The sequence below is a fragment of the Streptomyces sp. NPDC048417 genome (assembly GCF_040651615.1).
Classification (GTDB): domain Bacteria; phylum Actinomycetota; class Actinomycetes; order Streptomycetales; family Streptomycetaceae; genus Streptomyces.
In genome coordinates this window covers 1-55770 of sequence record NZ_JBEZKI010000050.1, presented here as the reverse complement: position 1 = coordinate 55770, position 55770 = coordinate 1, and the positions used below count along the sequence as shown (strand labels likewise).

General features: G+C 71.5%; 52 protein-coding genes and 4 pseudogenes (1 of these 56 only partly in view). 31 read left to right on the top strand and 25 right to left on the bottom strand.

Annotated elements, in window-relative coordinates; genetic code table 11:
* From AB0D59_RS47870 to AB0D59_RS47855, 4 genes are all read right to left on the bottom strand, one after another.
* Positions 1-131: the 5' end (the start) of an IclR family transcriptional regulator C-terminal domain-containing protein gene (locus AB0D59_RS47870; protein ID WP_362578432.1), read on the bottom strand. 634 nt of this gene lie to the left of the window's left edge; the window shows 131 of its 765 coding nt (coding positions 1-131); it begins with the start codon at positions 129-131; the stop codon falls past the left edge of the window.
* Positions 128-997 carry a sugar phosphate isomerase/epimerase family protein gene (locus tag AB0D59_RS47865; protein WP_362578429.1) on the bottom strand — a complete coding sequence of 290 codons (870 nt, stop codon included), beginning with the start codon at positions 995-997 and terminating at the stop codon, positions 128-130. Before AB0D59_RS47865 ends, AB0D59_RS47870 begins: the two co-directional genes overlap by 4 nt.
* 61 nt (positions 998-1058) lie before the next feature.
* On the bottom strand, positions 1059-1598 hold the full coding sequence (locus AB0D59_RS47860; RefSeq protein WP_362578427.1) for a MarR family transcriptional regulator: 540 nt from the start codon (positions 1596-1598) through the stop codon (positions 1059-1061).
* A 219-nt stretch (positions 1599-1817) separates the two neighbouring features.
* The gene (locus AB0D59_RS47855; protein ID WP_362578424.1) at positions 1818-2810 is read right to left on the bottom strand and encodes a MerR family transcriptional regulator; all 993 of its coding nucleotides are present in this window, start codon (positions 2808-2810) and stop codon (positions 1818-1820) included.
* Positions 2811-3266: 456 nt separating this feature from the next.
* On the opposite strand from AB0D59_RS47855, the gene dacB reads away from it, so the two are divergent.
* Positions 3267-4601: a D-alanyl-D-alanine carboxypeptidase/D-alanyl-D-alanine-endopeptidase gene (gene dacB / locus AB0D59_RS47850; RefSeq protein ID WP_362578421.1), complete on the top strand. Its 1335-nt coding sequence runs from the start codon at positions 3267-3269 to the stop codon at positions 4599-4601.
* Positions 4602-4742: 141 nt separating this feature from the next.
* Here the strand turns inward: dacB and AB0D59_RS47845 are convergent, their stop codons facing one another.
* The 4 genes from AB0D59_RS47845 to AB0D59_RS47830 form a co-directional block, all read right to left on the bottom strand.
* Positions 4743-5510 carry a class I SAM-dependent methyltransferase gene (locus AB0D59_RS47845; protein WP_362578418.1) on the bottom strand — a complete coding sequence of 256 codons (768 nt, stop codon included), beginning with the start codon at positions 5508-5510 and terminating at the stop codon, positions 4743-4745.
* Positions 5511-5616: 106 nt separating this feature from the next.
* The gene (locus AB0D59_RS47840) at positions 5617-6831 is read right to left on the bottom strand and encodes an aminotransferase class V-fold PLP-dependent enzyme (RefSeq protein ID WP_362578415.1); all 1215 of its coding nucleotides are present in this window, start codon (positions 6829-6831) and stop codon (positions 5617-5619) included.
* Positions 6828-8162: a pyridoxal-phosphate dependent enzyme gene (locus AB0D59_RS47835; protein WP_362578412.1), complete on the bottom strand. Its 1335-nt coding sequence runs from the start codon at positions 8160-8162 to the stop codon at positions 6828-6830. Before AB0D59_RS47835 ends, AB0D59_RS47840 begins: the two co-directional genes overlap by 4 nt.
* The gene (locus tag AB0D59_RS47830; protein ID WP_362578410.1) at positions 8159-9658 is read right to left on the bottom strand and encodes a Y4yA family PLP-dependent enzyme; all 1500 of its coding nucleotides are present in this window, start codon (positions 9656-9658) and stop codon (positions 8159-8161) included. Before AB0D59_RS47830 ends, AB0D59_RS47835 begins: the two co-directional genes overlap by 4 nt.
* A 353-nt stretch (positions 9659-10011) precedes the next feature.
* On the opposite strand from AB0D59_RS47830, the gene AB0D59_RS47825 reads away from it, so the two are divergent.
* The 5 genes from AB0D59_RS47825 to AB0D59_RS47805 all read left to right on the top strand — a co-directional run bounded on the left by AB0D59_RS47825 (position 10012) and on the right by AB0D59_RS47805 (position 15062).
* On the top strand, positions 10012-10947 hold the full coding sequence (locus tag AB0D59_RS47825) for a zinc ABC transporter substrate-binding protein (RefSeq protein ID WP_362578407.1): 936 nt from the start codon (positions 10012-10014) through the stop codon (positions 10945-10947).
* A gap of 11 nt (positions 10948-10958) precedes the next feature.
* Positions 10959-11840 carry an ATP-binding cassette domain-containing protein gene (locus AB0D59_RS47820; RefSeq protein WP_362578404.1) on the top strand — a complete coding sequence of 294 codons (882 nt, stop codon included), beginning with the start codon at positions 10959-10961 and terminating at the stop codon, positions 11838-11840.
* Complete coding sequence (locus AB0D59_RS47815; RefSeq protein ID WP_362578401.1) at positions 11837-12718, top strand: metal ABC transporter permease; 882 nt, start codon at positions 11837-11839, stop codon at positions 12716-12718. The genes AB0D59_RS47820 and AB0D59_RS47815 overlap by 4 nt, the downstream gene beginning before the upstream one ends.
* Positions 12719-13066: 348 nt before the next feature.
* Entirely contained in the window at positions 13067-14143 is a 1077-nt protein-coding gene (locus AB0D59_RS47810) for an NlpC/P60 family protein (RefSeq protein WP_362578398.1), read from the top strand.
* Between the two features lie 4 nt (positions 14144-14147).
* Positions 14148-15062, top strand: a complete 915-nt coding sequence (locus AB0D59_RS47805) for a hypothetical protein (protein WP_362578395.1) — start codon at positions 14148-14150, stop codon at positions 15060-15062.
* 93 nt (positions 15063-15155) lie between these two features.
* Here the strand turns inward: AB0D59_RS47805 and AB0D59_RS47800 are convergent, their stop codons facing one another.
* The 3 genes from AB0D59_RS47800 to AB0D59_RS47790 all read right to left on the bottom strand — a co-directional run bounded on the left by AB0D59_RS47800 (position 15156) and on the right by AB0D59_RS47790 (position 17340).
* Positions 15156-16043: an MBL fold metallo-hydrolase gene (locus tag AB0D59_RS47800; protein ID WP_362578392.1), complete on the bottom strand. Its 888-nt coding sequence runs from the start codon at positions 16041-16043 to the stop codon at positions 15156-15158.
* Between the two features lie 311 nt (positions 16044-16354).
* Positions 16355-17044: a M24 family metallopeptidase gene (locus tag AB0D59_RS47795; protein ID WP_362578389.1), complete on the bottom strand. Its 690-nt coding sequence runs from the start codon at positions 17042-17044 to the stop codon at positions 16355-16357.
* Positions 17045-17139: 95 nt separating this feature from the next.
* Positions 17140-17340, bottom strand: coding sequence for a hypothetical protein (locus tag AB0D59_RS47790; protein ID WP_362578387.1), 201 nt, complete (start codon positions 17338-17340; stop codon positions 17140-17142).
* Positions 17341-17498: 158 nt separating this feature from the next.
* Between AB0D59_RS47790 and AB0D59_RS47785 the strand changes: the two genes are divergently transcribed.
* Together AB0D59_RS47785 and AB0D59_RS47780 are read left to right on the top strand one after the other, a co-directional pair.
* Positions 17499-17918 (top strand): TOBE domain-containing protein, encoded by a 420-nt coding sequence (locus AB0D59_RS47785; protein WP_362578385.1) that lies wholly within the window; start codon positions 17499-17501, stop codon positions 17916-17918.
* 279 nt (positions 17919-18197) lie between these two features.
* A pseudogene (locus tag AB0D59_RS47780) lies at positions 18198-18833 on the top strand (molybdopterin-dependent oxidoreductase).
* A 144-nt stretch (positions 18834-18977) separates the two neighbouring features.
* Here AB0D59_RS47780 and AB0D59_RS47775 read toward each other — a convergent pair.
* Positions 18978-19847 (bottom strand): winged helix-turn-helix transcriptional regulator, encoded by an 870-nt coding sequence (locus AB0D59_RS47775; protein ID WP_362578383.1) that lies wholly within the window; start codon positions 19845-19847, stop codon positions 18978-18980.
* 92 nt (positions 19848-19939) lie between these two features.
* Here AB0D59_RS47775 and eno point away from each other — a divergent pair, with 92 nt between their 5' ends.
* A complete protein-coding gene (eno, locus tag AB0D59_RS47770; protein ID WP_362578380.1) occupies positions 19940-21223 on the top strand; it encodes a phosphopyruvate hydratase in 1284 nt (427 codons plus the stop codon).
* Positions 21224-21352: 129 nt separating this feature from the next.
* On the opposite strand, the gene AB0D59_RS47765 is transcribed toward eno, so the two are convergent.
* Positions 21353-21874 carry a helix-turn-helix domain-containing protein gene (locus AB0D59_RS47765; RefSeq protein WP_362578377.1) on the bottom strand — a complete coding sequence of 174 codons (522 nt, stop codon included), beginning with the start codon at positions 21872-21874 and terminating at the stop codon, positions 21353-21355.
* Between the two features lie 97 nt (positions 21875-21971).
* Here AB0D59_RS47765 and AB0D59_RS47760 point away from each other — a divergent pair, with 97 nt between their 5' ends.
* On the top strand, positions 21972-23474 hold the full coding sequence (locus AB0D59_RS47760; RefSeq protein ID WP_362578374.1) for an MFS transporter: 1503 nt from the start codon (positions 21972-21974) through the stop codon (positions 23472-23474).
* Positions 23475-23580: 106 nt separating this feature from the next.
* Here the strand turns inward: AB0D59_RS47760 and AB0D59_RS47755 are convergent, their stop codons facing one another.
* Positions 23581-24078 carry a PaaI family thioesterase gene (locus tag AB0D59_RS47755; RefSeq protein ID WP_351697729.1) on the bottom strand — a complete coding sequence of 166 codons (498 nt, stop codon included), beginning with the start codon at positions 24076-24078 and terminating at the stop codon, positions 23581-23583.
* 128 nt (positions 24079-24206) lie between these two features.
* On the opposite strand from AB0D59_RS47755, the gene AB0D59_RS47750 reads away from it, so the two are divergent.
* Together AB0D59_RS47750 and AB0D59_RS47745 are read left to right on the top strand one after the other, a co-directional pair.
* Positions 24207-24677 carry a helix-turn-helix domain-containing protein gene (locus AB0D59_RS47750; protein WP_362578371.1) on the top strand — a complete coding sequence of 157 codons (471 nt, stop codon included), beginning with the start codon at positions 24207-24209 and terminating at the stop codon, positions 24675-24677.
* 125 nt (positions 24678-24802) lie between these two features.
* Positions 24803-25639, top strand: coding sequence for a hypothetical protein (locus AB0D59_RS47745; RefSeq protein WP_362578369.1), 837 nt, complete (start codon positions 24803-24805; stop codon positions 25637-25639).
* 60 nt (positions 25640-25699) lie between these two features.
* Here AB0D59_RS47745 and AB0D59_RS47740 read toward each other — a convergent pair whose 3' ends face one another.
* The 4 genes from AB0D59_RS47740 to AB0D59_RS47725 all read right to left on the bottom strand — a co-directional run bounded on the left by AB0D59_RS47740 (position 25700) and on the right by AB0D59_RS47725 (position 29517).
* A complete protein-coding gene (locus AB0D59_RS47740) occupies positions 25700-26350 on the bottom strand; it encodes a GntR family transcriptional regulator (RefSeq protein ID WP_362578366.1) in 651 nt (216 codons plus the stop codon).
* Between the two features lie 91 nt (positions 26351-26441).
* Positions 26442-27326, bottom strand: a complete 885-nt coding sequence (locus AB0D59_RS47735; RefSeq protein ID WP_362578363.1) for a rhodanese-like domain-containing protein — start codon at positions 27324-27326, stop codon at positions 26442-26444.
* On the bottom strand, positions 27323-28696 hold the full coding sequence (locus AB0D59_RS47730; RefSeq protein ID WP_362578361.1) for an LLM class flavin-dependent oxidoreductase: 1374 nt from the start codon (positions 28694-28696) through the stop codon (positions 27323-27325). Before AB0D59_RS47730 ends, AB0D59_RS47735 begins: the two co-directional genes overlap by 4 nt.
* A 41-nt stretch (positions 28697-28737) precedes the next feature.
* Positions 28738-29517: a hydroxyethylthiazole kinase gene (locus AB0D59_RS47725; protein ID WP_362578358.1), complete on the bottom strand. Its 780-nt coding sequence runs from the start codon at positions 29515-29517 to the stop codon at positions 28738-28740.
* Between the two features lie 316 nt (positions 29518-29833).
* On the opposite strand from AB0D59_RS47725, the gene AB0D59_RS47720 reads away from it, so the two are divergent.
* On the top strand, positions 29834-30322 hold the full coding sequence (locus tag AB0D59_RS47720) for a carbonic anhydrase (RefSeq protein WP_362578355.1): 489 nt from the start codon (positions 29834-29836) through the stop codon (positions 30320-30322).
* Positions 30323-30368: 46 nt separating this feature from the next.
* Here AB0D59_RS47720 and AB0D59_RS47715 read toward each other — a convergent pair whose 3' ends face one another.
* Positions 30369-30875, bottom strand: coding sequence for a cupin domain-containing protein (locus AB0D59_RS47715; RefSeq protein WP_362578352.1), 507 nt, complete (start codon positions 30873-30875; stop codon positions 30369-30371).
* A 139-nt stretch (positions 30876-31014) separates the two neighbouring features.
* Here AB0D59_RS47715 and AB0D59_RS47710 point away from each other — a divergent pair, with 139 nt between their 5' ends.
* The 11 genes and pseudogenes from AB0D59_RS47710 to metE all read left to right on the top strand — a co-directional run.
* A complete protein-coding gene (locus tag AB0D59_RS47710; RefSeq protein WP_362578350.1) occupies positions 31015-31449 on the top strand; it encodes an Rrf2 family transcriptional regulator in 435 nt (144 codons plus the stop codon).
* Positions 31446-32408 carry a hypothetical protein gene (locus AB0D59_RS47705; protein WP_362578347.1) on the top strand — a complete coding sequence of 321 codons (963 nt, stop codon included), beginning with the start codon at positions 31446-31448 and terminating at the stop codon, positions 32406-32408. The genes AB0D59_RS47710 and AB0D59_RS47705 overlap by 4 nt, the downstream gene beginning before the upstream one ends.
* Positions 32409-32940: 532 nt before the next feature.
* Positions 32941-34514 (top strand): annotated as a pseudogene (locus tag AB0D59_RS47700) (ABC transporter substrate-binding protein).
* Positions 34515-34555: 41 nt separating this feature from the next.
* Positions 34556-35587, top strand: a complete 1032-nt coding sequence (locus tag AB0D59_RS47695; RefSeq protein ID WP_362578345.1) for an ABC transporter permease — start codon at positions 34556-34558, stop codon at positions 35585-35587.
* A gap of 2 nt (positions 35588-35589) precedes the next feature.
* A complete protein-coding gene (locus AB0D59_RS47690) occupies positions 35590-36495 on the top strand; it encodes an ABC transporter permease (protein WP_362578342.1) in 906 nt (301 codons plus the stop codon).
* Complete coding sequence (locus tag AB0D59_RS47685; protein ID WP_362578339.1) at positions 36495-37364, top strand: ABC transporter ATP-binding protein; 870 nt, start codon at positions 36495-36497, stop codon at positions 37362-37364. Before AB0D59_RS47690 ends, AB0D59_RS47685 begins: the two co-directional genes overlap by 1 nt.
* The gene (locus AB0D59_RS47680; protein ID WP_362578337.1) at positions 37361-38191 is read left to right on the top strand and encodes an ABC transporter ATP-binding protein; all 831 of its coding nucleotides are present in this window, start codon (positions 37361-37363) and stop codon (positions 38189-38191) included. The genes AB0D59_RS47685 and AB0D59_RS47680 overlap by 4 nt, the downstream gene beginning before the upstream one ends.
* 39 nt (positions 38192-38230) lie before the next feature.
* Positions 38231-39571: an LLM class flavin-dependent oxidoreductase gene (locus tag AB0D59_RS47675; protein WP_362578334.1), complete on the top strand. Its 1341-nt coding sequence runs from the start codon at positions 38231-38233 to the stop codon at positions 39569-39571.
* A gap of 98 nt (positions 39572-39669) precedes the next feature.
* On the top strand, positions 39670-40440 hold the full coding sequence (locus AB0D59_RS47670) for an alpha/beta hydrolase (protein WP_362578331.1): 771 nt from the start codon (positions 39670-39672) through the stop codon (positions 40438-40440).
* 58 nt (positions 40441-40498) lie between these two features.
* Positions 40499-41014 carry a flavin reductase family protein gene (locus AB0D59_RS47665; RefSeq protein WP_362578329.1) on the top strand — a complete coding sequence of 172 codons (516 nt, stop codon included), beginning with the start codon at positions 40499-40501 and terminating at the stop codon, positions 41012-41014.
* 117 nt (positions 41015-41131) lie between these two features.
* Positions 41132-42766: pseudogene (gene metE, locus AB0D59_RS47660) on the top strand (5-methyltetrahydropteroyltriglutamate--homocysteine S-methyltransferase); the annotation flags it as partial.
* A 101-nt stretch (positions 42767-42867) separates the two neighbouring features.
* Here metE and AB0D59_RS47655 read toward each other — a convergent pair.
* The gene (locus AB0D59_RS47655; RefSeq protein ID WP_362578326.1) at positions 42868-45333 is read right to left on the bottom strand and encodes a lamin tail domain-containing protein; all 2466 of its coding nucleotides are present in this window, start codon (positions 45331-45333) and stop codon (positions 42868-42870) included.
* 185 nt (positions 45334-45518) lie between these two features.
* A complete protein-coding gene (locus tag AB0D59_RS47650; RefSeq protein WP_362578323.1) occupies positions 45519-46658 on the bottom strand; it encodes an SGNH/GDSL hydrolase family protein in 1140 nt (379 codons plus the stop codon).
* A 224-nt stretch (positions 46659-46882) separates the two neighbouring features.
* On the opposite strand from AB0D59_RS47650, the gene AB0D59_RS47645 reads away from it, so the two are divergent.
* Positions 46883-47236 (top strand): VOC family protein, encoded by a 354-nt coding sequence (locus tag AB0D59_RS47645; RefSeq protein WP_362578320.1) that lies wholly within the window; start codon positions 46883-46885, stop codon positions 47234-47236.
* 34 nt (positions 47237-47270) lie between these two features.
* Here AB0D59_RS47645 and AB0D59_RS47640 read toward each other — a convergent pair whose 3' ends face one another.
* Positions 47271-48053, bottom strand: a complete 783-nt coding sequence (locus AB0D59_RS47640) for a DUF899 family protein (protein WP_362578317.1) — start codon at positions 48051-48053, stop codon at positions 47271-47273.
* A 288-nt stretch (positions 48054-48341) separates the two neighbouring features.
* Here AB0D59_RS47640 and AB0D59_RS47635 point away from each other — a divergent pair, with 288 nt between their 5' ends.
* Together AB0D59_RS47635 and AB0D59_RS47630 are read left to right on the top strand one after the other, a co-directional pair.
* Positions 48342-49172: an ANTAR domain-containing protein gene (locus AB0D59_RS47635; protein ID WP_362578314.1), complete on the top strand. Its 831-nt coding sequence runs from the start codon at positions 48342-48344 to the stop codon at positions 49170-49172.
* A 49-nt stretch (positions 49173-49221) separates the two neighbouring features.
* On the top strand, positions 49222-50073 hold the full coding sequence (locus AB0D59_RS47630; RefSeq protein ID WP_362578311.1) for a YihY/virulence factor BrkB family protein: 852 nt from the start codon (positions 49222-49224) through the stop codon (positions 50071-50073).
* On the opposite strand, the gene AB0D59_RS47625 is transcribed toward AB0D59_RS47630, so the two are convergent.
* Both AB0D59_RS47625 and AB0D59_RS47620 read right to left on the bottom strand, forming a co-directional pair.
* The gene (locus AB0D59_RS47625) at positions 50061-51272 is read right to left on the bottom strand and encodes a fused response regulator/phosphatase (RefSeq protein WP_362578308.1); all 1212 of its coding nucleotides are present in this window, start codon (positions 51270-51272) and stop codon (positions 50061-50063) included. The two genes, AB0D59_RS47630 and AB0D59_RS47625, sit on opposite strands and share 13 nt — an antisense overlap.
* Positions 51269-52864 (bottom strand): ATP-binding protein, encoded by a 1596-nt coding sequence (locus tag AB0D59_RS47620; RefSeq protein ID WP_362578305.1) that lies wholly within the window; start codon positions 52862-52864, stop codon positions 51269-51271. Before AB0D59_RS47620 ends, AB0D59_RS47625 begins: the two co-directional genes overlap by 4 nt.
* Before the next feature lie 185 nt (positions 52865-53049).
* Between AB0D59_RS47620 and AB0D59_RS47615 the strand changes: the two genes are divergently transcribed.
* Both AB0D59_RS47615 and AB0D59_RS47610 read left to right on the top strand, forming a co-directional pair.
* Positions 53050-53370, top strand: coding sequence for a hypothetical protein (locus tag AB0D59_RS47615; RefSeq protein ID WP_362578302.1), 321 nt, complete (start codon positions 53050-53052; stop codon positions 53368-53370).
* A gap of 3 nt (positions 53371-53373) precedes the next feature.
* Positions 53374-53805, top strand: coding sequence for a response regulator (locus tag AB0D59_RS47610; protein ID WP_362578299.1), 432 nt, complete (start codon positions 53374-53376; stop codon positions 53803-53805).
* A 16-nt stretch (positions 53806-53821) separates the two neighbouring features.
* Here AB0D59_RS47610 and AB0D59_RS47605 read toward each other — a convergent pair whose 3' ends face one another.
* Entirely contained in the window at positions 53822-54355 is a 534-nt protein-coding gene (locus AB0D59_RS47605; RefSeq protein ID WP_362578296.1) for a helix-turn-helix domain-containing protein, read from the bottom strand.
* Between the two features lie 231 nt (positions 54356-54586).
* On the opposite strand from AB0D59_RS47605, the gene AB0D59_RS47600 reads away from it, so the two are divergent.
* Complete coding sequence (locus tag AB0D59_RS47600) at positions 54587-55588, top strand: NAD-dependent epimerase/dehydratase family protein (RefSeq protein ID WP_362578293.1); 1002 nt, start codon at positions 54587-54589, stop codon at positions 55586-55588.
* Between the two features lie 52 nt (positions 55589-55640).
* Positions 55641-55770, top strand: a pseudogene (locus AB0D59_RS47595) (IS701 family transposase); the annotation flags it as partial.

Genomic DNA, 55770 nt, shown 5'->3' with positions numbered 1-55770 from the left:
GCCGTGGAGACCGGGAGGCCGGCGCGGCGTGCGATCTCACTCAGCGTCAGGGGGTGCGGGGCCGTCGCGACGATGTCGAGGAGGCCGAAGATGCGTCGTGGCAGCGAGCGTTCGGGGAGGTCCTCGGTCATGGTCGTCGCGTCCTTCGGCCTTCCCGCTTCGCCACGATGTGGAGCGCCGCCGCGTGAGCCCGGTCGAAGGCTTCGCGCGCCTGGAGCAGAAAACGCTTCGGCGGCATGGCCCAGTAGGAGTCCGGGAGTACGGTGCCGTAGGTTCCGTCGTCGGAGAAGATCTCCAGCTCCCACCAGCCGCGATAACCGGCTTCGATGAGAGTGGCCATGATCTCCGGCGCGACTCCTCGCCCCTGTCCCGGAAGCTCGCGGTCGAACGCACAGCGCTCCGGATCGCGGATGTCGCACACCTGGACACTGTTGATCCGCGAGGCGTACCGGCGCAGATCTTCCTGCAGCCCGGGGTCGGACCAGCTGTGGAAGACGCTGAACATGATCCCCACGTTGTCCCGGCCCAGGGTGTCGACGACCTCGACCAACTCGCGCATCGAAGGCACCGTCGAGCCTCGCCGCCGGGCCAGCAGTTCCAGTCCGATACGGACGCCGCAGGCCGCGGCGGTGTCCGCGATGGCGGGCAGGACCTCGAGGACGGCGTCCAGCGGACCCGCCGGTTCGTCGGGGTCTCCGGACGCCCCGGGGGCGATGGTGACCACCTCCGGCGAGAACGCCGCGAGCCGCTCGATGCTCGCGCAGATGAGGTCGCGTCTGGCCAGGATGTCCTGGGGCGCGCCGGGAGGGTCGATCTGGGAGGGAAGGATGCAGTTGACGGCCGGCACGCAGAAGGTCGCGGAGATCCCGGCCGCGCGCATCCGGTGCGCGACCTCCGTGTCCGAGACGCCGGCCAGCTTGCGCTCCCAGAGTCCCAGGCCGCGCGTGCCGGTCGCGGCCGCGTTCTCGATGTCGTCCCAGACGGTCGAGTGCGGCATCGAGGTCGCGTTGACAGCATAGGGAACGGCGAGTGACATCATGGCCTCCGTCTCACGCCCGTCATGTCCGGTCCGTGGTCGCGGCCGCGTCCATCGTCCGCTGCAAGCCGCTGAGCACGTCGAGTGCCTGGTTCGCCTCGGCAGCGCTCAGGTGCTCCAGGCCGCAGAAGGACGTCGCGATCCGACGCATCGCGTTCTCCGCGATAGCGCGCCCGCCCGGCCGCAGGCTGATCAGCACCCCGCGCAGGACCTCGGGATCCGGTACGCGTTCGACCAGCCCCAGCTCGGCGAGGCGGTCGACCTGCTTGCTGACCGCTCCCGAAGTGATCATCAGCCGCTTGAACAGCGCCGTCGGGCTCATCGCGTACTCCGGCGCGGACCTGCGAAGTGCCAAGAGCACGCGTAGGTCACCGGGACCGATACCGCTGCTTCGCGCGAGAGTCGTGAAGGCATGCTCGACCTGCTGCGCGAGGCGCAGGATTCCGGCGGAAACCAGAAAGGGCGCGAGATCCACATCGGGCAGTTCGGCTGTCCAGGCAGCGGCGATCTCGCTCAGCTCCGACGTCTCGGCCCGGGAATTCCTGTCCGCCCGCAACGTCACGAGAACCACTCTCCTTGACCGAGCTCCGCGAGCATCGAACTATTGCACTTCTTCGGAAGTTAACTTCCATGGAAGTCTAATCTTCACGTCTCCGCACGTCAATCGCCGAGCCGCCACCGAGTTCGCTGCTTCACCAGGGAAGCGCCTCCTGCGACGGCAGGGACGAGCCGCCGGCCCGGACCGCGCCACGAGGGCGAAGCCGCAGATCGATCACGCTCACTACGTGCCCTGGCGCAGGGCGGCGGCCATCCACGCTCGGGTTGCCGCCGCCCGGTCCGGGTCCGGGTCCGGCCTGGGCGTACCGTTGACCGTCGCCACCAGGGAGTGGTACCTGGTCAGCAGCTTCAGGCCGGTCACGTTGGCCGACGACCGCGCCGCCCTGCCGTTCCGGTCGAACTCGACGATGCCGCGCCGGGCCTTGTCGACGTCGTGCTCCCCTGTCATGGCGGCGGCCAACTCGGCCGAGTCGGCGGCCACACGCTCGGCGACATCCCGGGCCTGCGGCGCATCCGCGGGCACCCCGGCCCGCTGGGAGGCCTGTGCCTCCAGGAGAAGCCGCCGATGCCTCTCGACGCGGGCCGTCATCTCCGGTGAGGCCATCAGCCTGCCCTGCTCGGTACCGAACGTGCGGTGGAAGAAGTCCCGCAGCGCCGTGCGGAACTCCCCGTCCTGCACGATCTCGGCGAGTTCGATCCAGGCCTCCACCTGCTCGGCCGACGGCTCCTCGGGCAGCCGTGGCCGCCGGCTGTGCAGCCGCTCGACATAGCCGGGATGGACGTCCAGACCGTCGGTCACGAAGTCCCAGAACTCGTCGATGAGCCGGTCACGGTCGTCGTCGGACATCGACACGAGCTTGTGCATCAGACTCACCTGTTCCGCCCTGGTGTGCTGCCGCACGATGGCCCGTAGCACGGCACGGCGCGCCCGGAACTGCCGCAACTGGTCCTCGACCAGCCGCAGATGTGTGACGGCAAGGTCGTGCAGAGTGGTCTCCGCGGCCAGCACCCGGCGGATGTCGTCCAGGCCGGCACCCAGGTCGCGCAGGGTCCGCACGAGTTCGAGCCGCGCGACGGCAGGCACGTCGTACCGCCGGAAGCCGCCCTCGGTGCGGCCGGTGGGCGCGACGACACCCTCGTCGGCGTAGAACCTGATCGCGCTCACACTCAGGCCCGTGCGGCGGGCGACGTCCCCGATGGAGTAGAGCTCGTTCACACCCGCCACTATGAGATCTCAAGCGACCTGAGAGTCAAGGGGACCGGTCACGACGAGACCCCCGGAAGTCACCTCGCCGGACTCCACCCACGCGCCACGCCGATCCGGAACAGAGACCTCACCCGGACCGCCCGCTGATCACGACTCGACACACGCCCTGGGCCTTCTGGGTTCGGCGTGGACCGCATGTGCGGATTCGTCGTGGGCGACCCCGTGCGCCGGCACCAGGACAGCGGCGACCACCGCTCCCCTCTCCGCGTTCGGCCCCATCCTCGGCACGCCGTGACGCCGGTCCCGAGGCCGGGGATCGCCCTGGCGGGCCATCACAAACCGGCCAGGCTCCCCGGCTTCACAACGTACCCACGGGTAACGGCAGTTACAGCTGTTACTTTCCCTTCCAAGATCCCTGGATCTTCCGCACCTCCCCCCACTCACCCACCCCGTACCGAGGCCCCCATGCTGAACTCGCCCTCCGTCGACAGCGCGGGCGGACGCCACCGCAAGAGCAGAACGATCAGTCCGGCGCTCCGCCGTGCCGCCGTCATCGCGGTGACCGCCCCCGTGGCCGGGACGATCCTGTTCGGCACGTCCGCCTTCGCCGCCGGGAAGACCGCCTCCAAGACCACCGCCGCCACGCTCGACCCCGCCGAGCAGAAGATCGCGGACAACCTCGGTACCCGCATCCTGGACACCCGTCTGGGCAGCACGCTGAGCGGTGTCGTCATCGACGCCTCGTCCAACAAGGCCGTATGGGGTCACGACGCGACCACCGCGTTGATGCCCGCGTCCAACACCAAGCTGGCCACGTCGACCGCCGCGCTGACGGTCCTCGGCCCCGACCACCGCTTCACCACGAAGGTCGTCTACGGCGACGGCACCCTCACCCTGGTCGGAGGCGGGGACCGCACCCTCACCTCCGCCGACCTCGAGGCGATGGCGAAGACCGCCGTGGCGGGCCTGAAGAACGCGGGCCTGACCTCGGTGAAGGTGCGGGTCGACGACAGCCTCTTCCCCGAGCCCACGCTCGCCACCGGCTGGAACGACGGCTACTACCCCGACTCGGTCGCCCCGGTACGGGCGTTGGTGGTCGACGGACACCACGTCACGGACACGTCCCTGGACGCCGGTCAGACCTTCGCCGAACTCCTCGCCGAGCAAGGTGTCACCGTCACCGGGACCGTCACCCACGGCGTCGCCGGCACCAAAACCGTCCCCGTGGCACAGCACCGGTCCGACGCGCTGTCGGCCATCGTGGAGCACATGCTCAAGGTGAGCGACAACGACATCGCCGAGACCCTGCTGCGGACGACCGCGCTCGCCGCCGGCCGCCCGGCCACCTTCGAGGACGGCACGGCGGTCGTACGCCAGATCCTCGGTCAATACGGCGTGTCCCTGGACAACTTCGTGATCCACGACGGCAGCGGGCTGTCCCGCGCCAACCGCATCCCGGCACAGACCATCGCCGACCTCCTCGACCTGGCCGACGACCCCGCCAACAGCCAGACCCTGAAGTACATCGTGGACGGTCTGCCCGTCGCGGGCGAGGCGGGCTCGACGCTGGGCCCCGAGTGGGGCCGGTTCGACACCGCGGACTCCCAGTGCGCCGTCGGGAAGGTCAGCGCCAAGACGGGCACGCTGACCGGCGCGATCGCGCTGAGCGGACTGACGAAGGCCAAAGACGGACGCTGGAAGATCTTCTCCTTCATCGAGAACGACTCCACCGCCGACCCGGCCGCCACCAAGGACGCCCTCGACGGCCTCGCCGCCACGGTCAACGGCTGCTGGGCGTAGGGCACAGCACGCCCTGACCGTCGCGACACACGCCGATCGCCTCCGCGCGTCGCCGCCGCGGCACCGGACGGGCCGTCCACGACGGGGCGACGACCGCGACGAGATCCTGATGAGCCTCGGCCTCCGACCCCTCCGCAGGGGTCAGTCCTTGACGGCGACGAGGACGTGGCTGTCGCCGAACTGCCAGACGGGGGCGACATGACGAAAGCCCGCCTGCCGGAGCAGTTCGGTATGGCGGGCCGCTGTCAGGTCGTGGTCGCCGCAGGCCCCGCCATGTGCGGCCATGCGCTGCTCACGCTCGGTCAGCAGGTCGGCCAGTTCGGGCTCCGCGGCCGCCGCGTTCCACCAGGACCGCCAGTCCTCGTGCGCGTCGGAGCGCGAGCGCTCGGCCCGCCGGCGGCCCACGAGTGCCGCGAGTTCGGCGCAGGGCGGGCCGGCCGCCGGGAAGTGGTCGCCGTTGACGAGGATCCCGCCGGGGCGCAGGAGTGCGGCGAGGCGGCGGTAGGTGCGCAGCAGCGTCGGCTCGGGGAGGTAGTGCAGGGCCGTGGTCGAGACGGCCGCGTCCAGCGGGCGGTCCAGGTCGAGGGCGTCGGTCCAGCCGTCGTCGCCGATCACGGTGTCGACGTAGCGGGCGGCGCCCGCGTGGTGGCTTCGGGCGAGTTCCAGGAGCAGCGGGTCCATGTCGACGGCGACGATCTCCGCGTCCGGCAACCGCCGGGCGAGCCGCGCCGCCAGCGAGCCCGGGCCGCAGCCCAGGTCCAGCAGCAGCGGCCGGGGCCGGCCGGCCGAGACATGCTCGACGACATCGGCGATCACGGTGAACCGCTCCTCGCGGTCGACGGCGTAACGCTGTTGCTGTCGCTCCCAGCGCTCCACCCAGTGCTTGGCCGTCGCCATGCTCACGCCCATCTGGCCGCGCCACCTCTTCCGTCGCTCACCTGTCGTCGATGCCGCCGAATCTACAGGTGGAAACGGTTTTCATTCGTCCCTGCGTCCTGCATTCAGTCCTGTCTGTTCAGTCCAGTGACGCGAGCACCAGCAGCAGACGGTCGATCTCCGCCTCCGTGTTGTACACATGCAGGCTCACCCGTACCGAACCGTCCTTCGCGGTCGCCCCGGCCTGGCACAGGCTGTCCGCCCGCACCATGAAGCCGTAGCTGAAAAGGATGAAGCCGAGGTCGTCGGAGGGGATGCCGTGGTGCCGGAAGGTGACGATGCCGTGGCGTCGCTGGGCGGCGGGCAGGGCGGAGTCGGCACCGAGACTGGACTGGCAGCCCAGGATCTCGTACGAGCCGAGGTGCCGCAGTCCCTCGGTCAGCCGGGCCGTGAGGGCGCCCGTCCAGCGGGCGATCCGGTCCGTCCCCGCCGCGCCCAGCCAGTCCAGCGCGGCCTCCAGGGAGGCGATGCCCACGGTGTTGGGCGTGCCCTGCCAGCCGCCGGGCTCGAACACGGGGCCGCGCGCGTTCCTCGCCCACACCGCCCCGGTGCCGGGCAGCGCCAGCGCCTTGTGTCCCGAGAAGACGACGAAGTCGACGTCGAGCGCGGACTCGGCCACGGAGACCGGGAGATGGCCGACGCTCTGGGCCGCGTCCAGGCAGATCGGCACGTCCGGGCCGACGGCCGCGCGGATGCGGTGCACGTTCATGTCGCCGCCGTACACGTGGTGGACGTGCGTGGCGGCGACGAAACGGGTGCGCGGGCCGACCAGGTCGTCCAGCGCCCGGTGGTCGTAGTCGCCCGACCGCGTCTGGTACGGCAGTGCGCTCACTCCGATGCCGATCCCCCGGTCGGCCAGCAGCCGTTGCGCCTCCAGCCAGGGGTCGAGGTTCGCCCGGTGATCCGCGAAGGGGACGAGTATCTCGTCGCCGTCGGTGAGACACCGGGTGAGCCAGTCGCGGGCGACGGTACGCAGCCCCTCGGTGGTCCCGCTGGTGAAGTGGACGGTGGATCGCCGTGGTTCCGGGTCGGCGAGGAACTCCTTGACCCGCTGCCGGGTCCGCTCCACCAGGTCCGTCGTCCGGTTGGCCCACGGGTAGGTGCCGCGGCCCGCGTTGGCGTTGGCCGTCGTGAGATAGGCGTGTACGGCGTCCAGTACGGCACGGGGTTTCTGCGAGGTGGCCGCGCTGTCGAAGTAGGCCAGTTCGGGGTGGGCGGTGATGATGGGGAACTGCTCGCGCAACTCCCGCTGCCAGAGCACCGATTCGGCCTGGCGGGTCGACTCGACGCTCATTCCCGCACCAGCGGCGCACCCGCGTCCCGCCACGCGACGATCCCGCCGGCAAGGCTGCGGACGTCCGGGTGCCCCAGCCGGGTCAGCAGCGCCGCGTACCGGGCGGACTTCTCGCCCACCGGACAGGCCAGCAGCACCGGCTGCGCCTTGCTGAAGGGCAGGCCGGCGCGGACGAGTTCGTCGAAGAGCTCGTCGACGATGTTGACGGAGCCCTCGATGTGCAGCGCGGCGTACGCATGCGGGCCGCGCAGGTCGACGACGAGCGGGCGCGGTTCGCCCGCGGTGATCCAGCGCCGCGCGCCGTCGGTGTCCACGGTCCGCGCCTTGGCCCGGACCTCGGCGTCGGTGAGGGCGGTGACGGAGTGTCCCCGGCGCGGCCCGCCGAGCAGTTCGGGGCGGCGCTGCCGTACGTAGCTCAGATAGCTCTCGGCCCGGTCGCAGACGATGAAGACCGCCGTGCGACGCGGCGCGGCATCCGTCAACTCCGCTTCCAGGGACCGCAGATGGCGTACGGCGCCCAGGTAGGCGGCGCCGCCGGTCGGTCCGGACAGCAGTCCGCAGCGGCGGATGAGGGTGAGCATGCCCTCGATGGCCTCCTCGGAGGTCACCGACTCGATGGTGTCGTACGTCGCCGGGTCGAACAGACCTACCTGGTGCACCTCGTCGATGGTGCGGATACCGGGGATGAAGTCCGACTTGTCGGCGACCAGGCCGAGGACCCGTGCGTCGGGGTCGTGCTCGCGCAGCACCCTGGCCACGCCGGTCGAGGAACCTGCCGTACCGACGCAGGCGACGAACCAGTCGGGGGCGCGTCCGTCCAGGTCCTTGATGATCTCCGGGCCGGTGCCCGCCGCGTGCGCCTCGGTGTTGAGCGGGTTGAAGTACTGATCGGTGTGCAGATACGTGCTTCCCGGCTCGGAGAGCGCCTGGTGGAAGCGGGTCAGCGGATCGTCCGTGTCGGTCGGGTCGAGACATTCGCTCTGTCCGGGCAGTTCCTCGATCTCGGCACCCAGCAGCAGGAGCAGTTCCCTGATCTCCGGTACCCGCATCCGGTTGGTGACGCTCTTGAAGCGCAGGCCGTGCATCCCGGCGAGGAGGGCGAGGGCCTTGGCGGTGTTGCCGCTGGAGAGTTCCACGACCGTCTCGCCGTTCTCGGCGGCTTCGAGCAGCGGGCGGGCCATGTTCCAGGCGGGCCGGTCCTTGACCGAGCCGAAGGGGTTGAGCATCTCCAGTTTCGCGTACAGGTCGATGCGGCGCAGGCCGTGCACGGCCGGGTCGATGCGTACCAGCGGTGTGTTGCCGATGGCCTCCGTGATGCTGTCGTACCTCATGACCAGGCTCCCCCGGGATGTGTGATCGGCCAGTACTCCTCGTCCAGGCACCAGCGCCAGGAGTCCCCCTCTCGTACGACGGCCACGGTCCGGGCGTCCGGCTGCCGTTGCGCGTGATGGGCGTGGAAGTCCATCGCGTAACCGGCGGTGTTGGCGAAGGCGAGCAGGTCCCCGGCGCGCGGCAGCCGGGGCAGGAAGACCGTGCGGCGCGTGATCAGATCGGCCTCCAGGCAGAGATTGCCGACGAGATGCACCCCCACCGGGTCCTCGCCGGCATCCGGTTCCGCTCCCGGGCGAGGCAGGAGCACGGGATCGACGAGCACACCGTGCTCCTCCAGACTCATGTCGCCGGCGTTCATGCCGAGGCGCACCAGATACGCACCCGAGCCCGAAGTCCCTTCTGTGCGCCGTACGTCCAGGACGCGCGCCAGGGAGAGCCCGCACTGGTCGACCAGGGCCCGGCCCGGTTCGGTGTACAGGTCGTACAGGTGCTCCAGGAGCAGGGTGGCCGACGGGCGGCCCAGGGAGGGCGCGGGCAGGGAGAGGAGTTCGTCGAGGTAGCCGGGGCCGGCGGTGGGGCGGTGCGCCGGATAGAGGGCGGCCGTGCCGCGTACCGTGCCGCCCTCGTTGCGCAGCCCGTAGCCGTGGCCGCGCCAGGTCAGCGGCGGGCGGGTGCCGAGCACCGCCTCGGTCAGCGCGGTGGTGTAGCGCTCCCACTCGCCGGCATCGGCGACATAGCCGGTGCCGAAGCCGCCGCCGATGTCGAGGACGCGTGGTGAGAGGCCCCGGGCCCGGCACTCGTCCATGACCTTCACGCAGCGCTCCAGGGCACGGGTCTTCTCCGCCTGGGCGGTGGTGTCCAGGTGGTAGGCGATGCCCGTCAACTCGACGGCGTCACGGTGTCGTTCGAGGGCGGAGAGCAGGTCGCCGACGTCCCCGGCCGGCGAGCCGAAGCGGCTGCGCCGCGACAGCACGCGCACGCCCTGGACGTCCCGCTCCGAATCGAACTCGGAGAGCCGCAACAGGACATCGACGCGCGGCAGGTCGTACTTCCTCACCATCTCGGCCAGTTGGTCGAGTTCGTGGGGCGAGTCGAGGTTCACCGTCACCCCGGTGCGGGCGGCCAGCCACAGGAACTCCGGCGCCTTGGGGCCGGTGGCCATGATCCGGTCCGGGGTGAAGCCGCCGCCCAGGGCGTGTTGCAGCTCCCCCAGGGAGGCGACATCGATGCCGACCCCGGCCGGGTCCGCCGCCGCCAACCGCCGCACCAGCGCGCTGGACCGGTTCGCCTTGTGCGCGAAGTACACCCGCCCGGCGAGGTGGTGCGCGCGACAGACGGCCCGGAAGCGCTCGGCGTTCTCGGCGATCCGGTCCGGTAACAGCACGTTGAGCGGCGAACCGAGGGCGTCGACGAGTGAGTGCAGGAACGGTCCGGCTTCCAGCAGCGAGCTGAGCGGGGGTTCCAGTCGTGGTCGCAGATACAGGGGCACTCCCACGACAGGCACCTTCCCTTTCGGCCCGCATCGGCCGAGCGGCTCCGACGACCGTTCGGGCGTAATCATTTCCGCCTACAACCGTCATTAAGCGCTCAGGATCGGACACCTCGTGACAGCCGACGCGACACCCTCGAACCACAGACGCAAGACGTAAAACGACAGGTATTGCCACCCGCACATGCCCGCACGCGGCGACCGCGGCCGCCGCTTCAAGCATTGGCAATGATTTTCACATCTATCGGATCCAGCCATGGTCCTGACATTCATTTCCATCTAGCGTGTGGGTGTCCGGTCTCGGCCGGCTGTTTCCCGCCCTTGCGAAGACTCCCGCTCCAACCCGTCGTGGAGGACCCATGCCCCCGTCCCCGTCCCGCAGCCTGGCGCTCATGGCCGGCGCCTCCCTGGCCCTCCTGGCCGGCTGCGGCAGCTCGTCGGACTCCGGAAGCGACGGGAGTACCGCGTCGGACTCGGCCTCCTCGTCCAGGATCCCGGTGGTCGCCTCGACGAACGTCTACGGCGACATCGTCGAGCGGATAGGCGGCGACCATGTCGACGTCACCTCGATCATCAGCGACCCCGACCAGGACCCGCACTCCTACGAGGCCGACACCCGGAACCAGTTGACCCTGTCCAAGGCGAAGGTCGTCGTCGAGAACGGCGGGGGCTACGACGACTTCGTCGACCGCATGCTGAAGAGCAGCGACTCCACCGCCCAGGTGATCAACGCCGTCGAGGTCTCCGGCAGGACCGCCCCCAAGGGTGGCGAGCTCAACGAGCACGTCTGGTACGACTTCCCCACCGTCGCCAAGATCGCCGACAGCATCGCCACCGCCCTGGGCAAGGCCGATGCCACCGACGCCGCGGCCTTCACCAGGAACGCCGAGACCTTCAAGGCGAAGCTCACCCCGCTGGAGTCGAAGGAAGCGCAGATCAAGAAGGAACACGGTGGTGAGGGCATCGGCATCACCGAGCCGGTGCCGCTGTACATGACCGAGGCGAGCGGCCTGGTCGACAAGACGCCCGCGGAGTTCAGCGCGGCCGTCGAGGAAGGCAGCGACGTCTCCCCGAAGACCCTCCGGGAGACCCTGGCCCTGTACAGCGACAAGCAGGTCAAGGCGCTCGTCTACAACGCGCAGACCTCCGGCCCGCAGACGGAGAAGGTCGAGAACGCGGCCAAGGCCGCCGGCATCGCCGTCGTACCCGTGACCGAGACGCTGCCCAAGGGCCAGGACTACCTCGGCTGGATGACATCCAACGTCGACGCGCTCGCGAGCGCGCTGGCCAAGTGAGGCGAACGGCCGTGACCCCCGTACCGCACTCCCGCCAGGGCGGCGCCGAGGCCGGCGGCAGCGGCACCGCACCGGTGCTCAGCCTCCGCGGAGCCGCCGTGTCCTACGGCGAGCGGGTGGTCTGGCAGGGCCTCGATCTCGACGTACGGCCAGGGGAGTTCCTGGCCGTGCTCGGGCCGAACGGGTCGGGCAAGACCAGCCTCGTCCGTGCCCTGCTGGGCCGGCAGCCGCTGTCCGCCGGGACGCTGACGGTCCTCGGCCGGCCCGCGCTCAAGGGCGGCCGGCACATCGGGTACGTCCCGCAGCAGGCGGCCCTGTCCGCGCAGGCGCTGCTGCGCGCCCGCGACCTCGTGCGGTTCGGGATCGACGGGCACCGTTTCGGGCCGAGGCCGGGCACGGGTGCCGTCCGCCGCCGGGTGGACGGGATCCTGGCGGCGGTCGGGGCGTCGGCGTACGCCGATGTCCCGCTCGGGCTGCTGTCCGGAGGCGAGCGCCAGCGGGTGCGCATCGGGCAGGCCCTGGCGACCGACCCGCGGATCCTGCTGTGCGACGAGCCGCTGCTCTCCCTCGACCTGAACCACCAGCGGGCCGTCACCGAACTGGTGGACGCCCGGCGCCGTTCCCACGGCACGGCGGTGGTCTTCGTCACCCACGAGATCAACCCGGTCCTCGGGCTGGTGGACCGGGTGCTGTACCTGGCGCGGGGCGGCCACCGGATCGGGACACCGCAGGAGGTCCTGACGTCGGAATCGCTGTCCCGGTTGTACGGCACGCGGGTGGACGTCGTCCGTGTGCACGGCCGGGTCGTGGTCGTCGGAGCACCCGACGAGGTCGCCGCACCGCCTCACCACCCCGCCCGGGAAGCCCACCGGACCGACGGAGTCCGCTCATGACGCTCGCCGACGGGATCTGGCAGCAGATCTTCAGCTTCGAGAACTACGGCGAACTGCTGGCGCTGGTCCGCAACTCCCTGATCGCCGGTGCCGCGCTCGGCCTGGTCGGCGGCCTGGCCGGGGTCTTCGTCATCATGCGCGACCTGCCCTTCGCGGTGCACGGCATCAGCGAGCTGTCCTTCGCGGGCGCGTCGGCGGCGCTGCTCATGGGGGTCGACATCGTGGCGGGCTCGATCGCCGGCTCACTCGTCGCGGCAGGCGCGATCGGCATCCTCGGAGCGCGCGCCCGGGACCGTAACTCGGCCATCGGCATCCTGATGCCCTTCGGCCTCGGCCTCGGCGTGCTCTTCCTCGCCCTCTACAAAGGCCGGGCGGCCAACAAGTTCGGCCTCCTCACCGGACAGATCGTCGCCGTCGACACCCCGCAGACGAACTGGCTGCTCGGCACCTCGGCCCTCGTCCTCGTCGTCCTCGCGGTCATCTGGCGCCCGCTGGCCTTCGCCAGTGCCGACCCGGACGTCGCCGAGGCCCGCGGGGTGCCGGTGCGGGGGCTGTCCTTCGCCTTCATGCTCGTGCTCGGTCTGACGGTCGCCCTGTCCGTGCAGGTCGTCGGTGCCCTGCTGGTCCTCACCCTCGTCGTCACGCCGGCGGCCGCCGCCGCCCGCGTCACGGCCTCACCGGTCCTGCTCCCGCTGCTCAGCGTGGCCTTCGCCGTGCTCTCGATCGAGGGCGGGATCCTGCTCGCCCTGGGCAGCAGCATCCCCATCAGCCCCTACGTGACGACCATCTCGTTCACCGTCTACGTCGTCTGCCGGCTGGTGGGCGGCCACCGCAGCCGACGGCGGGGGGCCAGGAGGTCAGCCCCGCACCCCGCGTGAACCCACGAGAGCCGGCGGACCTCCCGGGACGGGCGGGCGGCGAGTGATCATTGTCTCGTGATCCAGCCCGGCCTCGTGGGCTGTTTCGACCCTCCGACGCCGCCTCGGCAACCAGTCGCTCTCCGAGTCGTTGAGTCCCCGGGGCTCCGGGACCGGCTCCGGAGAGGCCGGCACCCGCTCGGGCAACGTGTGCTGTTTGCGACACGTGTGGGGATACAAGGGGCCGCCGTTCAGGGGGAGGTAGTGTGTTCGAGGCTCGAACGGTCCTCCGTGAGAACCGCGGTGGCAACCGCGATGGGCAAGTCGCCTGTCTGAGCCGCCTGCACGCGACCTCTGAAGATGGAGCCGATGAACGTGTCGACCGGCGGCAGACGACTGCGCAGCCGCGCCGCCATAGCAGCCCTCGTCTGTGCGATCACCCTGTTACCCGGCCCGAGTTACGCGGCCCCGGGCGCACCCGATCCACAGGACGACCAGTCGATCGAGCACATCCACAACGAGCTGAACGGCCTCTACCGCGAGGCGGAGGTGGCCACCGAGGCGTACAACACCGCGGACGTGAAGGCGACCGAGCAGGAGAAGCGGCTGACGTCGCTCCGCAAGGACCTGGCCCGTACCGAGGGCCGGCTGGGCGATCTGCACGACCTCGCGGGTGCGGCCGCCCGGACGCAGTACCGCGGCGGCAATCTCGACTCCACGGGCATCCAGTTGCTGCTCGGCGACCACCCCGACCAGGCTCTCAACGACGCCTCCCAGGCCCGTCAGGCCCTGCGGAATCTGGTCAATGTCTCCGAGAGCCAGAAGAGCGCCCGCGTGGAGCTGGACCGGCAGACCGACGCCGCCGCGGAGAAGCTGCGGGAGCTGAAGAGCAGCCGCGCGGACAAGGCCGAGGCGAAGGGGAAGATCGAGAAGAAGATCGCCGAGGCCGAGCGGATCGAGGCGGGACTCAAGAAGGAACAGACCCGCAAACTGGCCCAGTTGGACAAGGAGCAGGCGCAGGAGGCCAAGTCCCAGTGGACGGGGCCCGATGCGGGCGGCACCTCGGCCGGCTCGGGCGGTGGCCGGACGAAGGCGAGCGGAGCGGCCGCGAAGGCCGTCGACTTCGCGATGGCGCAGATCGGCAAACCGTATGTGTGGGGCGCCGTGGGGCCCTCGTCGTACGACTGCTCGGGACTCACCTCCACGGCGTGGGCGGCCGCCGGGCACCCCATACCCCGTACCTCGCAGGCGCAGTGGCAGGGGCTGACCCGGGTCAGCCTGGCCTCCGTGCAGCCCGGAGACCTGATCATCTACTACGACGCCACGCACGTGGGCATGTACATAGGGGGCGGCCAGATCGTCCACGCCCCGCGGCCCGGACGCACGGTCACGACCGCTCCGGCCGCCTCCATGCCCATCGTCGGTGTCGTCCGACCCGGAGTCTGAACGGATGACCTACTCGCTGACCCCCCGTGACGAGGGAAACCTGCCCGCGCTCAGCGCACCGCCGCTGATCCGGCTCGACGCCTATGTGGCCGAGGACGGGTCGACGGTGGTCAACGGCCATCTGCTGGAGATGGGCGGCACACGGCCCCCCAACGAGGCGATACTCGACGCCATCGCCATGTTCGCCCGCACCCTGCGGGCTCCGGTGGCGGCCACCGTCATCGACCGCACCGTGCAGCAGGTGGCCCGCCTGCGGGTGTACCCCGACGGCTCCAGCCGGACCATCGCCGACGAGGAGGACCTGCCGCCCGGGCGCGAGCGCACGGCCGCGGAGGAGGAGGCGTTTCCTCCGCTCGCCCGCGTCGAGCGCATCATCCAGCACGCGCAGCGCGAGGAGCTGCACGCCGCGTTCGTCCTCGCCAGCGCGCTGCGGGAGCACCTCACGCTGCGCAGGGGCGCGGAGGACGAACTCTCCCTGGAGGCGCGGGCGATCGAGGCGTACCTCGCGTATCAGCGCGGCGACTACATGCTCTCCACCGTCCTCGCGCTGACCGTCGCACGCATCCGCTGCCGCACCGATCTGAACCGGGCGGCGCCCGAGGTGGCCCGCGCCACCGCGGCGTGGCAGCGGCTGATCGACGAGGGCCAGGTGGCCACCCGGGGACAGGAGTTGCTGCACATGTGGGAGCACCTGTCGTCGGAGGGCCTGCTGCTGGAACCGTCCCACCAGGCCATGGCCCAGGCCGTCCGGGGCCGGCTCGAGCGGCGCGGCCGGTCCGTACCGGCCCCGGCCACGGCGCCGGCCCTGCCCGCGGGCCAGAACCCGATCGCCCCCGAGGACCAGCCCCTCAGTCCCACGCGACGGGGCCTACGACGTTTCACCCGCCGACCCGGCCGGCCCACCGAGCCTTCCCCCTAGGCCGGAGCGGCGACGTGCTGCCGACGGTGCCGCCCGACTCCGCGCAGAGCAAGGTCCGCGGCGACGGCACCGGGGACGGCCCGACCGGGTCGGCTATCGGGAGGACGGCGAGCCGTCGACGGTGGTCCAGGTGTACGTGTCGCCCGTCGGCACGGCCCGGCCGAACACGCCGTGCGGGAAGTGGCCGGCGGCGATCACCGTGTCCGGCCGCTCCAGCACGCGGTCGCGCACGGCTTTGGCCCGGTCCGGATCGACGTCCGAGGAGAAGGAGAGGTTCGGGTCGGCGATCTCCACCGGGGCGTGGAAGATGTCTCCCGCGAGGAACACCGATTCCCTACCGGCGCCCGACGGGTCGCGCACGACGACCGCCAGGTGCCCGGGAGTGTGCCCCGACGTGTCCTCGACGGTGACGCCGGGCGCGATCGTGTCGCCGCCCCCGATGAACTCGACGACACCCTCGAGCGGCTTCAGCACCACGTCGGCGTCCGGCCCGCCCAGTTCGCCGGTCCGCGCCGACCAGTAGCGCCACTCGTCCTGCGCCATCAGATGACGCGCACGGGCGAAGGTGAGACCGGTGGGCGTGCGTGTCCTGGGTCCGTTCGGGACGGGGGCGACATCGCTGGTCCAGCCGACGTGGTCGAGGTGCAGATGCGTGTACACCACCGTGTCGATGTCGTCGGCGGACAGTCCCTCGGCGGCCAGACTGCGCAGGAGTTCGCCGCCCTTCAACCGGGCTACGCCGGGTATGTCCACGTCCATCTCACCGAGGGCGAGGTCCACCAGGATGTTCTGGTCGCCGGTGCGGACGAGGAAGGCTCCGAACGTGAGGACGAGCAGGCTGTCCGCCAGGGAGCCGGGGTGTGCCGCCCAGTCCACTCCCGGCATCATCGTGTCGGGATGGTGAGCGCCGTATCCGTCGGGGAGGTAGGTGATCGTCGTTCCACCGAGGGTGAATCGGGACTGTTCCGCCAGGTGGGGCATGGCGTCTCCTTTCGCGGTACGACGGTCCCGGGGCGTGTGCGGCCACACCCGGCCCCGCGACGCGGAGACGCGGGACGACCCGTGCCTGCCAGGCGTTGACTGTGCCTGTGCGGCCGAGACCTGGTGTGCCGACGGTCGGGCCTTCGCGGCGTCTAATTGACATCTGTATATTACGCCGCGGCGGCACGGGCGGGTCGAGGACAGCGACCTTCTCCTGCTGACCACCGGCACCTTCGCCGGCCAGGTCCGCGAGGGGACCGCCGAGAGACCGCTGACGTGACGCGCCCGGGCCGGATGCCGCCCGGGCCGGATCAGAGCGTGAGGAGTTCCTCGTAGAAGCCGCCGAACTCCCGTTGCCGGTCGACGAGATGGATCTCCAGGATCCAGTGGCAGGTACGGCCCGCCTTGTCGGTGCGGCGCAGGGGCATGTCGTTGGCGGGTGCGATGTACGACTCGGTGTCCGCGCCGTCGATCTTCTCGTGCGGGAACTCGCCGACCAGGTGACCGGCGTGCCAGCCGCCCAGTTCCCAGCCGGCCTCGGCGGCCAGCCGCTCCACCTCGGCGTACAGCTGCCGGCCGGTGATGTCCGGATCGGCCTCGAAGAACCGCTTGCCGGCGGCGAAGACCTGCGCCAGGTCGTCGCGGAGCCGTCGTTTGACCGGGTCGTCGCCGAGGACGAAGGTCCGCCCGAAGTCGGCCTCGTACTCCTCGAAGATCGGCCCGAAGTCGGCGAACACGATGTCGTCCGCGCCGATCACCCGGTCCGGCGGGTTCTCCCGGTACGGCTTGAGGGTGTTCGGGCCCGAGCGCACGATCCGCTTGTGCCAGTGCCGGGTCGTACCGAAGAGTTCGTTCGCCAGGTCACGGACGCGGTCGCTGACCGCCCGCTCTCCTTCGCCCGGCGCCACCAGCCCCCGCTCCTCCATCTCGGCGAAGAGCCGCTCGGCCTTGGCCTGGGCGTCCAGCAGTCGGGCCGCCCGTGTGGGTTCATCATGAGCCATAGCAGGGAAGGTACGTTTGGCTGCACTCGCGAGTCAATCAGATTGAACTGCACCCGCCGTGTCGACCTCGATGCCGCTCGGGCGGGTCGGCGGGCTCATCCGGTGGCGCGGGCCGCGCGTGCCAGGAAGTGGTGGCGGACGTCCTCGTAGTGGGCGAGATCCCGGCCGGCCGTGCGCAGGGAGGGGCCCTGGTGCTCCTCGGCCAGGTGCTCCTCGGCCATGGAGTCGGCCGGGTCGAGGGGGGCGGTCTCCCGGGCGGGACGGTGGCATTCCGGCGGCCGCGGCCGCCGTCTCATCGCTTTCTCGGATTTGCCAGGGCCGGGCGGGTACACGGGTGGCGGATGCGACAGGAGGCACAACGGGCGTTGCCAGAGCAGCTAGTTTATGGATTCACGAACCATACAAAGTGCAGCAATTCACCCCGTCCGTCCGTCCTTCTGTGAGGCGCCTCGTCATGAGCCTGAGCATCCGCAACCAGATCCCCGGTACAGTCACCGCCGTCACCGCCGGCGAGGTGATGGCGACCGTGAAGGTACGCCTGGACGGCGGCCAGGATCTCACCGCCGCGATCACCCTGGAGGCGGTCAAGGACCTGGGGCTCGCCGAGGGGTCGGCCGTCCGGGCCATGATGAAGTCCACCGAGGTCGCCCTCGCCACCGGCCCCGTGACGGGTCTGTCCATCCGCAACCGGCTGCCCGGCACGGTCAGCGACGTCGCCGTGGGCGGGGCGATGGCCACGGTCAAGGTCACCGTCGACGGCGGCGAACTCACCTCGGCGATCACCAAGGACGCGGTCACCGACCTCGGTCTGACGGCCGGTTCGCCGGTCGTGGCGCTGATCAAGTCGACCGAGGTGTCCCTCGCGACCGCGTGACGCCGCTCGTCCCTGATCCGGCGCCGAGTACGCCCGTACGGCCCTGTGCCTGCCACCGCATCGCCATGTCCGCCGCCGTGCGCATGACCGCCGCCCTCCTCGTCCCGGGCATCGGCGCCTGGGGAACCGCCTGGTGGGCAGGGGCGCCGTGGCGGAGTTCCAGTGCGGGCCCGCCTGCGGACACTCGCCGCGCCCCGGTCCGGCCGCACCTCGCGTCAGCGCCTACCCTGCACAGGTAGGCGGCCGCGACCAGGGCACCGGCGAGGAGAGGGGACCCGCATGACAGGCGACCGACCAGGCACGGCCGAGGCCGCCGGCGGGGTCCCTCCCGGCCAGCGCCTGGTGCACGGCTGGCCGGTCTCGCACTACGGTCCGGTCCCCCGCTTCCGCCCCGAGCGCTGGAACCTGCGGGTCTTCGGCGCCACCGCCTCGGGTGAGACCCACGAGTGGAACTTCGACGACCTGGCCACCCTCCCCCACGTCACGGTCGTCGCCGACCTGCACTGCGCGAGCGGTTCCCACCTCCACCGACCACGAGTGGTACGGCATCCCCGCCGGCACCGTCCTGGACCTGGTCCCGCCCGCCCCCGGGGTCACCCACGTCATGGCCTGGGCGGTTACGGCTTCTCCGCCAACCTGCGCCTCAGCGACTTCACCTCGCCACGCACCCTCATGGCCGCCCACCACAACGGCGAGCCCCTCACCGCCGAACACGGCTTCCCGCTCCGCCTGGTCGTGCCCCATCTGTACGGCTACAAGAGCCCCAAGTGGCTGCGCGGCATCGAGTACACGACCGCCGACCGGCGCGGCTTCTGGGAGGAACGCGGCTACCACAACATCGCCGACGCGTGGCAGCAGCAGCGCTACTCCTACCAGGAGGCGGAAGCAGACGGACCGCCTCCCGCGACTCCTTGACCCCACCCGCCCGCGCCCGGTCGACTCCAGCCGCCTGAATCCGCGGACCGCCGCGCGGACCCACACCGCTCTCCCGGACGCCGCGGACGTGATCGACGTGAACGCGGGCACCGGCTCCCGCGAGAAGCGCACAGGGACTCCGGCTCACGTCGGATCGACGCGGTTCGCCGCCAGTCGCAGACTCTCGGCGACGGCGTGCGGGATGTCGTCGACCGGGAACAGCGTGTGCCGTACGGTCCGTTCGGCGTCGACGACCAGGATCAGACGTTTGTGGCGCAGTCGGCCCGCACCACGGAAGGTCGGCAGCCGCAGGGCCGCCGCCAGTTGGTGGGCGGCGTCGGAGAGCAGGGGGTACGGGACCTCTTCGGCACGGGCGAACTCCGCCTGTTCGTAAGCGAGTTGGGTGCTGATCCCGCGTACCGTCACGCCCGCCTTCCGGAATTCGGGCCAGGCGTCCCGGAAGAGCCGGTTCTCCAGCGTGCAGCCAGGGGCGCCGGGGATCGGCGGCTCGCCCCACTCGACTCCGGTGCCGGGGTAGGTGAACAGCACGGTCGCCGGGGCGTCCGGGGAGACCAGGGGCACGTCGGCGCCCTGCGCGGCGGGCAGTTCGAGGCCGTCGGGCAGGCGGGTGCCGACGAGGGCGTGCACGCGGGCGTGTTCGGCACCGTCCGCCGCCGCCGTCGCGGTGAGGCCGCCGTCGCCCAGTACCCAGCGGTCGCCCCAGTCCTGCATCGCGACGAGCAGCGGCAGCAGCCCGGCACCGGCGTCGGTGAGCAGGTACTCGTAACGCACCGGCCGCCGTTGGTAGAGGCTGCGGTGCAGGACACCGTGGGCGACGAGCCTGCCCAGCCGCTCGGTGAGCACCTTGCGGGACAGGCCGATCTCGGCGGCCAGCGCGTCGAAGCGGACATGGCCGCGGGCGACCTCGCGCAGCACCAGGACATTCCACCAGTCCCCCAGGACCATGGCGGCCTGGGCGATCCCGCAGGTCGCGTCAGCGTTGTGCATCCTCATGCACCCATAGTAAGTTCCCTTTCGGGACTCACTTTGTTTCTCGATGGAACTTACCGCCCGTCAGCGCACGGGCCCAGCGTGAGGAGTGCATCGTGACCGCCATCAGCCGGGTCGTCGCACGCGAGATCATCGACAGCCGGGGCAACCCCACGGTCGAGGTCGACGTGGAACTCAAGGACGGCTCACTGGGCCGCGCCGCCGTCCCCTCCGGCGCCTCCACCGGCGCCCGCGAAGCGGTCGAACTGCGCGACGGCGACCCGACCCGCTTTCACGGCAGGGGAGTTCGGCGTGCCGTCGACGCCGTGAACGAGAGCATCGCGGACGCCGTGACCGGACTGGACGCCGAGGACCAGGCGACCGTCGACCGTACGATGATCGAGCTGGACGGCACGGAGACCAAGTCGCGGCTCGGCGCCAACGCCCTGCTCGGCGTCTCCCTGGCCACCGCCAAGGCCGCCGCGGCCTCCCACCGGCAGCCGCTGTACCGCTACGTCGGCGGAGTCGACGCCCGGCTGCTGCCGGTGCCGATGATGAACATCGTCAACGGCGGCGCCCACGCCGACAATCCGCTCGACTTCCAGGAGTTCATGATCGCGCCCATCGGTGCGGCCACCTTCGCCGAGGCGGTCCGCATGGGCTCGGAGGTCTTCCACACCCTGCGCGGCAACCTGCTGGCCGCCGGCCACAGTGTCAACGTCGGCGACGAGGGCGGCTTCGCTCCCGACCTGCGCACCGCCGACGAGGCCCTGGACTTCGTCGTCCGCGCCATCGAGCAGAGCGGCTACAAGCCCGGCACCGACATCACGCTCGTCATGGACCCGGCCAGCTCGGAGTTCTTCCACGACGGCGGCTACGACTACACGGGCGAGGGCGTCCGCCGTACCCCCGCCGAACACGCCGACTACCTCGCCGCCCTCGTCGACCGCTACCCCGTGGCCTCCATCGAGGATCCGATGGCCGAGGACGACCACGCCGGCTGGCGTGACCTGACCGCCCGGCTCGGCGACCGCTGCCAGCTCACCGGCGACGACGTCTTCTGCACCAACGAGACGCTGCTGCGCGCCGGTATCCGCGACGGCATCGCCAACTCCGTCCTGGTGAAGGTCAACCAGATCGGCACCCTCACCGAGACCCTCGGCACGGTCGCCACCGCCCACCGCGCCGGGTACACGGTCGTCATGTCCCACCGCTCCGGCGAGACCGAGGACACGACGATCGCCGACCTCGCCGTCGCCACGGGCTGCGGCCAGATCAAGACCGGCTCGCTGTCCCGCTCGGACCGCACCGCCAAGTACAACCAGCTCTTCCGCATCGAGGAGGAACTGGGGACACAAGCACGCTACGCGGGGCGAGAGGCCCTCGGACTGCGCCCCTGACCCGGCCTCGCCGAGCGACGCCGCCCACCTCCGGCGTCCCGCGGCCCACCCCTCCCCCACAGCATCGAGCGCTACGGCAGGTACGGCGAGTCCGGCCCCGTCAGGGGAGGACCGAACCGGCGGTGACCGTCAGGAGTGCGCGTCGCGCGGCTGCAAGAAGAGGGACTCCGGGGTGATCTCTCCCTCGCAGTGCCGGCACCCGGACTCCATCCGCAGGGGGTGACCGCACTCGTGCCGGAAGGCGACGGCAGGGGTGTCCACCGCCCACCTGTCGCCCCATTGCAGCAGGCCGATCATGACGGGGAAGAGTTCCCGTCCCGCCTGCGTCAGGTGGTACTCGTGGCGGGGAGGGTGCTCGCTGTACTGCCGCCGCTCGATCACGCCCGCCGCTTCGAGCTTGCGCAGCCGGTCGGCCAGGATGTCGCGCGGTGCGCCCGTGTAGCCGGCGATCTTCGCGAAGCGGTGCACGCCGTAGGACATCTCCCGCAGCGCGAGCAGCGACCACCGCTCGCCGACGATCCCCAGCGCGGCGGCGATCGAGCAGGGGCGGGCGCCCGCCGGCATGTCCGCCATGACCGAGGTCAGCGGCCCGGTGACGGCCCCGGCGCTGCCCGTCTGCGACTCCCCGGCCTGTTGCGGTTCTACGTCCATGGGCCCACGTTACCCCTGGTTGGTTGTGTTTCACGACCCACTCGGGGTAACGTCGCGCGGCGTCGGTAGGAAAACCAAACTCACATCTGGGGACACCATGGCCGTACCCGAGGGGGCCTCCACCGCCGCGCCTACCGGGTCAGCGACGACGGAGGAGCCGGTCCAGGACGCGGCCGCCCGCCGTCACGCGTTGCGGGTGCTGGCGCTGAGCAGCCTCGGCGCGTTCGTGGTGTTCCTCGACACCACGATCGTCAATGTCGCCTTCGAGACCATCGGCCGCAGCTTCCACGCCACGGCCGGCCATCTGGCGTGGGTGCTCAACGCCTACAGCCTGGTCTTCGCCGCCGTCCTCATCCCGGCCGGCCGGCTCGCCGACCGTTACGGGCGCAAGCGGGTCTTCCTCATCGGCATCACCGGCTTCGCGGCGATGAGCGCCCTGTGCGGGCTGGCGCCGAACACCGGAATGCTCATCGCGGGACGGGCCCTGCAAGCGGCGTTCGCCGCCCTGGTCACTCCGACGTCACTGTCCCTGATCCTCCCTGAGTTCCCGGCGGCCCGGCGGCCGGTCGCGATAGGCACCTGGGGCTCCATGGGCGCGGCGGCCGCCGCGCTCGGCCCCACCCTGGGCGCCCTGCTGACCCAGTACGCCTCCTGGCGCTGGATCTTCCTGGTCAACGTGCCGATCTGCGCGGTGATCGCCTTCTTCGGCCTGCGGCTGCTGCGCGAGGCCCGCGACCCGCACGCCCACGGTCTGCCCGACCCGCTCGGCGTCCTGCTGATCGCCGCGATGCCCGCCGCGCTGAGCCTCGGCATCATCGAGGGCCCGAACCGGGGCTGGTCCGACCCGTGGGTGATCGGCTCCTTCGTACTCGCCGCGCTGCTGCTCCCGGCCTTCGTCCTGCGCGACCGTGCCACCGCACAGCCCGTGATGGACTTCGCGCTCTTCCGGGTCCGGCAGTTCCGGCTGGTCAACGCGGCGACTCTGGTGTTCGCCGCCGCCTTCTACGGCATGTTGCTCAGCAACATCATCTTCCTGCAGACGGTGTGGCACTACTCGGTGCTGCGCGCCGCCCTCGCCACCGCGCCGAGCCCGCTGGTGGTCACCGCCGTGGCCCGCACCGCCAGCCGCCTCTCCCACACCCACGGGGCCCGCCGTGTGCTCACCTTCGGCGCCCTCTTCTGGACGGCCGGGCTCACCCTCACCGCGGTCTTCGCCGGCGCCACTCCGCACTGGACCACCCACTGGCTGCCAGCGGCGCTGCTCACCGGGCTCGGCGTCGGGCTCACCCTGCCCGTACAGTCCGGGGCCGCCGTCCAGGCGCTGCCGCCGGGGCGGTTCGCGCTCGGCTCGGCGATCAACGCGAGCCTGCGCCAGCTCGGCGCGGTCCTCGGCATCAGCCTCTTCGTCGCCGTCCTCGGCACGCCCACCGCGGCCACCGCCGTCGACTCCTTCCACCGGGTCTGGTGGCTCCTCGCCGCCCTCGGCCTGGCCTCCGGCGCCCTCCTGTGGACACCGGGCCGCCGCCGGTCCGGCGCGGACGCCGGAACGTCCGAACAGGAGCCGGCGTACGGCGCACCCGAGGGGGCGCCCGGCCACTGAGGCCGTCCGGCGAAGGAGGCGAGGGAACGGTGTCGCGCGCCCTGGGGTCACCCCGGGGCGCGCTCGGCCCCGGGCGCCGCGAACCGGCGCGCCGGGGGCTTCCGGCTCAGCGCGGGGGCGGCACCGGGAAGAGCATGCAGCTGCTGGTGGCGTGGGCGAGCAGCCGGTCCGTCCCGTCGACCAACTGCGCTTGTGCGAGGGCGGTTTGACGGCCCTTGCTGACCACCGTGCCGATGGCGCGCACGGTGCCGGTCTCCACGGTGATGCGGCGCAGGAACTTCACAGTCAGGTCGAGGGAGGTGTACGCCATGCCCTGCGGAAGAGTGGACTGCACGGCGCATCCCGCGGCCGAGTCCAGCAGCACGGCGAAGATGCCGCCGTGCACGCTGCCGATCGGGTTGTAGTGCTCCTCGCCCGGCGTCAGGGAGAAGACCGCCCGCCCCGGCTCCACCTCGTCCAGGGCGAAGTCGACGGTGTGGTTGATCGGCGAGCTCGGCAGCCGTCCCGCCTGCAGCTCGCGCAGGAAGTCGATACCGGCCATGCGTCCGGCGGCCTCCGCCAGGACCGCGGGATCGTCCCACTGATACGTACGTGTCCGTCCCACAGCGCTGAGCCCTTCCATCCGATCCGTCTGACCGATCCGTCTGACCGATCCGTCTGACTTTTTCAAATGAAGCTAGCTTTCCGCTCACCTGACTGTCAATGACGAAGTCAGGGCCTTACGATGGCGCCATGGAGTGGCTTGAGGCGAGCACGGAGAACTGCCCCGTCCAGCGCACGCTCGACGTGGTCGGAGAGAAATGGACGCTGCTGATCCTGCGTGACGCGGTCAACGGCGTCCGCCGCTTCGACGACTTCCACCGGCACATCGGCCTGTCGGAGGCGGTGCTCAGCGACCGCCTACGGAAGCTGATCTCGGCCGGCGTCCTGAAGACCGTCCCCTACCGGGAGCCCGGCAGCCGCGCCCGCAACGAGTACCGGCTGACCCGCAAGGGCTGGGACCTGTGGCCCGTCCTCATGGCGCTGAGCCAGTGGGGCGAGACATACGCCCTCGACCCCGGGGAGAGCCCCCCGCTGGACGTTCGCCACACCGGCTGCGACGCTCCGGTCCGCGTCGTCGTCCAGTGCTCCGCGGAGCACGCCGCCCTCGCCCCGGGGGAAGTCACCGCCCGGCTGGGTCCGGGCGCCCGCCTCCGGTCGTAGGCCGCTTCCCCGCGACGCGCGGATCCGGACGGCGGCCGATTGGAGGTGGGGCGGCACGGCTCCCCGCCGGGAGCGTGCCACCATCGGCTGACCGCACGCGTGGCCACCTGCCGAGGAGAAGCACCATGTCCGCCCGCCCGAGCCTGCTGTACGTGACCGACCTCGCCTATCCGGCGCGCGGGCGTCGGTACGGCGACGAGGACGTGTTCCTGACCGCCCGGCTCCGCGCGGACTTCGACATCGCCCTGTGCCATCCGCTCGACGCCGCGGCCCTGATGGACCGCTTCGACGCGGTCGTGGTCCGCAACAGCGGTCCGGTACTCCACTACCAGCGGGAGTACGACGCCTTCCGCGACCGGGCCAGGGCGGGCGGCATCCGGGTCTACAACCCGCTGAACGGCCGGGCCGACATGGCAGGCAAGGGATATCTGCCGGAACTGACCGCGGCCGGATACCCGGTCATCCCCACCATCGACCGGCCCCGGCATCTGGACCGCCTGCCCGAGAGCGACCAGTACGCGGTCAAGCCCAGGACGGGAGCGGACTCCATCGGCCTGACCTTCGTGGCCCGGGACCGGCTGGCCGACCTCGCCTACGGCGACATCCTGGTCCAGCCTCGCATCGACTTCCGCTACGAGGTGTCCTTCTACTACGTCGACGACGCCTTCCAGTACGCGCTCCACGCCCCCGACCCCGGCCGCCGCTGGGTCCTCGAACCGTACGAACCCTCGGCGGCCGATCTTGTCTTCGCCCGGCGTTTCATCGACTGGAACACGCTCGACCACGGCATCCAGCGCGTGGACGCCTGCCGCACCCGGGACGGCTCCCTTCTCCTGGTCGAGTTGGAGGACCTCAACCCCTATCTCTCCCTCGACCTCGTCCCCGACCGGACCCGCGACGCCTTCGTCACCCGGATGACCGCCTCCCTCCACCACTTCCTGGAAACCGGTCCCCGCACCTGAGCCGGCGCCGGAGCCAGGCCCGAGGGGGCAGGGCCGCTCCGGCGGAAGCCGCCGGCCGGCTCATGTCAGGGCTCCCCGGCCGTCCCCCCGTACCCGCTGCCGGATGCGGGTGTCCCGGTCGTGTTCGTGGTGGGCGAGCATCCGCAGCCGGGCCGCCTCCGCGTCCTGGTCGCGTATCGCCTCGGTGATCGCGCGGTGTTCGGCGAGGGTCGCGTCGAAGGTGTCGTCGACCGTCACGGTCCGCCACGGCGCGCTCGTCTTCACCTGAGCGTCCACGGTGTGCAGCAGCGAGGTAACGGTGTTGTTGTGGGCGGCCGAACGCACCGTGTCGTGCCACTCGTTGAAGCTGCGGCGGATCTCGGCCGGGTCGTCCAGCGAACCCGCCTGTTCCACCAGGGCGTCCAGTCGGGCGAGGTCCACCGGGCTGCGCCGCCGGGCGGCGGCCGAGGCGGTCATGGCGTCCAGCACCGCCCGCAGCTCGAAGAGTTCGAGCATCTCCTCGTCCGACCGCTGCCGCAGGGCGAAGCCGCGCCGGGTGCCCACCAGGAGGCCGTCCTGTTCCAGCAGGGCCAGCGCCTCGCGGACCGGGGTACGTGACACCGCGAACTCCTCGCTCAGCGCGAGCGGGACGAGGGAGGCGTCCTGCGGGTAGTGGCCGTGGGTGAGACGGCGCCGTAGCTCGTCGTAGATCGTGTCCCGTGTGCTCTTCATCCGTTTCCTCATCGCGCGGTCGGCCTGCGAGACGCCTCGTGGGCCCGCCGCCCGGATCATGCCGCATGCCGGGGCCGGCGGCTGCCGCGGGTCACCGGACGGGACGGCCGGTCTCCTCCTTCTCCGGACCGGTGACCAGCGGCAGCGCCGGGTCGGCCCGCCATTCGCCGAGCGAGCCGTCGTAGAGCAGGACGTCGTCGATGCCGGTCTCGTGCAGGGCCAGGGCGAGACCGGCCGCGTTGATCGCCCCGCCGCAGTAGAGGACGGTGCCGTCGCCGGCGCGCACCCCGTGGGACCGCGCGAGCCGCTCGGTGCGCTCCGCGGAGAGGGTGTTGTCCGGGCCGAGGAGGTCGGCATAGGGGAGGTTCGACGTGCGGGGGATGTGTCCTGAGCGGGGCAGGGCGGGGTCGCCGAGGTACTCGGGTCGGCGCAGGGCGCAGACCGCCGGGGTGAGGTCGCTGCCGTCGGCTATGCGCTTCATGCGGGCGAGGTCCACGAACCCCTCGCGGGCGGGACGCGCGACGACGTCCCCGCGGGCCGGAGCCGGTTCACGGCCGCCCGTGACGGGCAGTCCGGCCGCCTCCCAGGCGGTCAGGCCGCCGTTGAGGACCTGGACGCCCGTGATGCCGGCGGTGCGCAGCACCCACCACACCCGGGCGGCCCAGGCTCCCGTCAGCCGGTCGTAGACGACGACGGTGGAGCCCTCGCGGATGCCGAGTTCCCGGGCGTGGGCCTCGATCGCGGAGGTGGGCGGACGGGTGAAGGAGAAGGGCGCCGAGGGATCCGAGAAGCCGGTCATCAGGTCGGCGAAGTGGGCGCCGGGGATGCGGCGTTCGGTGTGCAGGGCGAGTCCGCTGACGAAGACCTTGCCGCCGTCCGGGCCGGTGCGGCGGTCCACGGTGGCGTCGAGGACGATCACCTCGTCGAGCCGGTGGCGCAGCCAGTCGACGTCGACGAGGACACTGGCACGGGTCATGAGCGTTCCTTCGCAGCACGGTTGCGCCATTCGCCCCGCTCCGGGCGGGCGAGGCCCAGGTTCTCCCGCAGGGTGGATCCGTCGTAGCCGGTGCGTACGAGGCCACGGCGGCGCAGTTCGGGGACGACGAGGTCGGCGAACTCCTCGAAGGCGGTGGGCACATGGGTCGCCTGGATCATGAAGCCGTCGGCCGCGCCGCGGTCCAGCCACAGCTGCATGGTGTCGGCGATGTCCGAGGGCGAGCCGATCATGTTGCCCTCGGTGCGGGCGCCGTACCAGCGGCCGATCTCGCGCACGCTGAGCTTCTCCCGCTCGGCGAACTCGACGACCTCGCGGTAGTGGCCCTCGACGCCGACCTCCGCCAGGGAGGGCAGCGGGCCGTCAAGGTCGTAACGGGTCAGGTCGACGTTGACGTGGTAGGCGAGCCGGGACAACCCCGCCTCGGGGTGGACCAGTTCGGTGAACGCCTCGTGCTTGGCGAGGGCGTCACGCAGGTCGGTGCCCACCACGGTCGTCGCCGCCGGGAGCACCTTGAGCTGGTCCGGGTCACGGCCGTGGGCGGCGGCACGGGCCTTGACGTCGGCGTAGAAGGCGACCGCCGACTCCAGCGACTCGTGGCTGCAGAAGATCACGTCCGCCCAGCGGGCCGCGAAGTCCCGGCCGGCGGGGGAGGCGCCCGCCTGGATGATCACCGGGTAGCCCTGCGGCGGCCGCGGCACGCTCAGCGGGCCCCGCACCGCGAAGCGTTCGCCCCGGTGCTCCACGGCCGCCACGGCCTCGGGCCGGCCGAAGATCCCGCTCGCCTTGTCGGCTACGATCGCGTCGTCGGCCCAGCTGTCCCAGAGCTGCGCGGTGACCTCCAGGAACTCCTCCGCCCGGTCGTAGCGTGCCTGTCGCCCGGGCAGCTTGTCCTGGCCGAAGTTCTGGGCTTCGGCGTCCTGGAAGCTGGTGACCACGTTCCAGCCGGCGCGCCCGCCGATGAGGTGGTCGAGGGTGGCCATGCCGCGGGCGACATGGAAGGGCTCCTGGTAGCCGGTGGAGACGGTGGCGGCGACGCCGAGATGCCGGGTGGCCGCCGCCATGAGGGTGATGACGGGCACCGGGTCCAGGCGCGGGGTGCCGGTTCCCCAGGTCACGGCCGGGGCGTAGGAGTCGCCGAGGCTCCGGGGCACGGCGAGGGAGTCCGGTACGAAGGCCAGGTCGAAACCGGCGTCCTCCAGGACCCGGGCGATGTGCGTGTAGTGCGCGGCCGTGAGGAAACCGTCGCCCGCGTCGGGGTGCCGCCAGCCGACGGTGCCCTGGGGTCCGGCGTTGAGGAACGCGGCCAGGTGCATGCGCGGGGCGACGGGGTTCGGCTCGTCGGTGGTCAAGGGGTGCTCCAGGGTTCGTACGGTCCTGCGGTCCGGTGCCGTCACGTGCCGAGCAGCGAGAGTTCGTCGAGCAGGGCGACCGCGAAGGATCCGGTGCCGGTGGTGCGGGCACCGGCCCGCTCGGCCGCCGTGGCGAAGGCGACATGGGCGACGGCGGTGGCCGTCAGGGTGTCGGGTACGACGGCGAGGGCGCCCGCGATCAGCGCGCCGAGGCTGCACCCGGCGCCGGTGACCTGGGTCAGCCGGACGTCTCCGCCGGGGACGGCGACGGTGCGGGTGCCGTCGGTCAGGTAGTCGACAGGGCCGCTGACCGCGACGACGGCACCGGTCTGTCGGGCGAGATCCTCGACGGCGCCGATCGCGTCCGTGGAGGAGGCGGTGGTCTCGACGCCCTTGCCGGTGCTGTCACCGCCGGAGAGGGCGATCAGTTCGCTGGCGTTGCCTCGGATCACGGTGGGCCGGTGGTCGAGGAGCCCCTTCACGAACGCGTCGTACTCGGTGGCGCCGGCGCCCACCGCGACCGGGTCCAGGACCCAGGGCGTACCCGCCTCGTGCGCGGTGCGGGCGGCGTCGGCGACGGGTTCCGCCGGGTTGCTGATGAGCGCCGCCGTGTTGATCCAGACCCCGCCGGCGCCGGCCGGGAAGACGGTGGGGAAGTCGGCGGCGGCACCGATGGCGGGGCCCGCGCCGACGGCCAGCAGCACGTTGGCGCTGAGGTTGGCGGCGACGTAGTTGGTCAGGCCGTAGACGAACGGAGAGCCGGAGCGGATCGCGGCTATGCCGTCGGCGATGGCGGGGCTGTGCCAGGTGAGTTCTTCCATGGTGCGGTGTCTCCAGGGCGCGGAAGCGGCGTAGTGCATGCAACTGTATGCAGTGGAAAATGCCGGTCCCCCGCCCGCGAGCGGCATTTCACGAACCTGCAACACCCGCCGCCCGTGCGAACCGCATGTCAAAGAGGTTCACTGGTGTGATGCAGACCTTCGTCACCACGCCGACGGGCTTCTGGCCCTCGCGTCGGTTGCATCTCTTCGACGGGTTCTGTCGCCGGGCCGCGTGAGCGCACCCGCGGCCCGGACGCCCCGGAACCGCGCCCCCTCCCCCGGCACCGTCCCCACCGCACCAGAACCGAGGTCCGTCATGTCCGTGACCGATGAACTCCTCGCCAACAACGCCCGCTACGCCGAGACCTTCACCGGCCCCCTCCCGCTGCCCCCGTCCAAGCGGCTGGCCGTGGTGGCCTGCATGGACGCCCGGCTCAACGTCTACGCGATCCTCGGCCTCGGCGACGGGGAGGCGCATGTCGTCCGCAACGCCGGAGGCGTGGTCACCCAGGACGAGATCCGCTCGCTCGCCATCAGCCAGCGCCTCCTGGGCACCGAGGAGATCATCCTCATCCACCACACCGACTGCGGGATGCTGACCTTCACCGACGACGGGTTCAAGGACGCGGTCCAGAAGGACACCGGAATCCGCCCGCCCTGGGCCGCCGAGGCCTTCGGCGATCTGGACACGGACGTCCGCCAGTCGATCGCACGGATCAAGGCGGACCCCTTCATCGTGCACAAGGACCGGATCCGGGGCTTCGTCTTCGACGTGGCGACCGGGAAGCTCCACGAGGTCCTCTGACACACGTCCGGGTACCGGCGTCACACCGCCGCCGCGAGCCGGCCCGTCATCCCCCGTCGGCCGGAAGGGCGTACAGACCAGGCAGGTTGACCACGATCGCCTCCTGGGTGCTGCGCGCGATGACGACCACCGCCTCGTCGTCGGGGTCCGGGTTCTCCTCGCGGTGCGGGACGAAGGGCGGGACGAAGATGTAGTCGCCGGGCGAGGTGCGCAGCCGTACCTCCTCCGGTTCCGGGCCGGAGTCGTCCAGGAAGACGAACTCGGGGTGTCCGCTCACCACGTAGATGGCGGTCTCGGACTCGCCGTGGTGGTGGTCGGAGGAGGAGGTGGCGGGCGCCACATGGGTCTGGCCCATCCACAGCTTCTCGGAACCGACCGTCTTCCCGCTGACGGCCGCGAACCTGCGCATACCGCCGGTCTGTGCGGTGTCGCCGTCCAGGGAGTCGGCGCGGACGTGGTGCAGGCGGGTGCTCAGCGGTGCCGCCGGGCGGTCCGGGGTTTCGTGGAGATGCGGATGGAAGCCTTCACCGGGGGTCGTCAGCGGCTCGCTCATGGCGTGGACGCTAGGGCGCCTCAGAAAAGGATGTCAAGAGGTGTCCATTGCCTTTCACCTGCGGCAATGTTCCCGCAACAGAGCGAGCGGGCCTACTGGAAGCGGCTCGCCGCGCCGACTCCTCGGGCATGATGTGCGCATGCATATCTCCGCGAAGGCGGACTACGGCATTCGGGCGCTGCTGGAGCTCGCCCGTGAGCCGGCTCGTCCGCTGACCTGTGAGGCGATCGCGTCCTCGCAGGAGATCCCGTTCCGGTTTCTGAAGTCCGTGGTGGGTGAGCTGCGCAGAGCGGGCCTGGTGCGCAGCCAGCGTGGCTGCGAGGGCGGTTACTGGCTCGGCAGACCCGCCGAGGAGATCACTCTGCTGGACGTCACGCGGGCCGTCGACGGTGAGTTGATCACGCTGCGCGGCGAGTCACTGGCCGAACTCGACTACCCCGGTCCCGCCACGGGGCTGCCCGGGGTGTGGCGTGAGGTCGAGGCGGGTGCGGCGGCGGTCCTGGGCGGGGTGACCCTGATGTCGCTGCTGCCCGCCGAACCGGCCGAGAGGCTGGCCCGGACGGGCGCCGCGTGACGGGCGCCGCCGAACTGCCGCCGCCGGTCGAGGTGGTGGAGTACACCGACCCGCTGTGTCCGTGGGCGTGGGGTTCGGAGCCGGTCTTCCGCAGGCTGCGGACGGCGCTGGCCGGCCGGGTCCGCTGGCGGCGGGCGTACGCGATCCTCTTCGATGACGACGACGACCCGCCGCCGGATCCGGCGGCGGAGACCGCCTGGTACGCACGCTACGTCGAGGAGATCAGCTCGCACAGCGGGGCTCCCCGGGCGGTACGGCTGAGCCGGATGCCGGCCAGTTCCTGGCCCGCCTCACTGGTCGCCAAGGCAGCCGAACTCCAGGGCGGCCTCACAGGCGGCCTGCAGAACGGCCTCCAGAACGGCCTCCAGAACGGCCTCCGGCGCGACGACGTCGCCGAGCGAGCGCTGCGGCGGCTGCGGGAGACCGTCTTCGTGCTCGGCGAACCGGCGGACACCGCCGCGCTGGCGCTGGCCGCGGTCCGGGGCGTACCGGGCCTGGACATGGAGCGGCTGGCCGCCGACGCCGCGTCCGACGCGGTCCTGGAGCGGGTGCGCGCCGACCGTGCCGAGGCGCGCCGGCCCGTCCCCGAGGTGCGCTCGGTGTCGAGCGGTTCGCCGCATCCGGGTGCAGCCAAGGAGACCGCCGACGGCGGGTACCGGTACGCGCTGCCGACCCTGCTGGTGCGTGCGCCCGCCGGCTACCGGGTGGTGCCCGGCTGGCGGCCCTTCGAGGAGTACGCCGCCGTCGTCGAGGAACTCTGTCCAGGGCTGCCGGCGGTCCCCGCGCCCCTCTCCCCGGCGGAGGCGTTGGAGCGTTACGGGAGCATGACGGATCCGGAGCGGCCGCAGCTGGCGGAGGGCGCGTGGCCGCCGCCGCACGCCGTCCGGGTGGAGACCGGAAACGGCCCCCTGTGGCTGCATCCTGACGAAGCGTCAGCTCGCCGGACCAACACCGGCTGAGCCCCTTCCACACCCCGGCGGACCTCTGATCTGCGGACCGAGGCCGTCCCGCCGAATGAGACACCAATTGGTGTCCATTGACAGCCGGTCGCGGCAGCCCCCAGGATGTGCAGCATGCTCACGACGCACCCCGGTGTGGTGTGCCGCTACGTGGACCTGCGGCGCACCTGCAGCGCACTCTGTCGCTGACCTTCCGCCGTCCCCGGCCCTCAGCCGTCCGCCGCCTCCGGCCCGCAGCCGCCTGATCTCCGCGCCTTCGTGGTGCGGCCCCGGTTGCCCGCCGTCCGGCTCGGCCGCGTCCCGCCGTCCTCCGCGCCCGCGTTCCCCGTCGCCTCCTTCACAGCCTCCGGGCCCGCCCTCGCGAGGCCGCCAACTCCCCTTGCCCTGAGCGCCGCACGCTCCGAGTGTGTGCCGGCGCTCGCCCCGGCATGCCCGTTCGGTCCCGGTCGACGGTCCGCGCGGATGTCCAGCCGGCCTTCCGCCCTGCTCCCTCCGCCCCGACCCAGACCGGGCCGACCACAGGAAGAACGAGATGCCCGCACACCACACCGCCCGCCGCCCCAGACTTGAACTCGTCTCACGCCGGGGGTCCGGCGGCCTGCGAACCACAGCCGTCGCCGGCGCCCTCGTCGCCCTGCTCGCCCCCGCGCTCACCGCCTGCGGCTCCGGCACCGCGTCCGCCGGAAGCGGCGCCACGCTGAAGTGGACCTCCTCCTACTTCCCGGCCCACTGGGATCCGGTGGTCAGCGGCAGTGGCGCCCAGTTCCGTGAACTCGCCCTGACCTACGCGTCGTTGACCCGCACGGACGAGACCGGCAAGGCCGTGCCGGATCTCGCCAAGAGCTGGGAGTACAACAAGAAGGGTGACGAGATCACCTTCCATCTGCGGCCGGACCTGAAGTTCAGCGACGGCGAGCCGGTGAACGCCGCCGCCGTCAAGGCGGCCATCGAGCGGGCGCAGAAGCAGAAGAACTCGGCGCTCTTCGGTGATCTGACCTCCATCAAGTCGGTGGACGCCAAGGGGCTGGACGCGGTGCTCCACCTCACCCAGGTCGACTACCAGATACCTCAGTTGCTGGGTGAGCGGGTCCTGCAGATCGCCAGTCCCAAGGCGGCCGCGAACCCCACGAAGCTCGACCAGAACCCGGTCGGCGCGGGGCCGTTCATCGTCACCCAGCTGGTGCCGGGCACCAAGGCGGTCCTGAAGAAGAACCCGGAGTACTGGGACGCCAAGAACATCCACATCGACAACGTCGAACTGACCTCGGCCCCCGACGCCTCCACGGTCGTCTCCGGCCTGCGCACCGGCGTCTACAACTTCGCCGACCTCGCCCCGAGCCAGGCGGCCGCCGCCAAGAAGGCCGGTCTGGACGTCTTCTCCCAGCCGGGCTTCAACGCCAACAACATCAGCCTCAACATCAACAAGGCGCCGTTCAACAACGACAAGGTCGTGGACGCCGTCCGCTATGCGATCAACCGTCAGGAGTTCGTGGACAAGCTGACGTTCGGCTACGGCTCGGTGACCAACCAGCCGTTCCCGAAGGGGTACGTGGCCTACGACCCGAGTCGGAGAACGACTACCCCTACGACCCGGCGAAGTCCAAGAAGCTGCTCGCCGAGGCGGGTTACCAGGCCGGTGACATCAAGCTCAACCTGGTCATCCCGGCCGAGGATCCCCAGGCGGAGCTGGTCCAGTCGCAGCTGGCCAAGGTCGGGATCACCGTCACCATCAAGATCGACAAGAACTGGGCCACCCCGTTCTTCGCCAAGGACCTGACGTTCTCGCTGTACGGGACCACCGGCCGGGACTCCGCCCTGCAGACCCTCACCGCCCACTTCGGCCCCAACGGCCCGCTGAACCTGAGCACTCCGTACGAGCCGGCCGGCTTCGAGGCGGCCGTCGCCAAGGTGCGGGAGACCCCGCTGGACTCGCCGGACTACACCAAGGTCCTCCAGGCGGCCACCCGCGCCGGATTGCGGAGCAAGGCGCTGGTCTTCACCTACTCCGCGCCGAACCTCATCGCCAAGAGCAAGTCGATCTCCGGCCTGCCGAAGAACCCGGCCCACATCGACTGGACCGGAGTGACCATCTCCGGCGGCAACTGACACCCGTCCACCAACTCCACTAGCAGAGAGGGGGCAACCCCATGACGACGACGACCGCGGTACCGGCCGGGCCTGCCCGCCGTCGCGGGGTCGCCGTGGCCAGGGCGCGGCACACGCTGGGCCGGGTCCTGGTCACCCTCGCCCGGTCGATCGCGATCATCGTGCCCGTCTTCGTGGTCGCGACGTTCGTGACATTCGCGCTGCGGTCGCTGAGCGGACTCAGCCCGGCGCGGATCCAGCTGGGCGAGGAGGCGACTCCCGAAGCGGTCCACCGGGTCGAGTCCCAGTGGGGGCTGGACCGGCCCTTCCTGGTGCAGTACTGGGACTGGTTCACCGGCGTCCTGCACGGGCAGCTGGGCACCAGCTGGACCAACGGCGCCGACATCTCCACCCTCATCGGCCTGGGCCTCGGAGTGAGCCTCTCCATCGCGACGTTCGCCCTGATCATCGGCGTACTGCTCGGCTTCGTCCTCGGCACGGTGGCGGCGCTGCGGCGCACCACCTGGGTGGACCGGACGATCACCGGGTTCGTCACGGTGATCTCGGTGATGCCGGCGTTCGTCGTCGGGATCGTGCTCGTGGCGGTCTTCGCGGTCGGACTCCACGTGTTCCCCTCCGCCGGATACATCCCGGCGGCCCAGGGGTTCGGCCCGTGGCTCGCGCACATCACGCTCCCGGCGATCGCGCTGAGCTTCGACGTCGTCGCCGACGTCGCCCGCCAGCTCCGCGGCAGTCTCGTCGCGGCCTATCGCGAGAACTACGTGACGGGCGCGGTGGTACGGGGACTGAGCCCACGGCGGATCTTCCTCACCCATGTGCTGCGCAACGGCATCGGTCCCGCGCTCGCCACCCTCGGCCTGAAATTCCCGGCCCTGGTCGGCGCCTCCGTCGTGACCGAGTGGATCTTCGGGCTGCAGGGCTTCGGCAGATTCGCCAACGACTCCGCGCAGGCCGGTGACGTACCGGCCGTGCAGGGCGTGCTGGTGGTGTCGATCGTCCTGGTCGTCCTCTTCAACCTGATCGTCAACCTGGTGCTGGCGCGTGTGACGCCCGCATCCCAGCGGGGGGTCTGACCATGGTGCGCCGCGTCCTCTCCCTCACCTCCGGCCGGATCGCCCTCGGCATCCTCGCCCTGATCGCCCTCCTGGCGATCCTCGGTCCGCTGCTCGCCCCGCAGAATCCCCTGGCCACCAGCACCGACACGCTCGCACCGGCCTCGGGCGCCCACTGGCTGGGCACGGACTACCTGGGCCGTGACGTGTTCAGCCGGCTTCTCGACGGCTCCCGCGTCAGCGTGCTCGGCGCCCTCGAAGTCGCCCTGGTGGCCCTGGTCGTGGGTGCCGTCCCCGGCATCCTGTCGGTGTATCTCGGGCGCGTCTTCGAGTGGCTGACCCTGCGGCTGGCCGACACCCTGGTCGCTCTGCCGTTCCTGCTGTTCGCGGTCGCCGTGATCGCGCTGCTCGGCAACGGCATCGGCCAGGCGATGCTCGTCACGGGGGTGCTGGTCTCCCCGCTCTTCTACCGGGTGGGCCGGGCCGCGACCCTGTCCGTCGCCCGCTCGCAGTACGTGGAGGCGGCGATCGTCTCCGGTGCCTCGACCGGCTGGATCGTCCGGCGGCACGTCTGGGTCAAGGTGCTCCCGCCGATCGCGGTCGCGCTCGCCCAGACCATCGGCACCGGCTTCGTCATCGTGTCGAGCCTGACGTTCCTCGGCATCGGCGTCCAGCCGCCCGCGCCCACCTGGGGCGGCCTGCTCGCCTCCGACCTCGGCTATCTCGACTACCAGCCGTGGGCGCCGGTCGTCCCCGCCCTGCTGATCATGGTCACGGTCTGGGCCAGCAACCAGCTCGCCGACGCGATCCGCGACGTCTCCGGCGAGGCCGGCCGGGCCTTCGTCAACAACCGCACGGCCCGCGCCAACCGCCCGGACGGGCAGGGCAAGCGCGGCACGTCCGATGCCGTTCCCGCCGGAGGTGCGTGATGACCACCCTGTCCCAGAGCCCCGCCCCCGAGAGGACCGACGCGCACGCCGGTACGGCCCCCGTGCTCGCCGTCCGTGGCGTGCACATCAGCGACCGGGTCGGGGACCGCGAGATCGTCCATGGGGTGAGCTTCGAACTCACCCCCGGGAAAACCGTCGGCATCGTCGGCGAGTCCGGCAGCGGCAAGACCCTCACCTGCCGGGCCACCCTGGGCATCCTCCCCCCGCACTTCGAGGTCACCGCCGGCTCGATCGAGATCACCGGCACGGACATCGCCACGCTGACACCCCGGGAGTGGACGGAGCTGCGGGGCGCGACGATCAGCGCGGTGTTCCAGGACCCCGCGTCGTACCTCAACCCTTCGATCCGGGTGGGCGCGCAGATCGCCGAGGTCGTCCGGGTCAAGAAGGGCCTCAAGCGGCGCGAGGCCCGGCAGCGCGCGATCGAGCTGCTCCACGCCGTACAGCTGCGCGACCCGGAGCTGGTCCACGGCCAGTACCCGTACGAGCTGTCCGGCGGCATGCTCCAGCGGGTCCTGATCGCGGCCGCCATCGCCGCCGACCCGAGGATCCTCATCGCCGACGAGGCCACGACCGCCCTCGACGTCACGGTCCAGGCCGAGATCCTCGACCTGCTCGCCGAGTTGCGCGAGCGCGCCGGGCTGGCCCTGGTGGTCGTCTCCCACGACCTGGCCGTCGTCGCCCAGCTCTGCGACGAGGTCCTCGTGATGCGCGAGGGCGAGGTGGTGGAGCACGGCCCGACCGGCGAGGTGCTGCACCACCCGCGGCACGAGTACACCCGGCTCCTCATCGCCGAGCACGAGGAGTACGGCCTGGAGAAGTTCCGCGCACCTCAGGAGGCATCGTGACCACCCCGCCCGCCGTCCTCGAAGTCACCGGCCTGGACGTGCACTACGGCGCGCGCCGGCAGCGCCGCCGCGCCCTGCACGACGTCTCACTGAGCGTCGCGCCCGGCGAGACCGTCGGGATCATCGGCGAGACCGGTTCGGGCAAGTCCACCTTCGCCCGCGCCGTGCTCGGCCTGGTGGGCGCCTCGGCGGGCCGGATCGTCATCGGCGGCGAGGACGTCGGCCCGTACGGAAAACGCCAGTGGCGGAGTCTGCGCCGGCGCGGTGTGCTCCAGTACGTCTTCCAGGACCCGCTGCGCAGCCTCGACCCGGACCTCACCATCGAGGAGTCGCTGATCGAGCCGCTGCTCGTGCAGGGCGTGCCGCGCAAGGAGGCGACGGACCGGGCCCGTACGTTCCTCGCCCGGGTCCGGCTCTCCGAGGAGCTGCTCGGCCGGCTGCCCGGAGAGCTGTCGGGCGGTCAGCGGCAGCGGGTCGCGGTGGCCCGGGCGCTGGTCACCGAGCCGAAGCTGGTCATCCTCGACGAGCCGGTCAGCGCCCTGGACTCCGCCAACCGGGTCCAGATCCTGCAGATCCTGAAGGAACTCCGCGACTCCGGCACGGCCCTGGTCTTCATCTCGCACGACCTCGGGTCGGTCGCCGGCGTCGCCGACCGGATCGCGGTGCTCTACCAGGGCGAGCTGGTCGAGGTCGGTGCCGCCCGGGACGTGATCACCGACCCGCGGCACGTGTACACCCGCCTGCTCGTCAGCTCCGCGCCCACCCTGCGGACCGCCTCGGCCGACCGGGCCGAACGCGAGTCCCTGCGGACCCTGCTGCACGCCTGAACCACCACTCGACTCCCACCGCACAGAACGGATTCACCGATGGCTCGCAAGATCCACCTCGCCCTGCACCCCTACGGCGTCGGCGGCCCCGGCCAGCACGGTCTCTGGAAGGACCCGCGGGTCGCGAAGAACGCCAGCATCGACATCAACTACTACATAGCGCAGGCCCAGGCTGCCGAACACGCCCTGTTCGACGCCCTGTTCATCGTCGACAGCCAGTTCATCAACGCCACCTACCCGGCGCACTATCTCAACCGCCTCGAACCACTCACCCTGTTGTCGGCGGTCGCCACCCACACCCGGCACGTCGGCCTGGTGGGTACGGCGAGTTCGACGTACAACTCGCCGTTCAACCTCGCCCGCCGGTTCGCCTCCCTGGACCACATCAGCGGCGGCCGCGCCGGATGGAACGTGGTGACCAGCTTCGACACCGGCACCTCCCGCAACTACGGGCTCGACGAACACCTCGACTACACCACCCGCTACGCCCGTGCGCTGGAGTTCGTCCAGGTCGCCCGCGGCCTGTGGGACTCCTACGAGGACGACGCGTTCCCGGCGGACGTGGCGCGGGGCGTCTTCCTCGACACCGCGAAGCTGCACGAACTCAACCACGAGGGCGAGCACTTCAGGATCGCGGGCCCGCTCAACCTCTCCCGCTCGCCGCAGGGCCAACCGGTTATCTTCCAGGCCGGGGTCTCCGAGGAGGGCCGCGACCTGGCCGCGCGGGTCGCCGAGGGCATCTACGCGCCGGGCGGCTCGCTCCAGCAGGCGCAGGACTACTACGCCGACATCAAGAAGCGCACGGCGTCCTACGGCCGCGATCCCGAGCACATCAAGATCTTCATCCACGGCGGCCCGGTCGTCGGCCGTACCGACGAGGCGGCCCGGCTCCGGGAGCGGGAGATCTTCGAGGAGGACAACGACTTCGAACGCAACCTCGCGCTGCTCGGCCGTTCCTTCGGCGCGTACGACTTCAGCGTGCACGACCTGGACGGGCCGTTCCCGGACGTCGCGCACCTCGCCGAGAAGGGCGGGCGCACCGGAGCGGCCAAGCTCATCGAGCGGGCCAGGACGGAGAACCTCACACTGCGTCAAGTCGCCAACCTGGTAAGCGAGTTTCGTCAGTCGCCGTTCGTCGGGGCGCCGAAGACCGTCGCCGACACCATCGAGCAGTGGTTCGACGCCGGCACCTTCGACGGCATCAACCTCGCCTTCCGCACCAACGACGAGCTCGAACTCTTCGTGGACGGCGTCGTCCCGATCCTCCAGAAGCGCGGGCTGTTCCGCACCGAGTACGAGGCCGACACCCTGCGCGGCAACCTCGGCCTGCCGATCCCGGTCAACCGCCACACCCACGAGCGCCGGCTCGTGAACGACTGACCGAGCCTCGTGAGAAGCAGTCACCCGAAGACACGATCCGGGCCCGACCGCGCCCGCACCGCACCCCGAACCCGCACCCGAACGCGCAGGAGTCTGAGATGACCGAGTACACCGACTACCACGCCCCCGAGGGCCTCCTCACCCGCGGCACCGTCGTCGTGGTGCCCGGCCGGGGAGAGAGTCGTGCCACCTACGGCCGTTTCGGCAGGCGGCTCGCGGCCGACGCCTACCGCGTCCGGGTCGTGGACGGCCCCGAGATCGACGCCGACGACCTGACCGGCACGCTGGCCCGGTTCGGTGACCGGCTGTCCGCCGCCGTGGAGGGCACCGCGGCCTCCGAAGACGGAGTGACCGGTCCGGTCGTGCTGGTGGGCGCCGACTCCGGTGCCGCCGCCGTCGCGGCGCTGCTCGGTCTCGGCGGCTCCGCAACCGCCGTGCGGCCGGGGGCGGTCGTCCTGGCGGGGCTGCCGGGCCGTAGCGGCGGCACGGCGGGCACCTGGGACGACGAACTCGACGTCCGCACGTCCTGCCCGACCCACCGAGGTGTGCTCAGCAACGACGCCGAGGCGCAACGGGGCACGCTCGACGCCCCGTTGCCCGGCGCGCTGCTCGACGCGGCCTACCACGCGGATCTCGCCGTCCCCACCCTGCTCCTTGTCGGCGACGCGGACCCGCTCGCGGACCGCGACGCCCTGACCGGCACCGCGAAGACACTGTCCCGCTCCCGGCTGGCGGTGGTCCGCGACGCCCACCACGACGTCCTCAACGACCTCCAGCACCGCTCGGTCGCGGCCGAGGTCGTGACCTTCCTGGAGGCGCTGCGCACCGGGCTGGTGCCCGCGATCGCGGTGGAGTCGAGCGCCTGGTGACGGCCGACCTCGCGGGCCACGCCCCGCACCACTCCCCCGCGTACCGAAAGGAAAGGGCATGAGCGCCCCGCTCCATCGAAGTCCGTCGCCGACGGCCACCGCCTCCGACGGCGCGGACATCCTCCGCGACACCCTGCGCCGGCACGCCGCCGGAGTCACGGTGATCACCTTCCCGGGCCCCGTCGGCTTCACCGCCACGTCCTTCACCTCCGTCTCCCTGCGGCCGGCCCTGGTGTCGTTCTGCATCGGCCTCGAAGCGTCCAGCACTCCCGCCGCACGCCTCGCGGACCGCTTCGCCGTCCATGTCCTCGGCACCGCCAACGCCGGCCTGGCGGGCCAGTTCGCGCGCAGCGGGGTCGACCGGTTCGCCGGGGTGCGCTGGCGGGCGGAGCAGGACGGTCTGCCCATCCTCGACGACGTCACCGGCTGGCTCTCGGCGCGCGTCACCCTCCGTCAGACCATCGGTGACCACCTGCTGGTCGTCGGCGAGATCGACTCGGGCGCGGTGGTCGAAGAGGCCCCGGCCCTCGTCCACCACAACGGATCCTTCGCAGCGGCGCATCCGCTGGGGTGAGATCCCGCCCCGGTGTCGGCCGCACCGGTGCGGGACCGCGCCCCGGTCCCTCGCCGGGGCTGTCCGTCCGCCACCGGAAAGGCACGAAGCGAACCACTCGTGCGCGGACATCCCCTGGTCGGTGCGGTCCCCGCCCGCCACCGAGCCGCCGTCGAGGCCGACGCGCTGGACGGCTACTTCGCCATGGCCCGCGGCCCCCAGGACCTGGCGCCGCTGGAGATGACCAAGTGGTTCGACACCAACTATCACCACCTGGTACCGGAGTTGGGCCCTGTCACCGTCTTCACCGCCCACTCCGGCAAGCAGGTCGGCGAGCTGCAGGAGGCCCTCGCGCTCGGCCTGACCGCCCGGCCCGTGCTGGTCGGCCCGGTCACCTATCTGCTGCTCGCCAAGCCCGCCCCGGGCGTGGCCGCCGACTTCGAACCCCTCACCCTCCTCGACCGGCTGCTCCCGGTGTACGCCGAGGTGCTCGCCGACCTGCGCGCCGCCGGCGCCGAGTGGGTGCAGCTGCACGAGCCCGCGCTGGTCCAGGACCGCACCCCGGCCGAGCTGAACGCCGCCGAGCGGGCCTACCGCGACCTGGGGGCCCTGCCCGACCGCCCGAAGCTGCTGGTCGCCTCCTACTTCGACCGGCTCGGCGAGGCCCTCCCCGTGCTCGCCAAGGCTCCGGTCGAGGGGCTGGCGCTGGACTTCACCGAAGCGGCCGCCGCTCACCTGGACGCGCTGGCCGCCGTCGGCGGACTGCCCGGCAAGCGCCTGGTCGCCGGTGTCGTCAACGGCCGGAACATCTGGGTCAATGACCTCGCCAGGTCCCTGTCCACGCTCGGCACCCTGCTGGGCCTGACCGACCGGATCGACGTCGCCGCCTCCTGCTCCCTGCTCCATGTGCCGCTCGACGCGGGCGCCGAGCGGGACATCGAGCCGCAGATCCTGCGCTGGCTGGCCTTCGCGGAGCAGAAGACCGCCGAGATCGTCACCCTCGCCAAGGGCCTCGCCGAGGGCACCGACACCATCGCCGCCGAACTCTCCGCGAACCGGGCCGACCTCGCCTCCCGCGAGAACTCCCCCGTCACCCGGGACCCGGCCGTCCGCTCCCGTACCGCCGCGATCACCGACGCCGACGGCCGCCGCTCCCAGCCGTACACCGAGCGGACCACCGCCCAGCGCGTCCACCTCGGGCTGCCGCTGCTGCCGACCACGACCATCGGCTCCTTCCCGCAGACCGGCGAACTGCGCACCGCGCGCGCCGACCTGCGCACGGGCCGGATCGACACGGCCGACTACGAGGAGCGGATCAGGGCCGAGATCCAGGAGGTCGTCTCCTTCCAGGAGAAGGCCGGGATCGATGTCCTGGTGCACGGCGAGCCCGAACGCAACGACATGGTCCAGTACTTCGCCGAGCGGCTGACGGGGTATCTGGCCACCCAGCACGGCTGGGTGCAGTCGTACGGCACCCGCTACGTCCGGCCGCCGATCCTGGCCGGTGACATCTCCCGCCCCGAGCCGATGACGGTGCGCTGGACGACGTACGCCCAGTCCCTCACCTCCCGCCCGGTCAAGGGCATGCTGACCGGTCCGGTCGCGGAGGCCGCCGAACTGCTCCGCACCGGCCTGAAGGCGATCCCCGCCGAACGGCTGTGGGTCAACCCCGACTGCGGCCTGAAGACCCGCGCCTGGCCCGAGACCCGCGCCTCCCTGGAGAACCTGGTCAGCGCGGCCCGCACGGTCCGCGAGGAGCTGTCGGCCTTCTGACGCCACGGAACCCGCCGGGCCGGGGCGCGCTGGTGACGCTCCGGCCCGGCGGGCGAACGGCCATGAGCCCGAGGTGCGAGCCCCGGTGACGCCCGTTGCCGTTACCTCTGGTGCGGCTTCAGCTGGTGGGCCTTCTTGCCGCAGTTCTTCACGTCGATCCGGACGACCTGGGGGTCGTGGTCGCTCGCCTGGTCGGCGAACTCGGAGTTGATGTGGACGACGTCGTAGTCGTAGTGGGTGATGGAGGGGCTGGTCAGGATGTGGTCCAGGGTCTGGCTGTTGCCGTCGTAGACATAGCTGTAACGCTGGGACACCGGCAGGGTGTTGATGAGGTCCGTGAGGTCGTTGCCGTCGTCGGTGAGGGTCTTGACCGCGTCGGAGAACTCGAAGTCGTTCAGGTCGCCGGCGGCCACGATCTGAGCCCGGGGGTCGGCGGCGAGCAGCGACTCGACGAAGGCGTTCTCCTCCTCGGCCTGGAGCCCCCGCTGGGTCTCCGAGGAGCGGGTCGGCTCCTGGTAGCGGCCGTGGACCGGGTCGTCGCCGCCCTTGGAGATGAAGTGGTTGGCTATGACGAAGACCGTCCGGCCCTGGAACACGAACTCGCCGACGAGGGGCTTGCGGCTGTCCGTCCACGCGGCACTGGCCGGGTCGATACGGCCCGGGGAGGCGGACAGATGGGCCTGGCCCCTGCGGTCCTTGACCACGGACACGGCGGTCGTGGAGGCGTCGCCGGAGGCCGCGCGGTCCACGAAGGAGACCCGCTTGGTGTTGAAGAGGAAGACCTGGCGGATGTTGCCGCCGGGCTCGCCGCCGTCCTCGTCGTTGACCGGGTTGACGTACCGCCAGGAGTACTTCGGGCCGCCGGCCGCCACGATCGCGGCGGTGAACTTCTTCAGGGTCGCCTCGGCGGAGACGGTGCCGTCGTCGGTGGCGCCGTTGTCGTCCTGGATCTCCTCCAGGGTGACGATGTCGGGCGAGGAGAGGTTCTTGACGACGCCCTTGGCGAGCCGGGCGAACTTGTCGTCGCTGTCGGTCGGGTCGAGGTTCTCCACGTTGTAGGTGGCGAGCGCCAGCTCGTCGTGGGTCTGCCTGCGCGTCACCTCCTGCTGGAGACCGTTGTCGACGGCCGTGCCGGTGGTGGCCGCGGAGGGGGCGAGCAGGTAGCCGCCGAAGTCGGAGTAGTCGACCGGGCCCGTGGTGGTGCCGGAGAGCTTGTCACCGACGTTCAGGACAGGGGTCGTGCCGTCGGCCGAGACGATCTCGACACGGCCGGTGTTCTGCTGGTCGTAGCCGCCGTAGAGGGTGCCGCCGCGCTGGGTGGGGTTCTCGTGCGGCTTGGCCGTCACGAACATCTCGCCGTAGGTGTTCGTCGCGCCCACCACGCGGGCGTCGGAGACGGAGGCACGCATGCCCTCGATGGACTCGTAGAAGTCCTGCGAGTAGACGGTCGGCTGGAGGGTGAGGCCCTCGATGCTGCCGCCGTTGTTGGTCGGCGTGTACGCGTCCGGGATGGTGGAGGGGTCGAGGGCGACGGCGTCCGGGAGGGCATTGCCGGTGGAGAGGGTGGTGGAGACCGGGCTGCCCAGCTCGGTGACCGACTGGGCGGCGGAGGCCGGGTAGTACTCCGAGACCTTGCCGCTGACCAGGACCGAGTCCCCGACCGAGACGGTGGGCGTGGCGGAGCCGGTGTAGACGAACAGGCCTTCGCTGGTGGCGGGGTCGGCGTCCGGGGTGGGGTCCTGGATCCAGTAGCCCTTGCTGCCGGTGGTGCGGACAGCGGTCACGATGCCGGGGACGCCCACCACGCTCTGGCCCTTGACGGGCGAGATACGGGTGGTTCCCTGGATGTCGTGGATGCGGAAGGCGCCGGGCGCGGTCGGGCCGCCGGTGCCACCGCCGGTGCCGCCGCTCGCGGTGTCGCCCGCGCTGTTGGTCGCGGTGGGCGTACCGGCCGTGAAGTCGGCCGAGTTGTCGTCGGTGTCGGCGAGTGAGGCGGCCCGGGACACGGAGGTGGAGTTGCTGGTCGCCGGCGCGGCGGTGCCCTCGCGGACGACGGCGGTGCCGTAGCCGAGGAGGTCCACGACATTGGCGTCGCCGGTGCAGTCGGCGGCCGTCTTGCAGGTCAGCGCGGTGGTGCCCTTGACCAGGGCCACGGTGCCGGCGGTGGCGGACATCGCGATGTTGCCGGTCGCGTCGGCGGTCGGCAGCGCGGTCGTGCCGCCGGCACCCGCGCCCTCGCCGACCAGGTAGGTGCCGCCTGCGGGGAGCGCGCCGGTGAGCGGGGTGACCTGCCACAGCGAACCGGCGGAGGCGGAGGCCGGGAGGTACTGGACGCTGTAGCCGTCCAGGGAGTAGGCCGCCGTGGAGCGGTTGGCCAGCTCCACGAAGTCGTTGGTGAGCGTCGCCCCGGAGTTGCCTCCGCCGCCGTACGCCTCCGAGATGACCACGTTCGCCGACGGGGTGGCGAAGGCGGCGGGCAGCGGCGCCACGATGACGGCCGCCGTGGCCGCCGCGGCCACGAACGCGGCGCCGGCTACACGCGATGCGCTGGGTCTGTGAATCTGCACGAGGATGACTCCTTCAACGTCCGCCGGAGAGAGGGCACATGACATGCTTTTCGACCGGTGGGATCCATGCGACCGGCTGAGGTTACGCGCGTAGAAATGACGTAACAAGGGGTGTGCGGTTAAATCTGCGGGTCCAGTCGGACTGTGAACATCTGTCATGGGACCGACCCGTCCGGACTTCCCTCCTACCGCAGCGGCCCCGCCTCGCCGAACGCCCGGGGCAGGAAGCGTTCCGCCATGCGCGCGTAGCCGGCCGCGTTCGGGTGGAGGCCGTCGGGGAGGTCGGCGGAGTCCTCGGGGCCGAAGAGCGTGGTGCCGTCGATGAGGTGGAGCCGGTGGTCACCGGCCTTCCGGCGGCGCTGCACATGCTCGGCCAGCAGCTCGCGCACGCGGGTCAACGTCAGTGAGCCCACCGCCTGTTCGGCGGGGCGGTCGAGGGTGCGGACCTTGCCGTCGGTGCCCGGCAGCGTGGGGCCAGGCCGGGTTTCGACAGCGGGGCAGACGATGGGGCTGATGACGAGGACCGGTGTCTTCGGGTGCCCGTCGCGGACGGTGTCGAGGAAGCCGTGGAACGCCGGGACGAAGGTGCGTTCCCGCATGGTGTCGCCGTTCACGATGTTGATGCCCAGTTCCAGGCTGATCGCGTCGGCGGGCAGGTCGCGGATGGCCCGGGCCATGAAGGGGTCGAGGTGGCACTCGCCGCCGAGGCCGAGGTTGACGAGGGAGCGGCCCGCGCGCCGGGCGACGGTCGCCGGCCAGGTGCCGGTCGGGCGGTCCGCCTCCGAGCACTGGCTGATCGAGCTGCCGTGGTGCACCCACACCGGGCCGCTCGCCGGAGCCGGTCGCACCGATGCCGCCTCCGGGACACGGACGTCGACGAGCCGGGTGGACCGTGAGTGGGACAGCCAGATCTCGACGCGGCGCTCCCGGGGCTCGGAGCCCAGGCCGAACCGGACGGTGGCCGGTGGGGCCGGGCGCTCGTCCAGGGCCATGGTGGCGGGGTCCACGTGGACGAGGGTCTGGTCGGAGGTGGTGACGGGGGCCCGCAGCTCGCCGTCGACGACCAGGTCGAAGACCGCGTCGGACGGCTCGGATCCCGTCATCACGACCTGGGTGATCTGGGCGTCCAGCTCGATCCCGGTGGCGTCCGTGAGCATCTCCAGCCGCACTCCTGAGGGCACGGTGCTGATGAACTCGTACGCCGTGTCCGCCAGTTGGGCGCGTCCGGCGCCGGGAGCGCGATGCAGGGCGACCCCGGCCGGCCCAGGGGTCTTCTCCAGTGCCCCGACGACACAGTCGAGCGCGAGAGCGAGGATGGAACGCACGTGGCGACTCTCCTTGAGGATGACGTGAAAGGGTGCTTCTTCCCCGGATACCGGCTTGTGCTCACCATGCCGCCGCCGACCGCCCCCGTCACGCTCATGGCGTGGCGTCATCCACGGGCGGCCGATTCCCTCTGCCGTCTCCTCGCCCCGGCCGTGGCGAACGGCAGCGGGCGCGCCTGGCCGCGCCCGCTGCCCGCACATCGCCGTGCTGGCAAGATGACGGCATGGAACGTGTGCTTGGAATCGGTGGATACTTCCTGCGGGCCGCGGACCCGGCGGCCCTGACCGCCTGGTACCGCGACCGCCTGGGCCTGGACATCGACGACCACGGGCTGTGGCAGCAGCAGGCCGGGCCCACGGTCTTCGCGGCCTTCGAGTCCGGGACCGACTACTTCGGATCCCGCGCCCAGCAGACCATGCTCAACTTCCGGGTCCGCGACCTGGACGCCATGCTCGCGCAGCTCCGCGCCGCGGGAGCGGACGTGGCCGAGGAGACGCAGGACATGGACGGTGTTGGCCGGTTCGGCTGGGTCACCGACCCCGAGGGCAACCGGATCGAACTGTGGCAGCCCGCCTGACCGCGCCGGCACTGTGACGTGGACCCGGCCGGTGTCAGTGGTGGTGGCCGTGCCGGCCGAGCGTCTGCACGGGGGTCGCGCCGGGGCGGGTCCACTGCGGCACGGGGCGGCTGGTCGGGCCCCAGGTGGCGTTCCCGTCCGCGTCCGAGCGCCAGGACCAGCACGGGCTGTCCCCCTTGGGCCAGCCCTCGGGGTTGTCCTCCCATGCCTCGCCGCGCCCGTAGGCCGTCATGTCGAGCAGGCCGAGGGAGCCGTTGACCCGCTCGTTGCCACGGCCCGTGGTGGAGTAGGTGAGGAAGACGCGGTCGCCGTCCCGCAGGTAGCTGGTGAGGTAACCCATGGGGCCGCCGACCGGGCCGTCCACGTCGCGCACCGAGTACCAGGGCTGGGTGTAGCCCATGAACTCGAGATAGGGGGCCACCTCGTCCCACCGGCCGGTGGTCAGGACGGCGTACGACACGCCGCGGGCGTTGAGGTAGCTGGCGTCCTGGAGGTGCCAGGCCGTGGTGGTGCAGCCCTCGCACTGTCCCTGGTGGGGCGCGCCGTCGTGCCACATGTGCTTGTAGACCACGAGCTCGTCGCGGCCCTGGAACAGGTCCAGGAACGGGACCGGGCCGTCGGGTCCGACGACCTCGGTCCTCCCGTCGAACTCCACCATCGGCAGCCGGCGGCGGGCCGCGGCGATCGCGTCGCCCTCACGGGTGTGGGCCTTCTCGCGGACCAGCAGCTCGTCACGGGCGGCCTGCCAGGCGGCCAGGTCGACCACGGGCGGGCGGCCGGGCAGCGCGGTGGTCGGTTCGTCGGGCGTGGGCGTCATGGTGTCCTCCGTGGTGTCCGGTTCGGGGCAGCGTCGTACGACGTGTGACCGACGTGCTGGGACGGTCACCGGAACAGACTCCCGCCCCGGCCGGAACTCATCGCTGCGGGCGACTCCGGCACCCCCTGGACGGGGGTGGGAGCACGTGGTCTGTCGGAGCGCGTACGGGGCATGCGTACGGTGAGAGCCGATCGGCGCGCTTCGGGCTGTGGACATCCTGGCACGGTGTTCCGGCGCAGGCGGCCGGACGGCGCCGCGATCCCGTTGCCGGACGAAGGAGGTCTGCCTATGGCCGAGTATCCCCACACCCCTGACCCGCCGCCGACCGACGAGGCCGAAGCAGAGGAGCAGCGGGCCCTGGACGAGCGCAACAGGCAGCTGGCGCGTGCCGGTGTGGCCCGCGCCGAAGCACTGTTGCTGACGTACTACCAGCTCTCCTCGCGTGAGGAGTCGTTCGAGCTGCTGCGCGACACGTCCCAGCGGTTCAACCTCAAACTGCACACCCTCGCCGCTGCCGTGGTCCGGCTTCCGGTCCCTGAGGCGACGGCCCCGCGATGGGTCGCGGGCCGTCCGCACGGGGGCCCTCCCCCGCTGCCCGCCCTGGACCTGAACGGAACTCCGAAGGGCCAGGGGGCGGTCCTCGATGCCGCGCTGCGGCGCACACTGCGCATCACGGGGACCCGGATGGGCAATGTGCAGCTGGTGGAGAACCGGCTGCTGCGCATGGTGCGGCACACCGGGCTGAACCGGCAGTTCACCGACTACTTCACCTTCGTCGACAGCGGAACCACCTCGTGCGCGCAGGCGGCCGAGGAGGCACGGCAGGTCACCGTGAAGGACGTCGGCTCCTGCGACACCTTCGACGAGCGCACCCGGCAGGTGATCCTGCGGGCCGGCAGCCGCGCCTGCCACAGTGTCCCGCTGGTCAGCCCGAGAGGAGCCGTGGTCGGCATGATCTCCTCCCACCACGAACACCCGCTGCACGAGCTGGCGCCGGCCCAGCTGGCCGCGCTGGAGCGGCTCGGCGGCGAGGTGGGCCGCTGGCTGCTCTGGCACCACAACACCGTGGTGGTCGACGCCCTGAACCATCTCCACGCCCGGGCCACCCGCCGACACTGAGCCCGGCTCCTGTCCGCCCCCGGCACGGACGGGTGAGAGCATCCGTCCCATGGATGATGCGGGCGGTCGTACGGCTCGGTGGTGGGGGGCGCTGCGGCGGACCCCGGTGTCCGTCTGGAACGACGACGTCACGGACTGGGCCGCCGCGCTGACCTACTACGCGGTCCTGGCCCTGTTCCCCGTACTGCTGGTCATCCTCTCGGTCCTGGGGCTGACCATCCCCACGGCCAAGCCGGAGGTCATCGACCGCATCACGCAGGCCGCCCCGCTCGCGTCCCGAGCCCTGCTGCGCGGCACCCTGCGGCAGATGGCCGGACAGTCGTCGGCGGCCTGGGTGCTGATCTTCCTGGGCGGGGCGGGGGCGCTGTGGTCGGGCTCCAGCTATCTGGGCGTCTTCCGTCGGGCGTTGCACGCCATGCACCGGACCAGCTCGCATCGGCCGCTCTGGCGGACCGCGCCCCGCATCATCACCACGGCCCTGGTCCTGATCCTGCTGCTTCTCACCTCCGTGCTGGCGTTGTTCCTCACCGGCAGCCTGGCCGGCTTCCTGGGCCGGGCGCTGGATCTCGGTACCGGGCCGCAGGCCGCCTGGCACGCACTCCGGTGGCCGGTGGTGGTCGCGGTCGCCGTCGTCACGGTGCTCGTCCTGTACCACTCGGGCCCCGAGTCCTCCCGCCCCGTCCGGAAGATGGCGCCGGGCGGTGTGCTGGCGGTGGTCCTCCTGCTGGTCGTCTCGCTGGGCTGCACCCTCTACACCTCCCATGTCGGCAGCTACCACCGGCTGTACGGTTCACTGGGCGGCGTCGTGATCTTCCTGGTCTGGCTGTGGCTGTCCAACCTGGCGCTGCTGACCGGTGCCCAGTTCAACGCGGAACTGGCGAGGACCGCTCAGGACGAGTGAGCCGGGCCGCCGGACCCGCCCGTGTTCCAGTCCAGGCGCAGGACGGCGAGGTCGTCGGTGTGGCGGTCCGCGTTGAGGGCGCGGGTGCGGGCGATGAGCCGGTCCAGGTGGGTGCCGGGGTCGGGGGTGTGCAGCGTGTCGATGATGCGCAGCAGGCCGTCGACTCCGAGCCGGGCGCCGGTCCCGTCCGCGAAGCCCTCGATGAGTCCGTCGGTGTAGGCGATGAGCGCTCCGTCGGCGGGCAGCGCCAGCGTGGTGGCGGGCCAGTCGCCCAGTCCGGGTGCGATGCCCAGCGCGATTCCGTGGGCGGCGGTGACCTGCCGGGTGCCGTCGGGGGTGATGACCAGGGGTTCGTGGTGGCCGGCCAGGTGCAGGGTGAGGGTGGCGGCCCGCGGGTCCAGGGTGATGAGGGAGCAGGTGGTGAACAGGTCGCTGCCCGCGCGTTCGGCGATGTGTATCTGTTCCAGCAGGTACAGCAGGTGCTCGGCGCGGTGGCCGCCGAGGGTGAGCGCGCGCCAGGCGATGCGCAGGCAGACGCCGAGCGCGGCGGCGTCCGGGCCGTGACCGCTGACGTCTCCGATGATCGCGTGGACCTGGCCGTCGTCGGTCTGGACGACGTCGAGGAAGTCACCGCCCAGCAGGGCCTGGGCCCGCCCGGGGTAGTAGCGGCTGGAGGCGGTGACGGCGGTCGAGGACAGCAACGGTTCGGGCAGCAGCCCGCGTTCCAGGCGGGCGTTCTCCTCGGCGCGCAGCCGCCCGAGCTGGAGGGCGGCGTTGGCGAGTTCGGCCTGCTTGCGCTGGACGGCGTAACGGACGGCGCGCTGCATCAGGTCGGGTTCGACCTTGCCCTTGACGAGGTAGTCCTGGGCGCCGACGGCAAGGGAGTCGACTCCGGCGCGGGGTTCGTCCAGGCCGGTCAGGACGATGATCGCGGCGTGGGTGCCGGCCTGGATGGTCCGGATCGTCTCCACCCCGGAGGCGTCGGGCAGGTGCAGGTCGAGCAGGACGCAGTCGACGGGGCCGGCCGCGAGTGCCCGGTGGGCTTCGGCGGCGGTGTGGCACCGCGTCAGGGTGTACGGCAGGTCGGTGTCGTGGAGCAGCTCCTCGACCAGGAGGGCGTCTCCGTCGTCGTCCTCCACCAGCAGGACGTCGTACTGCTCGGCGTACTGCTCGCCGCGGCCTGCGGATGGACCGGTCACGACTGTGTCTCTCTGTCCGGGACGGCCGTCGCGGCCGCGGGGGCGGTAGGGGTGGCAAGGACGGGAAGGGTGAACAGGACGCGGGTGCCGGGCCGGTTGTCGGGGTCGATCGAGATGGTGCCGCCGTGGAACTCCACGACCTTCTTGCACATCGCCAGACCGATGCCGGTGCCCGGATAGGCCTCCCTGGTGTGCAGCCGCTGGAAGATGACGAAGACCTTCTCCCGGTACTCCGGCTCGATCCCGATGCCGTTGTCGCGGACCTCGAACTCCCAGGTCCCCTCGGCCGGCGTCGCACCGATGTGGATCCGCGGCGGCCGGTCGGGGTGGCGGAACCTGATCGCGTTGGACAGCAGGTTCTGCAGCAGCATGCCCAGCTGGGTCGCGTCCCCGAGCACGGTGGGCAGCGGGTCGTGGGTGATCTCGGCGTCGGTCTCCTCGACGCGCACGCTGAGGTCGTCCAGGGTCGTGCTCAGCACCTCCTCCAGGTCCACGGTCCGTTGCTCGTTGTGGACGCGGCCGACCCGGGAGAAGGCGAGCAGGTCGTTGATGAGGTTCTGCATGCGGTTGGCGCCGTCGACGGCGAAGGCGATGTACTGATCGGCCTTCTCGTCCAGCTGCCCGCCATAACGCCGTTGCAGGAGCTGGGTGAAGCTGGAGACCTTGCGCAGCGGTTCCTGGAGGTCGTGCGAGGCGACGTAGGCGAACTGCTCCAGTTCCGTGTTCGACCGCTTCAGGTCCCCCGCCTGCGCGTCCAGCAGCCCGCGGGTCTCCTCGCTGAACCGCAGCTCCGCCACCAGGCGCAGGCGCATCGACTCCAGGTCGGAGGCGAGCCGTCGCAGGTCCGCGGGGCCGGTGCCGTCGAGGGAGCGGTCGAAACGGCCCTGCGCCACGTCCCGGGCGGCCGAGCCGAGCCTGCTGAGGGGGGTGGTGACGCCGCGCCGCAGCCCCTCGAAGACGAGTCCGGCCACCAGCACGATGACGACCGCGATGACGGCGAACATCCAGTTCCGCAGGGTCACCGCCTGGCGCAGCTGGCGGGTGGCCGTCGCCCGCTCCTGCTCCAGGTGGGCCTGCTGACGTGTCATCGCGCGCCGCAGGGAGTCGAACGCCGTCTTGCCCTCGTCGGCGCGTGCCGTGGTGATCCTCGCGGCCTCGTCGGGGGAGGCCGCCGAGACGGGCCGCGCGATGCGCTCCTGCCAGGTCCCGGCGAGTTTCTCCACCTCGGCCAGGTCGGCACGGGCCCGGCCGTCGTCGCTGAGCAGCGGCCGCAGCCGCTTGAGCGCCGTCTGCTCGCCGGCCACGCCCTGCGCGTAGGGCTGCAGGAAGTCCCGTTGGCCGGACAGGCCGTAGCCGCGGACGCCGGTCTCCTGGTTGACCAGCGCCTCCTCGACCCGCATCGACTCGATCAGGGCGGGGGACCGCCGGTCCACCAGCGCGGCCGTGACCTGCGAGGTCCGCCACATGGCCCAGCCGCCCAGCGACCCCAGCACCGTCAGGACGACCAGGGTGCAGGCCACGCCCACCCGCAGCCAGCGCCGGGTCGTCCAGCCGGCGAAGGCGCCCACGGCGCCTGACGGCTTGCTTGTCATCGCGGTGGACTGCTCCCTCGGCCTGCCGTCCGGGCCACGCCTCGGCGCGCGGCAAGCACACTGTACTCGGGGCCCGACAACGCATGTTGTCCCTTCCTGGATCAACGCCCTAGGGTGATGCCATGCCCGCTCCCCCTCCCCCTCCTCCCGGTCCCGGTTCCGGTCCCGCGAGCGGAGATGCGGACGTGCTGGTGACCCAGGTGGTGGACGAACTCACCCGGCTGCTCACGCAGGACCCCGCCGGCCGCCCGGCGGACCCCGTCGACACGGCGGGCGAGGCCCGACGGCATGCTCTGCTGCGGTTGCGGGTACTCGCCGGCGTCAAGGAGACCGTCAGACACCTGGAGGACCAGGCCGCCCACGCCGCCGCCGAGAGCGGCGCCGGCTACCCGGAGATCGGCCGGGCCGTGAGTATGAGCCGCCAAGGAGCCCGGCGCCGCTGGCCCGGGCTGATCACGAACAGCACAGACCACTCGACCCGCCGCCCCACACCCCGGAGCTCCTGAATCATGGCTGCCGCCGCAATCCGCCCGTACGACGTGCTGCTGGTCGAGGACGACGTCGCCGACGCGATGCTCATCCAGGACGCCCTCGCCGAACGCGGGACGCGCAATCTCACCCAGGTCTCCGACGGCATCGAGGCCCTCGACTACCTGCGCGACCCGGACAAGGAGCGCCCCGACCTCATCGTGCTCGACCTCAACATGCCCCGGATGAACGGGCGCGAGTTCCTCGCCGTGGTGAAAGAGGACGCGGAGCTGCGGACCATCCCGGTCGTCGTACTGACCACGTCGGTCGCTCCCGACGACGTGACCGGCGCGTACCACCACCACGCCAACGCCTATGTCACCAAGCCCGTCAACCTGGCGGAGTTCGAGACGGCGGTGCGCAGCATCGACACCTTCTACCTCGACATCGCCGTCAAGCCCCCCAAGGCGTAGGGGCGGCAGCCGATCGTCAGGTGCCGCGGTCTCCCGGGCGCCTCGGGGGCTGTCCGTAGGTGTCGCGGTCGACGCGGCGGAAGTGGCTGGGGTCGGCGAACTGCCGGCGGGCCGCGACCTCGGCGACGGTGTACGGGCTGCCGGGGCGGTCGGGTTCACGGCGGGCGCCTTCGAGCCGCCGGCGGCGCACATGGGCCATGAGGGACTCGCCGTCGGCGAAGGCGCGGTGCAGGGTGCGGACGGAGACGTTCAGCGACCGGGCGACGGCGGCCGGGGTCAGGTCCGGGTCCCGCAGCCGGCTGTCGGCGTAGGCCGTGGCCGCGGCGCGCAGGGTCCCCGGCGGCACCGCGAAGGACGGGCGGGTCCGGATGAGCCCGGTCAGCAGCATGGCCGGCGCCGCGCCGGCCGCGTGGGTGCCCTCGGGGCCGAGTTGCTTCGCGAGGGACCAGGCGGCGTCGAGATGGGCGAGCAGCAGCCTGGACTCGGGGGCGGTGGCGGGGGCGGGGGCGGGGGCGGGGGCGACGGTGATCGCCGGCAGCCTGCTGGGCATCGCCGAACAGCCCACCTTCATCATCTGACGACCGACGCCGGGGTGAACGGCCTGCGGCAGGGGGCCGACGGGACGCTCACCCCGCGGCCGCCGCCGACTTCCGTCAGGAGCCGGTCCGGTCCGAACGCCGGCAAGACGTGAGACGGCCGGCCTCGGTGGCACCTCTTACGGAGTCGTGACGTGCGGGCGCGGCCGCGTGGTGCGGCGGCGGCGCGGGCCTAGCGTGGCCGTATGCGTGTACTGGTCACCGGCGGTGCCGGGTTCATCGGGTCCCATGTCGTCGAGGCGCTGGCGGCGCACGGGCACGAGGCGGTCGTGTTCGACGTGCGCGACGATCCGGGCGCCGACGTACGCAATCCGGCGGCGGTCGGGCGGGCGCTCGCGGGCGTGGACGCGGTCTGCCATCAGGCTGCCATGGTCGGGCTGGGAGTCGGGTTCGGGGACGCGGCGGAGTACGTCTCCCGCAATGATCTCGGTACGGCCGTGCTGCTCGCCGCGATGGCCGAGGCGGGGGTACGGCACCTCGTGCTGGCCGGGTCGATGGTCGTGTACGGGGAGGGCCGGTACGAGTGTCCGCGCCACGGTGTCGTACGGCCGGGGCCGCGCGCGGTCGCCGATCTGGAGGCCGGGCGGTTCGAGCCGCGCTGCCCGGTGTGCGGCGCCGAACTGGCACCGGGGCTGGTCGCCGAGGACGCGCCGGCCGATCCGCGCAACGTGTACGCCACCACCAAGCTGGCCCAGGAGCATCTGGCCGCCGCCTGGGCCCGGTCGACGGGCGGCTCGGCGGTGTCGCTGCGCTACCACAACGTGTACGGTCCCCGGATGCCCCGTGACACCCCCTACGCCGGCGTGGCCTCCTTCTTCCGTTCGGCGCTCGCCCGGGGCGAGGCGCCCCGGGTGTTCGAGGACGGGCGGCAGCGCCGGGACTTCGTGCACGTACGGGACGTGGCCGCCGCCAACGCGGTCGCCCTGGAGGCACGGCCGGAGCCGGGTGCGCTGACCGCTTACAACACCGGCAGCGGCGAGCCGCACACCGTCGGGGAGATGGCGCGGGTACTGGCCGCCGCGTACAGCGGACCAGAGCCCGTCGTCACCGGCGGGTACCGGCTGGGCGACGTACGGCACATCACGGCCGACTCCTCGCGGCTGCGGGCCGACCTGGGCTGGAAGGCCGAGGTCGGGTTCGCGGAGGGGATGCGCGAGTTCGCGCGGGCCGGGATGCGGGGCGCCTAGTAGGGCTCCGTTAGGTCTGTCTCGCGGTCCTGTTTGGGGGCATGTTGGGGGTGTGGACGCACATGAAGTGAACCGTGCCCGGGCGACGTTGGCGTTATTCGTGGCTGATGTGTTCGCGTCGGTGCCGCGCAAGGATCAGCGGGCGAAGGGCGACTGCTATCTGCGCGGGCTGATGCTGGACG

Excerpts from the sequence above, each read along its gene's own strand:
- AB0D59_RS47865 (WP_362578429.1), bottom strand. The coding sequence starts at position 997 with ATGCCGCACTCGACCGTCTGGGACGACATCGAGAACGCGGCCGCGACC.
- dacB (WP_362578421.1), top strand. The coding sequence starts at position 3,267 with ATGCTGAACTCGCCCTCCGTCGACAGCGCGGGCGGACGCCACCGCAAG.
- AB0D59_RS47845 (WP_362578418.1), bottom strand. The coding sequence starts at position 5,510 with ATGGGCGTGAGCATGGCGACGGCCAAGCACTGGGTGGAGCGCTGGGAG.
- AB0D59_RS47840 (WP_362578415.1), bottom strand. The coding sequence starts at position 6,831 with ATGAGCGTCGAGTCGACCCGCCAGGCCGAATCGGTGCTCTGGCAGCGG.
- AB0D59_RS47835 (WP_362578412.1), bottom strand. The coding sequence starts at position 8,162 with ATGAGGTACGACAGCATCACGGAGGCCATCGGCAACACACCGCTGGTA.
- AB0D59_RS47825 (WP_362578407.1), top strand. The coding sequence starts at position 10,012 with ATGCCCCCGTCCCCGTCCCGCAGCCTGGCGCTCATGGCCGGCGCCTCC.
- AB0D59_RS47815 (WP_362578401.1), top strand. The coding sequence starts at position 11,837 with ATGACGCTCGCCGACGGGATCTGGCAGCAGATCTTCAGCTTCGAGAAC.
- AB0D59_RS47810 (WP_362578398.1), top strand. The coding sequence starts at position 13,067 with ATGAACGTGTCGACCGGCGGCAGACGACTGCGCAGCCGCGCCGCCATA.
- AB0D59_RS47805 (WP_362578395.1), top strand. The coding sequence starts at position 14,148 with ATGACCTACTCGCTGACCCCCCGTGACGAGGGAAACCTGCCCGCGCTC.
- AB0D59_RS47800 (WP_362578392.1), bottom strand. The coding sequence starts at position 16,043 with ATGCCCCACCTGGCGGAACAGTCCCGATTCACCCTCGGTGGAACGACG.
- AB0D59_RS47795 (WP_362578389.1), bottom strand. The coding sequence starts at position 17,044 with ATGGCTCATGATGAACCCACACGGGCGGCCCGACTGCTGGACGCCCAG.
- AB0D59_RS47790 (WP_362578387.1), bottom strand. The coding sequence starts at position 17,340 with ATGAGACGGCGGCCGCGGCCGCCGGAATGCCACCGTCCCGCCCGGGAG.
- AB0D59_RS47785 (WP_362578385.1), top strand. The coding sequence starts at position 17,499 with ATGAGCCTGAGCATCCGCAACCAGATCCCCGGTACAGTCACCGCCGTC.
- AB0D59_RS47775 (WP_362578383.1), bottom strand. The coding sequence starts at position 19,847 with ATGAGGATGCACAACGCTGACGCGACCTGCGGGATCGCCCAGGCCGCC.
- AB0D59_RS47765 (WP_362578377.1), bottom strand. The coding sequence starts at position 21,874 with ATGGACGTAGAACCGCAACAGGCCGGGGAGTCGCAGACGGGCAGCGCC.
- AB0D59_RS47760 (WP_362578374.1), top strand. The coding sequence starts at position 21,972 with ATGGCCGTACCCGAGGGGGCCTCCACCGCCGCGCCTACCGGGTCAGCG.
- AB0D59_RS47750 (WP_362578371.1), top strand. The coding sequence starts at position 24,207 with ATGGAGTGGCTTGAGGCGAGCACGGAGAACTGCCCCGTCCAGCGCACG.
- AB0D59_RS47745 (WP_362578369.1), top strand. The coding sequence starts at position 24,803 with ATGTCCGCCCGCCCGAGCCTGCTGTACGTGACCGACCTCGCCTATCCG.
- AB0D59_RS47740 (WP_362578366.1), bottom strand. The coding sequence starts at position 26,350 with ATGAAGAGCACACGGGACACGATCTACGACGAGCTACGGCGCCGTCTC.
- AB0D59_RS47735 (WP_362578363.1), bottom strand. The coding sequence starts at position 27,326 with ATGACCCGTGCCAGTGTCCTCGTCGACGTCGACTGGCTGCGCCACCGG.
- AB0D59_RS47725 (WP_362578358.1), bottom strand. The coding sequence starts at position 29,517 with ATGGAAGAACTCACCTGGCACAGCCCCGCCATCGCCGACGGCATAGCC.
- AB0D59_RS47720 (WP_362578355.1), top strand. The coding sequence starts at position 29,834 with ATGTCCGTGACCGATGAACTCCTCGCCAACAACGCCCGCTACGCCGAG.
- AB0D59_RS47715 (WP_362578352.1), bottom strand. The coding sequence starts at position 30,875 with ATGAGCGAGCCGCTGACGACCCCCGGTGAAGGCTTCCATCCGCATCTC.
- AB0D59_RS47710 (WP_362578350.1), top strand. The coding sequence starts at position 31,015 with ATGCATATCTCCGCGAAGGCGGACTACGGCATTCGGGCGCTGCTGGAG.
- AB0D59_RS47695 (WP_362578345.1), top strand. The coding sequence starts at position 34,556 with ATGACGACGACGACCGCGGTACCGGCCGGGCCTGCCCGCCGTCGCGGG.
- AB0D59_RS47690 (WP_362578342.1), top strand. The coding sequence starts at position 35,590 with ATGGTGCGCCGCGTCCTCTCCCTCACCTCCGGCCGGATCGCCCTCGGC.
- AB0D59_RS47685 (WP_362578339.1), top strand. The coding sequence starts at position 36,495 with ATGACCACCCTGTCCCAGAGCCCCGCCCCCGAGAGGACCGACGCGCAC.
- AB0D59_RS47675 (WP_362578334.1), top strand. The coding sequence starts at position 38,231 with ATGGCTCGCAAGATCCACCTCGCCCTGCACCCCTACGGCGTCGGCGGC.
- AB0D59_RS47670 (WP_362578331.1), top strand. The coding sequence starts at position 39,670 with ATGACCGAGTACACCGACTACCACGCCCCCGAGGGCCTCCTCACCCGC.
- AB0D59_RS47665 (WP_362578329.1), top strand. The coding sequence starts at position 40,499 with ATGAGCGCCCCGCTCCATCGAAGTCCGTCGCCGACGGCCACCGCCTCC.
- AB0D59_RS47645 (WP_362578320.1), top strand. The coding sequence starts at position 46,883 with ATGGAACGTGTGCTTGGAATCGGTGGATACTTCCTGCGGGCCGCGGAC.
- AB0D59_RS47640 (WP_362578317.1), bottom strand. The coding sequence starts at position 48,053 with ATGACGCCCACGCCCGACGAACCGACCACCGCGCTGCCCGGCCGCCCG.
- AB0D59_RS47635 (WP_362578314.1), top strand. The coding sequence starts at position 48,342 with ATGGCCGAGTATCCCCACACCCCTGACCCGCCGCCGACCGACGAGGCC.
- AB0D59_RS47630 (WP_362578311.1), top strand. The coding sequence starts at position 49,222 with ATGGATGATGCGGGCGGTCGTACGGCTCGGTGGTGGGGGGCGCTGCGG.
- AB0D59_RS47620 (WP_362578305.1), bottom strand. The coding sequence starts at position 52,864 with ATGACAAGCAAGCCGTCAGGCGCCGTGGGCGCCTTCGCCGGCTGGACG.
- AB0D59_RS47610 (WP_362578299.1), top strand. The coding sequence starts at position 53,374 with ATGGCTGCCGCCGCAATCCGCCCGTACGACGTGCTGCTGGTCGAGGAC.
- AB0D59_RS47605 (WP_362578296.1), bottom strand. The coding sequence starts at position 54,355 with ATGCCCAGCAGGCTGCCGGCGATCACCGTCGCCCCCGCCCCCGCCCCC.
- AB0D59_RS47600 (WP_362578293.1), top strand. The coding sequence starts at position 54,587 with ATGCGTGTACTGGTCACCGGCGGTGCCGGGTTCATCGGGTCCCATGTC.